General features: G+C 65.8%; 47 protein-coding genes (1 of these 47 running past the window's edge). 31 read left to right on the forward strand and 16 right to left on the reverse strand.

What is annotated here, in order from left to right:
* A protein-coding gene (gene parC / locus HWN72_RS08050; protein ID WP_211150014.1) for a DNA topoisomerase IV subunit A crosses the window boundary here: on the reverse strand, positions 1–1,654 show its 5' portion. 641 nt of this gene lie to the left of the window's left edge; the window shows 1,654 of its 2,295 coding nt (coding positions 1–1,654); the start codon lies at positions 1,652–1,654; its stop codon lies beyond the left edge, outside the window.
* 110 nt (positions 1,655–1,764) lie between these two features.
* On the opposite strand from parC, the gene HWN72_RS08055 reads away from it, so the two are divergent.
* The gene (locus HWN72_RS08055) at positions 1,765–2,634 is read left to right on the forward strand and encodes a DUF4349 domain-containing protein (RefSeq protein ID WP_069707731.1); all 870 of its coding nucleotides are present in this window, start codon (positions 1,765–1,767) and stop codon (positions 2,632–2,634) included.
* A 6-nt stretch (positions 2,635–2,640) separates the two neighbouring features.
* On the opposite strand, the gene HWN72_RS08060 is transcribed toward HWN72_RS08055, so the two are convergent.
* From HWN72_RS08060 to HWN72_RS08070, 3 genes are read right to left on the reverse strand one after another with little or no spacing between them, the layout of a single operon-like run.
* Positions 2,641–2,973 (reverse strand): 2Fe-2S iron-sulfur cluster-binding protein, encoded by a 333-nt coding sequence (locus HWN72_RS08060; protein ID WP_008829457.1) that lies wholly within the window; start codon positions 2,971–2,973, stop codon positions 2,641–2,643.
* A gap of 1 nt (position 2,974) precedes the next feature.
* Positions 2,975–4,063, reverse strand: coding sequence for a cysteine desulfurase family protein (locus HWN72_RS08065; protein ID WP_008829458.1), 1,089 nt, complete (start codon positions 4,061–4,063; stop codon positions 2,975–2,977).
* Complete coding sequence (locus tag HWN72_RS08070) at positions 4,060–5,115, reverse strand: cysteine desulfurase family protein (RefSeq protein ID WP_008829459.1); 1,056 nt, start codon at positions 5,113–5,115, stop codon at positions 4,060–4,062. The genes HWN72_RS08065 and HWN72_RS08070 overlap by 4 nt, the downstream gene beginning before the upstream one ends.
* A 135-nt stretch (positions 5,116–5,250) precedes the next feature.
* Here HWN72_RS08070 and HWN72_RS08075 point away from each other — a divergent pair, with 135 nt between their 5' ends.
* Positions 5,251–5,907, forward strand: coding sequence for an alpha/beta hydrolase (locus HWN72_RS08075; RefSeq protein ID WP_008829460.1), 657 nt, complete (start codon positions 5,251–5,253; stop codon positions 5,905–5,907).
* Positions 5,908–5,946: 39 nt separating this feature from the next.
* Here the strand turns inward: HWN72_RS08075 and HWN72_RS08080 are convergent, their stop codons facing one another.
* On the reverse strand, positions 5,947–6,159 hold the full coding sequence (locus HWN72_RS08080; protein ID WP_008829461.1) for a hypothetical protein: 213 nt from the start codon (positions 6,157–6,159) through the stop codon (positions 5,947–5,949).
* Between the two features lie 212 nt (positions 6,160–6,371).
* Here HWN72_RS08080 and HWN72_RS08085 point away from each other — a divergent pair, with 212 nt between their 5' ends.
* Positions 6,372–8,207 (forward strand): DUF885 family protein, encoded by a 1,836-nt coding sequence (locus HWN72_RS08085; protein ID WP_008829462.1) that lies wholly within the window; start codon positions 6,372–6,374, stop codon positions 8,205–8,207.
* Positions 8,208–8,252: 45 nt separating this feature from the next.
* On the opposite strand, the gene HWN72_RS08090 is transcribed toward HWN72_RS08085, so the two are convergent.
* Positions 8,253–8,606: a hypothetical protein gene (locus HWN72_RS08090; RefSeq protein WP_008829463.1), complete on the reverse strand. Its 354-nt coding sequence runs from the start codon at positions 8,604–8,606 to the stop codon at positions 8,253–8,255.
* A gap of 248 nt (positions 8,607–8,854) precedes the next feature.
* Between HWN72_RS08090 and HWN72_RS08095 the strand changes: the two genes are divergently transcribed.
* Positions 8,855–10,009: a VacJ family lipoprotein gene (locus tag HWN72_RS08095; RefSeq protein ID WP_008829464.1), complete on the forward strand. Its 1,155-nt coding sequence runs from the start codon at positions 8,855–8,857 to the stop codon at positions 10,007–10,009.
* Between the two features lie 94 nt (positions 10,010–10,103).
* Here the strand turns inward: HWN72_RS08095 and HWN72_RS08100 are convergent, their stop codons facing one another.
* Positions 10,104–11,708, reverse strand: a complete 1,605-nt coding sequence (locus tag HWN72_RS08100) for a phosphoenolpyruvate carboxykinase (protein WP_036524618.1) — start codon at positions 11,706–11,708, stop codon at positions 10,104–10,106.
* A 235-nt stretch (positions 11,709–11,943) separates the two neighbouring features.
* Between HWN72_RS08100 and HWN72_RS08105 the strand changes: the two genes are divergently transcribed.
* The 8 genes from HWN72_RS08105 (at position 11,944) to HWN72_RS08140 (ending at position 17,723) form a co-directional block, all read left to right on the forward strand.
* Positions 11,944–12,726 carry a response regulator transcription factor gene (locus HWN72_RS08105; RefSeq protein ID WP_008829466.1) on the forward strand — a complete coding sequence of 261 codons (783 nt, stop codon included), beginning with the start codon at positions 11,944–11,946 and terminating at the stop codon, positions 12,724–12,726.
* Positions 12,719–14,290, forward strand: a complete 1,572-nt coding sequence (locus HWN72_RS08110; protein WP_211150015.1) for an ATP-binding protein — start codon at positions 12,719–12,721, stop codon at positions 14,288–14,290. The genes HWN72_RS08105 and HWN72_RS08110 overlap by 8 nt, the downstream gene beginning before the upstream one ends.
* Complete coding sequence (locus HWN72_RS08115; RefSeq protein WP_008829468.1) at positions 14,287–14,712, forward strand: HPr kinase/phosphorylase; 426 nt, start codon at positions 14,287–14,289, stop codon at positions 14,710–14,712. The genes HWN72_RS08110 and HWN72_RS08115 overlap by 4 nt, the downstream gene beginning before the upstream one ends.
* Positions 14,713–14,782: 70 nt before the next feature.
* A complete protein-coding gene (gene rapZ / locus HWN72_RS08120; RefSeq protein ID WP_036524610.1) occupies positions 14,783–15,700 on the forward strand; it encodes an RNase adapter RapZ in 918 nt (305 codons plus the stop codon).
* A 48-nt stretch (positions 15,701–15,748) separates the two neighbouring features.
* The gene (locus HWN72_RS08125) at positions 15,749–16,153 is read left to right on the forward strand and encodes a PTS sugar transporter subunit IIA (protein ID WP_008829470.1); all 405 of its coding nucleotides are present in this window, start codon (positions 15,749–15,751) and stop codon (positions 16,151–16,153) included.
* Positions 16,150–16,428 (forward strand): HPr family phosphocarrier protein, encoded by a 279-nt coding sequence (locus tag HWN72_RS08130; protein WP_008829471.1) that lies wholly within the window; start codon positions 16,150–16,152, stop codon positions 16,426–16,428. The genes HWN72_RS08125 and HWN72_RS08130 overlap by 4 nt, the downstream gene beginning before the upstream one ends.
* On the forward strand, positions 16,425–17,258 hold the full coding sequence (locus HWN72_RS08135; protein WP_231958169.1) for an RNA methyltransferase: 834 nt from the start codon (positions 16,425–16,427) through the stop codon (positions 17,256–17,258). The genes HWN72_RS08130 and HWN72_RS08135 overlap by 4 nt, the downstream gene beginning before the upstream one ends.
* Before the next feature lie 147 nt (positions 17,259–17,405).
* Positions 17,406–17,723: an META domain-containing protein gene (locus tag HWN72_RS08140; RefSeq protein WP_008829473.1), complete on the forward strand. Its 318-nt coding sequence runs from the start codon at positions 17,406–17,408 to the stop codon at positions 17,721–17,723.
* A gap of 257 nt (positions 17,724–17,980) precedes the next feature.
* On the opposite strand, the gene rmuC is transcribed toward HWN72_RS08140, so the two are convergent.
* The 3 genes from rmuC to recR form a co-directional block, all read right to left on the reverse strand.
* Positions 17,981–19,540, reverse strand: a complete 1,560-nt coding sequence (gene rmuC, locus HWN72_RS08145; protein ID WP_008829474.1) for a DNA recombination protein RmuC — start codon at positions 19,538–19,540, stop codon at positions 17,981–17,983.
* An 83-nt stretch (positions 19,541–19,623) separates the two neighbouring features.
* The gene (gene def / locus HWN72_RS08150) at positions 19,624–20,193 is read right to left on the reverse strand and encodes a peptide deformylase (protein ID WP_008829475.1); all 570 of its coding nucleotides are present in this window, start codon (positions 20,191–20,193) and stop codon (positions 19,624–19,626) included.
* Between the two features lie 62 nt (positions 20,194–20,255).
* On the reverse strand, positions 20,256–20,852 hold the full coding sequence (gene recR / locus HWN72_RS08155) for a recombination mediator RecR (RefSeq protein WP_008829476.1): 597 nt from the start codon (positions 20,850–20,852) through the stop codon (positions 20,256–20,258).
* 60 nt (positions 20,853–20,912) lie between these two features.
* Between recR and fmt the strand changes: the two genes are divergently transcribed.
* Entirely contained in the window at positions 20,913–21,821 is a 909-nt protein-coding gene (fmt, locus tag HWN72_RS08160) for a methionyl-tRNA formyltransferase (RefSeq protein ID WP_211150016.1), read from the forward strand.
* Positions 21,822–21,823: 2 nt separating this feature from the next.
* Here the strand turns inward: fmt and HWN72_RS08165 are convergent, their stop codons facing one another.
* Positions 21,824–22,348 (reverse strand): cupin domain-containing protein, encoded by a 525-nt coding sequence (locus HWN72_RS08165; protein WP_211150017.1) that lies wholly within the window; start codon positions 22,346–22,348, stop codon positions 21,824–21,826.
* Positions 22,349–22,444: 96 nt separating this feature from the next.
* Here HWN72_RS08165 and truA point away from each other — a divergent pair, with 96 nt between their 5' ends.
* Entirely contained in the window at positions 22,445–23,191 is a 747-nt protein-coding gene (gene truA / locus HWN72_RS08170) for a tRNA pseudouridine(38-40) synthase TruA (protein WP_211150018.1), read from the forward strand.
* Between the two features lie 53 nt (positions 23,192–23,244).
* On the opposite strand, the gene cobS is transcribed toward truA, so the two are convergent.
* Both cobS and HWN72_RS08180 read right to left on the reverse strand, forming a co-directional pair.
* Positions 23,245–24,234: a cobaltochelatase subunit CobS gene (gene cobS / locus HWN72_RS08175; RefSeq protein ID WP_211150019.1), complete on the reverse strand. Its 990-nt coding sequence runs from the start codon at positions 24,232–24,234 to the stop codon at positions 23,245–23,247.
* 63 nt (positions 24,235–24,297) lie between these two features.
* Complete coding sequence (locus HWN72_RS08180; RefSeq protein WP_211150020.1) at positions 24,298–25,014, reverse strand: helix-turn-helix domain-containing protein; 717 nt, start codon at positions 25,012–25,014, stop codon at positions 24,298–24,300.
* 70 nt (positions 25,015–25,084) lie between these two features.
* On the opposite strand from HWN72_RS08180, the gene HWN72_RS08185 reads away from it, so the two are divergent.
* The 8 genes from HWN72_RS08185 to HWN72_RS08220 all read left to right on the forward strand — a co-directional run bounded on the left by HWN72_RS08185 (position 25,085) and on the right by HWN72_RS08220 (position 29,732).
* Positions 25,085–25,513, forward strand: coding sequence for a VOC family protein (locus tag HWN72_RS08185; protein ID WP_036524588.1), 429 nt, complete (start codon positions 25,085–25,087; stop codon positions 25,511–25,513).
* A 28-nt stretch (positions 25,514–25,541) separates the two neighbouring features.
* Complete coding sequence (locus HWN72_RS08190; protein WP_211150021.1) at positions 25,542–26,246, forward strand: glutathione S-transferase family protein; 705 nt, start codon at positions 25,542–25,544, stop codon at positions 26,244–26,246.
* Between the two features lies 1 nt (position 26,247).
* A complete protein-coding gene (locus HWN72_RS08195; RefSeq protein WP_036524583.1) occupies positions 26,248–26,619 on the forward strand; it encodes a DUF1428 domain-containing protein in 372 nt (123 codons plus the stop codon).
* A gap of 3 nt (positions 26,620–26,622) precedes the next feature.
* Complete coding sequence (locus HWN72_RS08200) at positions 26,623–27,447, forward strand: VOC family protein (protein ID WP_211150022.1); 825 nt, start codon at positions 26,623–26,625, stop codon at positions 27,445–27,447.
* Positions 27,448–27,518: 71 nt separating this feature from the next.
* A complete protein-coding gene (locus tag HWN72_RS08205) occupies positions 27,519–28,145 on the forward strand; it encodes a glutathione S-transferase family protein (RefSeq protein WP_008829486.1) in 627 nt (208 codons plus the stop codon).
* Complete coding sequence (locus HWN72_RS08210) at positions 28,142–28,621, forward strand: VOC family protein (protein ID WP_211150023.1); 480 nt, start codon at positions 28,142–28,144, stop codon at positions 28,619–28,621. Before HWN72_RS08205 ends, HWN72_RS08210 begins: the two co-directional genes overlap by 4 nt.
* Positions 28,621–29,271 (forward strand): glutathione S-transferase family protein, encoded by a 651-nt coding sequence (locus tag HWN72_RS08215; RefSeq protein WP_008829488.1) that lies wholly within the window; start codon positions 28,621–28,623, stop codon positions 29,269–29,271. The genes HWN72_RS08210 and HWN72_RS08215 overlap by 1 nt, the downstream gene beginning before the upstream one ends.
* An 11-nt stretch (positions 29,272–29,282) precedes the next feature.
* Positions 29,283–29,732: an SRPBCC domain-containing protein gene (locus tag HWN72_RS08220; RefSeq protein WP_008829489.1), complete on the forward strand. Its 450-nt coding sequence runs from the start codon at positions 29,283–29,285 to the stop codon at positions 29,730–29,732.
* Positions 29,733–29,809: 77 nt separating this feature from the next.
* Here the strand turns inward: HWN72_RS08220 and HWN72_RS08225 are convergent, their stop codons facing one another.
* The gene (locus tag HWN72_RS08225) at positions 29,810–30,247 is read right to left on the reverse strand and encodes a J domain-containing protein (protein WP_008829490.1); all 438 of its coding nucleotides are present in this window, start codon (positions 30,245–30,247) and stop codon (positions 29,810–29,812) included.
* A 193-nt stretch (positions 30,248–30,440) separates the two neighbouring features.
* On the opposite strand from HWN72_RS08225, the gene HWN72_RS08230 reads away from it, so the two are divergent.
* The 9 genes from HWN72_RS08230 to HWN72_RS08270 all read left to right on the forward strand — a co-directional run bounded on the left by HWN72_RS08230 (position 30,441) and on the right by HWN72_RS08270 (position 38,998).
* Positions 30,441–30,713 carry a BolA family transcriptional regulator gene (locus HWN72_RS08230; RefSeq protein WP_008829491.1) on the forward strand — a complete coding sequence of 91 codons (273 nt, stop codon included), beginning with the start codon at positions 30,441–30,443 and terminating at the stop codon, positions 30,711–30,713.
* Between the two features lie 218 nt (positions 30,714–30,931).
* A complete protein-coding gene (hisG, locus tag HWN72_RS08235) occupies positions 30,932–31,585 on the forward strand; it encodes an ATP phosphoribosyltransferase (protein ID WP_008829492.1) in 654 nt (217 codons plus the stop codon).
* Positions 31,585–32,874 (forward strand): histidinol dehydrogenase, encoded by a 1,290-nt coding sequence (hisD, locus tag HWN72_RS08240; protein ID WP_008829493.1) that lies wholly within the window; start codon positions 31,585–31,587, stop codon positions 32,872–32,874. The genes hisG and hisD overlap by 1 nt, the downstream gene beginning before the upstream one ends.
* On the forward strand, positions 32,871–33,314 hold the full coding sequence (gene nusB / locus HWN72_RS08245) for a transcription antitermination factor NusB (protein ID WP_008829494.1): 444 nt from the start codon (positions 32,871–32,873) through the stop codon (positions 33,312–33,314). Before hisD ends, nusB begins: the two co-directional genes overlap by 4 nt.
* A 15-nt stretch (positions 33,315–33,329) precedes the next feature.
* Entirely contained in the window at positions 33,330–34,289 is a 960-nt protein-coding gene (gene thiL / locus HWN72_RS08250) for a thiamine-phosphate kinase (protein ID WP_211150024.1), read from the forward strand.
* A 149-nt stretch (positions 34,290–34,438) separates the two neighbouring features.
* Positions 34,439–36,532 (forward strand): sodium-translocating pyrophosphatase, encoded by a 2,094-nt coding sequence (locus HWN72_RS08255; protein WP_008829496.1) that lies wholly within the window; start codon positions 34,439–34,441, stop codon positions 36,530–36,532.
* 208 nt (positions 36,533–36,740) lie between these two features.
* Positions 36,741–37,823 (forward strand): GNAT family N-acetyltransferase, encoded by a 1,083-nt coding sequence (locus HWN72_RS08260; RefSeq protein WP_248005882.1) that lies wholly within the window; start codon positions 36,741–36,743, stop codon positions 37,821–37,823.
* A complete protein-coding gene (locus HWN72_RS08265; protein WP_008829498.1) occupies positions 37,820–38,680 on the forward strand; it encodes a transcriptional regulator in 861 nt (286 codons plus the stop codon). The genes HWN72_RS08260 and HWN72_RS08265 overlap by 4 nt, the downstream gene beginning before the upstream one ends.
* A 96-nt stretch (positions 38,681–38,776) precedes the next feature.
* Positions 38,777–38,998, forward strand: coding sequence for a DUF2061 domain-containing protein (locus HWN72_RS08270; RefSeq protein ID WP_008829499.1), 222 nt, complete (start codon positions 38,777–38,779; stop codon positions 38,996–38,998).
* 7 nt (positions 38,999–39,005) lie between these two features.
* On the opposite strand, the gene HWN72_RS08275 is transcribed toward HWN72_RS08270, so the two are convergent.
* On the reverse strand, positions 39,006–39,620 hold the full coding sequence (locus HWN72_RS08275; protein WP_008829500.1) for a hypothetical protein: 615 nt from the start codon (positions 39,618–39,620) through the stop codon (positions 39,006–39,008).
* A gap of 92 nt (positions 39,621–39,712) precedes the next feature.
* Positions 39,713–41,656 (reverse strand): excinuclease ABC subunit UvrC, encoded by a 1,944-nt coding sequence (gene uvrC / locus HWN72_RS08280; RefSeq protein ID WP_037518833.1) that lies wholly within the window; start codon positions 41,654–41,656, stop codon positions 39,713–39,715.
* Between the last annotated feature and the right edge of the window lie 179 nt (positions 41,657–41,835).

A 41,835-nucleotide genomic window follows, 5' to 3' on the forward strand; every position in this document is an offset into this window, starting at 1 on the left:
CGCCATCCAGAGCCACATGCCCCCTGGCCGCCCTGATCCAGCCACGCGCGGAGAGGATCACCGTCACCGGCTCCTTCTCGATCATCGCATCCATGGAGAACTCGACGGTCTTGGTCGCCTGCGCGATCGTGGTGCGGCGGCGGCCGAGCGCGGTGTCCTCGGCATAGTCCTTGCGCAGGTTCGTCAGATCGCGCTTGATGCGGGTGCGCTGGCGAGCCGGGCTTTCGAGCAGCTTGTTGAGGTCGTCCTGCTCCTTCAGCAGTTCCTCGTGCTCCTTGCGCAGTTCCATCTCTTCCAGCTTGCGCAAGGAGCGCAGGCGCATGTTGAGGATGGCTTCGGCCTGGCGGTCCGTCAGTTCGAACTCTGCGATCATCACCGGCTTGGGCTCGTCCTCGGTGCGGATGATCTCGATGATCCGGTCGAGGTTGAGGTAGGCGATGATGTAGCCCGCGACCAGTTCGAGGCGCGAGGCGATCTTCTCCAGTCGGTGCCGGGTGCGGCGCAGCAGGATGTCGATCTGGCTATAGACCCACTCCGACAGCAGCAGCTTGAGACCCAGAACCCCCGGCGTACGGTGAGAATCGAGCACGTTGAGGTTGAGACTGAACCGGCTTTCGAGGTCGGTCAGCTTGTAAAGGCTTTCCTTCAGCAGTTCCGGATCGACGTTGCGGCTCTTCGGCACCAGGACGAGACGGATTTCCTCGTCACTCTCGTCGCGGATGTCCTCCAGGATAGGCAGCTTGCGGTCGCCGATCAGTGCGGCGATCTGCTCGATCAGCTTGCCCTTCGGCAGCATGTAGGGAATTTCGGTGACCACCAGTTGCCACTGGCCCGAGCCCAGCTTTTCGATGCCGGTCTCTTCCCACGCTCCGTCCGCACCGCGTCCGGTCGAGAAACGCGCCCGCACGCGAAAACCGCCCTTGCCGGTCTCGTAAGCATGGCTGATCGCCTCGGGGCTGTCGACAACGAGGCCGCCGGTCGCAAAGTCGGGGCCTTTGAAGACCTCCATCAACTGCGCATGCTCGGCATGGGGATTGTCGATCAGCAGCAGCGTGGCGTTGATGATCTCGGCGACGTTGTGGCTGGGGATCGACGTCGCCATGCCCACCGCGATGCCGGTCGCGCCATTCGCCAGCAGGTTCGGGAAAATGCCGGGGAAGATGTCCGGCTCGCTTTCCTCGCCATTGTAGGTCGGGATGAAATCGACGGTGCCCTCGTCCAGCCCGGCCATGAGCTGGATCGCCGTCTTGGTCAGGCGCGCTTCGGTGTAGCGGTAGGCCGCCGCATTATCGCCGTCGATGTTGCCGAAGTTGCCCTGGCCCTGCACCAGCGGATAGCGCAGGGAGAAATCCTGCGCGAGACGCACCATCGCGTCGTAGACCGAGGCGTCGCCATGCGGGTGGTACTTACCGATGACGTCGCCGACGACGCGGGCGGACTTCTTGTAGGCGCTGGCCGGGTCCAGCTTGAGCTGCCGCATCGCCCAGAGCAGGCGGCGGTGGACCGGCTTCAAGCCATCCCGAAGGTCCGGCAGAGAGCGCGCGGTGATGGTGGACAGCGCATATACGAGATAGCGCTCGGACAGCGCCGCATCGAAGGGCGCATCGACGATGGCGTCGAAGGGATCGGATTCGTCGTCTGTCGTGGTCACCATGGTGGCGGGACACTAGCAGCGCCCTGCCCGGGGCCAAAGCCGATTTCGGCCGTTTTCCAGAACTTGCGACTGAGATAGCTTCGAACGCGAATCGCGGGAGTTTCAAGAGGATGAAGATGCGCCGTTCGCTGCTGCTGCCGATCCTTCTCGCCACCGCGATTTCCGGCTGCGGCAGCGAGCCTGCTTCCGAACAGCAGGCGACCACCGTGGACATCCGCGAGGAGCCGCCGACGGCCGGACAGAGCGCGGAGGGCAAGAAGTCCGAAGCGATCTCCGTCAGCGCACCCAACGCCCCTCGCATCGCCTATATCTACGAATACGGATATCGCCTGCCGGCCGACCGCATCGCCGAAGTCCAGCGCAAGCAGGCCGACATGTGCGAGCGAATGGGACCGACGCAGTGCCAGATCCTCGACATGAAACAGGGTAGCGCAGAGGGGAACTACGCTTCAGGCTCGCTGTCGCTGGCAGTCGCCGCACCGCGTGCACGCGCTTTCGGGGCGGAACTCGGCCGGGTCGCGGGGAGCGCCGGTGGCTCCCAGGTGTCCGGCGGCATCTCGGGCGAGGACTTGTCGAAGCAGATGGTCGATACCGAAGCGCGGCTTCGCGCCCGCACGGTGCTGCGCGACCGGCTGATGGAAGTGCTCGCCACGCGCAAGGGCACCGTCGCCGAACTGGTCGAGGCCGAGCGCGGCGTCGCGCAAGTGAACGAGGAAATCGATCAGGCGCGCAGCTGGCTGGCGGAAATGCAGAACCGCGTGAACTTCAGCCGCGTGAACCTGACTTACGAAGCGGGATCGCCCGCTAGTGGCGGCTTCCTCGCGCCGATCCGGGGAGCGCTGGGCAGCGTCGGTTCGGTACTGGGCACGATCGTCGCCATGCTGATCATGCTGGGCGCAGTTGCGATTCCGCTGGGCCTCGTCGGCCTCGCCATTCGCTGGGCGGTGCTGCGCTGGCGGGGGCGCTCTTCGGCCGATTGATGAGGGTCAGCCGATCTGCATGTCCCTGACGACGCCGGGGATGCGCACCGCGATCCCGTCCAGCGCATCCGTCAGCTGGATCTGGCAGGAGAGCCGGCTGGTGCGCGTCACCCCGGCGGCGAGGTCGAGCATGTCCTCCTCGTCGTCCGAAGCCGGGACCAGCTTATCGAACCAGTCGGGCGAAATGATCACGTGGCAGGTCGAGCAGGCCATCTGGCCCTCGCACGTTCCTTCGAGCGGCATCCCGGCGTTCTGAGCCACTTCCAGCAGGCGCGATCCCGGCTCGGCCTGCGCCGAAACCCGCGATCCGTCGATATTCACAAACAGGACATCAACCAAGTTATACTCCCTGCGCCGCCGCAGCGGCTTCTATTCTGGCGCAGGCATCCTCAATTTCCCTTAGTTCACTATATCGCCCGAATCCCAGACGGATAGAGCTTTTGGCATCCCTATCCGAAAGACCCAGTGCCTGCAGCACGTGGCTCGGTCTACCCGATCCGCTGGCGCAGGCCGATCCTGCCGAAAAGGCGAGGTCGCGCAGGTCCGACATCAGCCGCGCGACGTCCAGTCCGTCGAGGCGCACGTTGAGATTGCCGTGCCAGCGCTGCGTCGCCGATCCGTTAAGTGTCCAGCGTGAAAGAATTTCCCTCGCCCGCTCCCACAGACCGGCAACGTGAACGGCATCCTCCTCCATGCGTTCTTTCGCCAGCTTCGCGGCCGCGCCGAAGCCTGCGCAGAGCATCGGGCTCAGCGTTCCCGAGCGCAGTCCCTGCTCCTGCGCGCCGCCGCGGATCAGTGGTTTGAGGTCGAGCCCATCACGCAGCCACAGCGCGCCGATGCCCTTCGGACCGTGGAATTTATGGGCACTCAACGCTACCATAGCGGCACCCAGCGGCACCCTGACCTTGCCAACGCCCTGCACCGCGTCGCACAGGAACAGCGCACCGGCAGCCTGCGCCCGCTCGGCGAGACGGTCGACCGGCTGGACGGTTCCGATCTCGTTGTTGACCTGCATAACCGCGACGAGATCGGCATTTCCCATAGGCACCTCGCCGTCGACGAGACCCTCGCTATCGACCGGCAGCACGGTCAGGTCGGCATCGACGCTGCGCGCGGTATCGAGCACCGCCGCATGCTCGATCGCCGAGACCGCGAGGCGGCTTGCACCGCTGCCGAGGATTGCAAGGTTGATCGCCTCGGTCGCCCCCGAGGTGAAGATCACCCTGCCGCCCGGCGGCATCAGCGCGGCGACTTGCGCGCGGGCCACCTCGACGGCGGCGGCAGCAGCCCGGCCCGGGCGATGAGGGCTATGCGGGTTGGCGAAACCTCCCGCGCCGCGCTCCCACTCCGGCCCGGCCAGCCAGGGCAGCATCGCCTCGCGCGCTTCGGGGGCGAGCGGCGTGGTCGCCTGATAATCGAGGTAGATCATGCGTTCACCTCGGCCCAGGCCTGTGCGAAGGCGTCCAGTTCGTCGGGCGTCGTGCTCCAGCCCAGCGAGATGCGGACCGTGCGCTTTGCCGTATCGGGATCGATACCGAAGCCCTGCAGCACCCGACTCTGCTTGAGCGTGCCCGACGAACAGGCGCTTCCGGCCGAGATCGCGAAACCCTTGGCATCCATGCGGATCAGCATTGCCGTCGCAGAAATCTTAGGCGCGGCAACGGCGAAGATGTGCCAGCATTGCACGCCGGGCTGGATTACTTCCCCATGTTCGGACAGTCGGTTCCTGAAATCAAAGCGCTGCTCCGCGCTGGTGGCCCAGCTTTCGACGCCGCCCGCCTCCAGCGCCGCCGCGAAACCCAGCGCGCCCGGCAGGTTCTCAGTCCCCGCGCGGTAGCCGCGCTCCTGACCGCCGCTGGGCTCGATCATCGCGAAGTCGCGCACCAGCAGCGCCCCAATGCCGATCGGGCCGCCCAGCTTGTGCGCCGAAAGCACCACCATGTCGGCATCGGGCAAAGCGGACTTCCCCGCCGACTGCGAGCAATCGGCAAGGAACAGGCCGCCACTCTCACGCACCTGCTCCGCCAATAGATTGTCCGCATAGGACAGCAGCGCCGTCCCCGTCTCGGAATTGACCGATTGAACCGCGACCACCGCCCGTCCAGCCCCGGCAAGCGCAGCGGCAAGCGCCTCGCGATCCACCTCGCCCTCGCGGACGGGAATGACCTGCGCATCCGGCGCCGCGCGGAATACCGCATCATGCTCCACCGCCGAGACCAGACGCCGCTCCGCCTTGGCCCGGCCGAGACCCAGCGCCAGCGCCTCGCTGGCACCCGAAGTGAAGATCACCTCGCCCTGCCAGTCCAGCGCCGCCTTAACCCGCGCGCGGGCATCCTCCAGCGCCGCGCGGGCACCGCGACCGGCCGCGTGGGGGCTCGACGGATTGGCCCAGATCGCCGCTCCCTCCAGCCAGGCGTCGCGTGCACAGGGCATCATCGGCGTGGTCGCCGCGTGGTCGAGATAGATGTTCGGGAGGGCCATTGCCTGAGACATTGCTTGCGAAGTTGTTTTTGGGACGAATATTTCTATATAGCCAACCTTCCTCTTTTCCACTCCCGCGACGGATCGCTGCACAGCGACTCGCGGGAGTTTCAACAAGTCAGGCCGCAAACACCTATGCCCGCAGTCATCTTCCCCGGTCCCGAAGGTCGTCTCGAAGGTCGTTTCCAGCCCGCAACGCGCCCGCGCGCGCCGGTGGCGATGATCCTCCACCCGCACCCGCAGGCGGGCGGCACGATGAACGACCGCATCACCCAGCACATGTACAAGACCTTCGTGGCGCGCGGTTTCGCGACGCTGCGCTTCAACTTCCGCGGCGTCGGCCGCAGCCAGGGCAGCTTCGACAACGGCATCGGCGAACTGTCCGATGCGGCGGCGGCGCTCGACTGGGTGCAGTCGATCCATCCCGAGGCTTCGACCACCTGGATCGCGGGCTATTCGTTCGGCGCGCTGATCGGCATGCAGTTGCTGATGCGCCGTCCGGAGATTCGCGGCTTCATCTCGGTGGCGCCGCCGGCCAACATGTACGACTTCTCGTTCCTCGCGCCCTGCCCGGCTTCGGGCATCATCATCCAGGGCACCGGCGATACGGTCGTCACGCCGAACGCGGTGCAGAAGCTGGTCGACAAGCTGCGCACGCAGAAGCACATCACCATCCATCACGACGAAATCCCGCGCGCGAACCACTTCTTCGAGCACGAGACGCCCGAACTGATGCGCTCGGTCGACAACTACCTCGACATGCGCCTCGCGCCGGATTGCCCGATCAAGTAATCCGTCAGGTCAGGAAAATTCATCGCAGGCGTCGGAGCATCACTCCGGCGCCTGTTCCTTTTTCGCCTCGCTCGACAGCGACCGGCCATCGCGGCCCGGTAGCGTCCAGATCGCGATGTTGACGATCATCACCCCTGCCAGCACCAGCATCAGCACCGCCTGCTTGCGGTAGCCGCCGCGCCGCAGCAGCGCGATCGCTCCCAGCACGAGCGCGATGACGGTGAGCACGAGAAGCGAGAGAGCGATGTCCATGGCGCTGTCCTAGAGCAAGATCGCGGGAAGGCGAACCGTCTCGTACTTCAGCTTCTCCATCCCCGCTCAGCCTGAGCTTGTCGAAGGCCCATAGGCTGGGCGCATGGCCCGGTGCTTCGACAAGCTCAGCATGAGCGGTGTGCTCTGAAAGCAGGACACCCCACCCCATCCAGCGGTTTGACACCCGCGAACCGCCTCGCCATCGTCCGGGCATGAGCCACACCTCCCATTCGATTTCCCGCCGTAGCGCGATCCACCTGCTCGCGGCCGGAACCGCCGCCGCCGCCCTGCCGGCCCGCGCTTTCGCGACTTCTCCCGCGCGGCCCGATGCCGCCGCGCTGCTTGACGAGATCGCCTGGAGCCTCCTCGACCACGTGCCCGAAAGCGCCACCGGGCTCGGAGTCGATACCGGCGCTCACCACGCCTTGCGTTCGCGCATGGAGGACCGCTCGCAGGCCGGGCGCGATGCCTATGCCGCCACCTTGCGCAAGGGCCTCGCCCGGATCGAGGCGTTCAACGCCAAGGGGCTCGACCACTCCACGCGCACCAGCATCGCCGTAGTGAAAAGCGCCTTCGCCACCGCGCTGGAGGGTTTCGCGCTGCCTTATGGCGACGTCGCGGTGGGCGGCTGGCGCAATACGCCTTACGTCGTCATCCAGAACGTCGGCGCCTATCTCGATGCCCCGCGCTTCCTCGATGCCGACCATCCCGTCAACACGCCTGCCGACGCCGATGCGTGGATCGCGCGCCTGTCGCAACTGGACGACCAGCTCGACGGCGAGCGCGGCCGGATCATCGATGCCGCCGCCAAAGGCCTGGTGCCGCCAGACTTCCTGCTCGACCGCGCCATCGCGCAGATGACCAGCACGATCGCCGACGCGCGCAAGGACGGCGGCAGCCTCGCCGCCTCGATCGCCGGGCGTACGGGCAAGATGAGCGGCACTTGGGCCACCGACGCCCGCCGCATCATCGCCGCCGACGTCATGCCTGCGCTGGAGCGCCAGCTTGCCGAACTCCAGCGCCAGCGCGGGCTCGCGAAGAGCGATCCCGGCATGCGCGAAAGGCCGCAAGGCTCCGAATATTACGCCTGGGCACTGCGCGCCAGCACCACGACCCGCGTGCCGCCCGAGGACGTCCACCAGCGCGGCCTGCAGGAACTCGCCGAGTTGCATGCCCGGATGGACCCTATCCTGAAGTCGCTCGGCTATACCACCGGCACCGTCGGCGCCCGGATGACCGCGCTGGGCGAGGACAAGCGCTTCCTGTTCGCCGAGGGCGACCCGGGGCGCGCCGAGATCCTCGCGTTCATCCAGAAGCGCGTCGACTGGATACGCGCGCAGATGCCGCGCGCCTTCCGCGAACTCGTGCCCGGCAATGTCGAGGTCCGCCGCCTGCCGCTCTCCGAAGAGCCCGGCGCGCCAACGGCTTATGGCGGCGCGGGCTCCAAGGACGGCACCGTACCCGGCAAGATGTGGATCAACTTGCGCAGCACCGACCTGCACCGCAAGTACGACCTGCCCACCCTCGTCCACCACGAGGCGATCCCCGGCCACGTCTGGCAGGGCGAATATGCCAACCGCCTGCCGCTGATCCGCTCGATCCTGGCGTTCAACGCCTATTCCGAAGGCTGGGCGCTCTACGGCGAGCAGTTGGCCGACGAACTCGGCGCCTATGACGACGATCCGGTCGGACGGCTGGGCTACCTGCAGTCACTGGCGTTCCGCGCCTGTCGCATGGTGGTGGACACCGGCCTTCACGCCAAGGGCTGGACGCGCGAGGAGGCGGTGCGCTTCTTCATGGAGAAGAACGGCAACAAGCGCGAGGAAGTGGTGAACGAGGTGGACCGCTACTGCTCATGGCCGGGTCAGGCCTGCGGCTACAAGATGGGCCACTCGCAGATCGTGGCGCAGCGCAAGCGCGCGCAGGATGCGCTGGGCTCGGCCTATGATCTGCGCGACTACGACCAGACGATCGTGGACGGTGGCAACGTGCCGCTCGACGTGCTGGCGCAGAACGTCAGCGAATATATCGCTACGAAGAAGAAGTAGTAGGTACGCTGCCCTCCCGGACGGAATCCGGGAGGGCAGATAGGTTCACGACTTGCCGAACAGGCCCTTCGCCATGCCGGCGAGGTCGTCCATGACGCTGCCGTCGCCGTCCTTGTCGAAGAAGCTGGCCGCCTTGCCGGGGTCGGAGGCGATGGCGCTGGCGAACTGGGTCAGCGAACCCTCGCCGCCGATCTGGCTGATCAGCTGCTGGATCGTGCCCACGTCGAGGCCGCTGCGCTCCGCCGCCAGCTGCGCGGTGTCACCGTCCTGCTGGTGCGCGATGCCGAGTGCGGCAATCGCCTTTTCCGCCACGGCCGGATCGAGCCCCAGCTTCGTCGCGAGATTGGTCACGTCCGCGTGTTCGCTGACCTGACCGAGAATGCCGTCGAAAAGTCCCATGTGTCTCACTCCAATGATGGACGATAGAAATATGAGGCGAAGAGGTGCGGAAAGAAAGCCTTGAAAGCGTCTTCACCCTGACGCCCGGTTGCCTGATCCGTTGGACGAGGCGCCGGGTGTGCGATTGACGTATAGCCCGATGCACCCTAGCGCTCGAATACACCTTGAGTATGGTTGGGGCTGCCTGAGGCGTGGTGTAGATTGATGACGCAGGCACCCTCGTAGTGTCTGCTGGCAAGGACTAGTTCATGAGCCTCACTGCCGCCGCTGTCGCGGTGATGATAAGTGCCGTCGCCCCCGAAGCCGGTGTTCCGACGGGCGGGGGGCCGGTTCCCGTATCGCAGCCCGCCACAACGTCCGACAGCGCTATGCCGGCCGCCGACACCGTCCCGCCAACGGTTGTGCCGGTACAAGGTGTCCCGACCGATGTGCCGATATCGCCGCCTGCGACTAGCGGCACCATCGCGATACCCGGCGATGCGCCGATCATCGTGCCTCCCGCCGTGGCACCGACCGTCCCGGACGCCGTTGGCACCGATACCGGACCGGACATCGTCGTCACCCGCCGCAGACGGGCGCCTCCCGGCGATCCCCTGGAAAAGATCAACATCCAGTCGTTCGCGGTGACTCAGGCCGTCGATGCGGCCGTGATCGAACCCGTCGCCAAGGCCTACAACAAGGGGCTCCCCAAGCCCGTGCGGCAGGGCCTGCGCAATTTCTTCTCGAATCTCGGCGAACCGGTGGTGTTCATCGCGTATCTGCTGGAGCTCAAACCCGGGAAAGCCGCGGAAACGGCGGGCCGCTTCGCGATCAACAGCACGATCGGCGTGGCAGGCCTCGTCGACATGGCCAAGCGCAAGCCGTTCAATCTGCCTTACCGCCCCAACGGATTCGCCGATCTCCTCGGGTATTACGGGATCGGCCCGGGGCCGTTCTTCTATCTGCCGATCATCGGCCCGACCACGCTGCGCGACGTGATAGGCGATACCGTGGACAAGGCATTCCTGCCCGTGGTGGTGGGTAGTCCTTTCAACAAGGCGGTGGTGGCGACCCCTTCGGTCATCCTCGACCAACTAGGCGAACGCGCTGCCTTCGATGAGGAAATCAACAGCATCCGTAAGGAAGACGACCCTTACACGACATACCGTGAACTTTACCTGCGCCAACGCAAGGCCGAGATCGACGCGCTGCACGGGCGGGTCACGCCGGACGTCGTGCCGGTCTACGGCCCGGGCATGAAGACGGCAGGGGGCAAGGCGAAGCCTTCGAAGGCAGTGGCCCCGCAAGCGCCGGCGGCCGAGAGCACCGTTCCGGAGGCAACGACGCCGGAAGCCGTCGCCCCGAAGACGAGCACGCCGGAAACTGCAGCGCCGCTCATCGTCCCGGAAACCGTGCAGCCCTAGGGGCCCTAACCCCAAAGCCTGCACTCGTCATCGTTATTTTCAAAACCCCCGGGATCGCAATCCCGGGGGTTTTCTTCATACTGTCGAGCCAGCCTCAGGCTGCGACGGGAGCCGCCTTGCGCACGCCCTCGTCGACGTGCTCTTCGAACTGCTCGAAGTTGTCGATGAACTGCTTCACCAGCGTCTGCGCGGTCTTGTCGTACTCCGCGCCGTCAGCCCACGCACCGCGCGGGTCGAGCAGCTTGGTATCGACGCCCGGCACCGCCACCGGAACCTCGAAGCCGAAGTTCGGATCTTCCCGGAACTCGGCATCGTTCAGGCTGCCGTCGAGCGCGGCATTGAGCAGCGCGCGGGTCGCCTTGATCGGCATGCGCTTGATGCCTTCCATGGTCGCCTTGCCGCCCGACCAGCCGGTATTCACCAGCCAGCACTTCACGCCGCCCTTGGCGATGCGCTCCTTGAGGAGATTGCCGTAGACCGAGGGATGACGCGGCATGAACGGCGCGCCGAAGCACGTCGAGAACGTCGCTTCCGGCTCGGTCACGCCGATTTCGGTGCCCGCGACGCGCGCGGTGTAGCCCGAGAGGAAGTGATACATCGCCTGATCGGGCGTCAGCCGCGCGATCGGAGGCAGCACGCCGTAAGCGTCGGCCGTGAGGAAGATCAGGTTCTGCGGCACCGGCCCGAGGTTCTTCTCCGAGCAGTTCGGAATGAAGTCGATCGGATAGGAACCGCGGCTGTTCTCCGCCAACGAGTTGTCGTCGAGGTCGATCTTGCGGGTCACCGGGTCGATCACGACGTTCTCCAGCACCGTGCCGAAGCGGCGGGTGGTGGCGTAGATTTCCGGCTCGGCCTCTTCGGACAGGCGGATCATCTTGGCGTAGCAGCCACCCTCGAAGTTGAACACGGCGGTGTCCGACCAGCCATGCTCGTCATCGCCGATCAGCGTGCGCGAGGCGTCGGCCGAAAGCGTGGTCTTGCCGGTGCCCGAAAGCCCGAAGAACACCGCCGTATCGCCGTCCGGGCCGATGTTGGCCGAGCAGTGCATCGGCATCACGCCCTTCACCGGCAGCAGGTAGTTGAGGATGCCGAAGACCGACTTCTTCATCTCGCCCGCATAGGCGGTGCCGCCGATCAGGATCAGCTTCTCGGTGAAGTTCACCGCGATCACCGTTTCCGAACGCGAGCCGTGGCGCGCGGGATCGGCGCGGAAGCTCGGCAGGTCGATGATGGTGTATTCCGGCGCGAAGCCCTCCAGCTCGGTCGCGGTCGGACGCACCAGCAGGGTGCGGATGAACAGGTTGTGCCACGCGAACTCGTTGATCACGCGCACGTTGACGCGGTGTTCCGGCTGCGAACCGCCGAACAGGTCGGCGACGTAGAGCGTGTCCTTCTCACCCAGCGCCGCGAGGAAATCCTCCTTGAGCGCCGCGAAGTGCTCCGGCGTCATCGGCACGTTGGTCTTGCCCCACCATACGGTGCCTTCCGTCTCGGCGTCCTTGACGATGAACTTGTCCTTCGCCGAGCGGCCGGTGTGCTTGCCCGTGGCGACGACGAAGGGACCATCGGCCGAAAGCACGCCCTCCCCGTTCTTCACCGCATGCTCGACCAGAGGGGCCGTACCGAGGTTCGCGAAGATCTGGGCCTTCGTCTCTATGCCCTGTTTCGAGAGCGGATGGTTAAGGGTGGTCAATGTCATCTCCTCCAAAAGATGGCGTCGCTACGGGTATTCCCGCTGACGCTAAGTCGATTCCTGCGCAAGAATCGTGCCGCCGACTAAGCGGCAGTCTCTTTTCCGTCAAATTGACTTCAATTGAAACCATCAAGGGTTGTTGGACCTGACATTTAGTCCCCGCACCGCGAGAATTTGCCATGCGCAGACAGAGCCGCTAGTCAGGCTCGCCCATGCAGCAGAAAGCACCGTCGCCGCGCCCATGGCAGATCCTTTGAATGCTCCTGCCGACGATACGCCGCTCCTGCCGCCCGTGGCTCCTGCCGTCACGCCGCGCCAGCAGACGATCGCGCTCGTCGATGACGACCGCAACATCCTCACCACCTTGTCGATCAGCCTTCATGCCGAAGGTTTCGCCACGCGCGTCTACGCGGACGGCGAAACGGCGCTGAAGGCTCTCCTCGAGAACCCGCCCGACCTGGCGATCTTCGACGTGAAGATGCCGCGCATGGACGGCCTCGAATTGCTCAAGGTGCTACGCGCGCAGTCGTCGCTTCCGGTGATCTTCCTGACGTCCAAGGACGAAGAGCCGGACGAGGCGCTGGGCCTTGCGATGGGCGCCGACGACTACATCGCCAAGCCCTTCAGCCAGCGCCTGCTCGTCGCGCGCATCCGGGCCATCCTGCGCCGCAGCGAACTGGCCAAGGCGCCGCCCGAGGAAGCCTCCGGGGCAGACATGCCCGACCCCGTCTTGCGCGGCAGGCTTGCGCTCGATCCGGCGCGGCATCAGGTCACCTGGGACGGCAAGCCCGTCTCGCTCACCGTCACCGAATTCCTGATCCTCGAAGCCCTGGCGCTGCGCCCGGGCGTCGTGAAAAGCCGCAACCAGCTGATGGACGCCGCCTACAGCGACGACGTCTACGTGGACGACCGGACCATCGACAGCCACATCAAGCGCCTGCGCCGCAAGTTCCGCGCCGTGGATCCCGAATTCGGCGCGATCGACACGCTCTACGGCGCCGGCTACTCCTTCGCCGATGGCTGAGCGATCCCGCTCCCGCCGGCGACGTCCGGTGCGATTGCTCCTGTCTTGGCGCGTATCGCTGACCGCGCGCATCCTCGCGGTCAACTTCATCGCCCTGGCCCTGATGGCCGGCAGCCTGTTCTATATCGACAGCTATCGCAACGAACTGCTCGCCGAGCGCTACCGGCTCGCCAAGTCCGAGGCGGAGATCACCGCCGACGCGCTTGCCGACGAAAGTTCCGCCGGTCGGCTCGCGCTGATCACCCGCATCGGCACGGAGCAGGATCTGCGCCTGCGCCTGTTCGACAGCCGTGGCGAACTCGTAGGCGACAGCTTCACGCTGGCCCCGCCCTCCTATCGCCTGATCGATCCGGCCTCCGAACCCTGGCTGCAGGACGCCGCGCGGATGCTCGACCGGGGGATGGACTTCATCCTCGGCGCCCCGGAAATCGCCGATTACCGCGACCCGAGCGACACCAGCGCGCGCGGCTGGCCCGAAGTCCGCGCAGCTTTGGTCGGCCGGGAAACCTGGATCAACCACAAGGCCGCGCCCGACCGCACCCCCGTCATCATCGCCGCCACCCCCGTCGGCACCGACGGTTCCGCGCTGCTGGTGACCCGCAACGCCCGCGACATCACCGAGAACGTGCGCATGGCGCGCCAGACCCTCGCCATCATCGTCGGCGGCGCGCTGGGCGTCTCGATCCTGCTCTCGCTGTTCCTCGCCCGCACCATCGTCGAGCCGCTGCGCAAGCTGGTGCGGGCCGCCGTGCGCGTGCGCCTCGGCCGCGACCGCAGCGTCATCGTCCCGCGCCTCCCCGACCGTCGCGACGAAATCGGCCTCCTCGCCCGCGCCATCTCCGACATGAGCGGCGCCCTGCGCCAGCGAATCGACGCGGTCGAGAGCTTCGCCGCCGATGTCGCCCACGAGCTCAAGAACCCCCTGACCTCCCTGCGCAGCGCGCTGGAAACGCTCGACCGGGTCGACCAGCCCGACTTGCGCCGCCAGCTCCTCGGCATCGCGGAGGACGACGTGCGCCGGATCGACTTTCTCGTCACCGAGATCGCAGACGCAAGCCGCATCGACGCCCAGCTCAGCCGCACCACGTTCGAGCCGCTGGACATGGGCCGCCTCGTCCAGAACCTCGTCGCCGAGCGCGACCAGCGCGGCGTCAACGGCTCCAGCCCGGTCACCGTGACGATCGAGGATGCCGAACTGACCGTCCCCGGCGACCCGCCGCGCCTCGAACGCGTCCTGCAGAACCTCATCGACAATGCCGTGTCGTTCTCACCCCCGGACGGCCCGATCGAGATCACCGTGTCGCACATCGACAACCGCGTGAAGATCGCCGTCGCCGACCACGGCCCCGGCATCCCCGAGGCATCGCGCGAGCGCGTGTTCGAACGCTTCCACTCGCTGCGCCCCTCCCGCGAGGAATTCGGCACGCACAGCGGCCTCGGCCTCGCCATCGCGCGCACCATCGTGGAAGCGCACTTCGGCCGCCTGATCGCCACCGACCGCACCGACGGCCAGCCCGGCGCACGGCTGGTCATCTCCCTGCCGCGCTGGGAGAACGAGGCATGAGCGCCGAAGCCCGCCAATCGACCTGCGTTGCCATCGGCAACCGCGCCATCCTGATCGAAGGCGCTCCGGGCTCGGGAAAATCCAGCCTTGCGCTGGCCCTGATCGACCGGGGCGCAATGCTGGTCGGTGACGACTCCGTGATGCTCGAAGCTTGCGACGGATGGCTCTTCGCCAGCCCCCACCCCCACACACGCGGCCTGCTGGAAGTCCGCAACCTCGGGCTGGTCCCGCACGACTGCACCGAGAAAGTCGCGGTCGCGCTCGTCCTGCATCTCGACGGCTCCGCACCGCGCTACATCGAAAAGGCTGAGAGCATCGCAATCAGCGGCGTCGAGGCGCCCCTCATCCGCCTTGCACCGCACGACGCGGTGCTCGCGATCAAGGCGGAACTTGCCCTGCAACGCTACGGGCTGCCTGTATAAAGCCCCTCGCACGGCGGGGACGGCCTTTTGGCCCCTTCCCTTTCCCGGCGGCAAGGCGCAGATAGCGACGATGGGGACTAAAGTGGGAAATCCGCAGCGCTTGCTGCTGGTTACGGGCATGCTGGGTGCGGGCAAGACGACGGCCTTGCGCGTGCTGGAAGACCTTGGCTGGGAAATCGTCGACAATTTCCCGGTCCGCATGCTCGAAGCGCTCATCGACGGCGCCCCCGAAGGCGATCCCACGCCGCTCGCCATCGGTTTCGATTCGCGTACCCGGGGCTTCGATCCCGAGCGCGTGATCGCGCAGGTCAAAAGCCTCAGCGAACGCCGCGACCTCGAAATCACCACGATGTTCCTCGACTGCTCCAGCAAGGAACTCGAACGCCGCTACAACGAAACGCGCCGCCGCCATGCCCTCGCCGCCGATGCGCCGGTCTCCACCGGCATCCGGGCGGAACGCGAACTGCTGGCGCCGCTGCGCCGCTGGGCGGACCTGCTGATCGAGACCACCGAATTCACCTCCAACGACCTGCAGCGGTCGATTCGCGAGCGTTTCGCCGAGAGCACCGCCGACGAACTCACCGTCACCGTCTCCAGCTTCGGTTTCTCTCGCGGGATGCCGCCAGTCGCCGACCTCGTCTTCGACATGCGCTTTCTCGACAACCCGCACTGGGACACCGAACTGCGCCCTCAGACGGGGCAGGACGCGCCTGTAGGCGACTATATCCGCAAGGACCCGGCCTGGGACGAGGCCTTCGCCCGCATCCGCGATCTCATCCTCCTGCTGCTTCCCCGCTACCGGGCACAGGGCAAAGCCTATGTCCACATCGCCTTCGGCTGTACCGGAGGGAAACATCGTTCGGTATTCACCGCAGAACAGATCGCAGCGGTCTTGCGTCAATCGGGATTTTCGCCCACATTGCTGCACCGCAACCTGGGCTCACGGGCGGCGGATCTTCTCGAAGGGGGTCTGCGGCGTGGAAAATAGAGACATGAACCGGGTGCGATTGCAGGAATTTCGGAGCGCACTCCCGGCATGATCGGCATGATTCTGGTTACTCACGGCAATCTCGCCGAGGAGTTCGTACACGCGATGGAACACGTCGTCGGCGATCAGGCCGATGTCGAGACCGTCTGTATCGGCCCGAACGACGACATGGAACGCCGCCGCTCCGAAATCGCCGACGCCATTGAAAAGGTGGACAGCGGCGAAGGCGTGATCGTCCTCACCGACCTGTTCGGCGGCACGCCCTCCAACCTCGCGATCTCGCTGATGCAGGCTGGCAAGGTCGAAGTGATCGCCGGGATCAACCTGCCGATGCTGATCCGCCTCGCCAAGGCGCGCGGCTGCATGCCGGTGCGCGAAGCGGTCGCCGCCGCGCGGGATGCGGGCCGCAACTACATCACGATCGCCAGCGAATATCTGGGTCAGGACGCATGATCGACTGTCGCGATTCGGTGCTGATCGTCAACAAGCGCGGCCTCCATGCCCGCGCCAGCGCCAAGTTCGTCGGCCACGTCGCCGATCTGCCGGGCGGGGTTTCGGTGACGGTCAGCAAGGACGGAATGTCCGCTGAAGGCGGCTCGATCCTCGGCCTGATGATGCTCGGTGCGGCCAAGGGCGACACCATCGAAATCGCCTGTTCAGGCAACGGCGCCGACGCCGCGCTGGCGGTTCTGGCGGGTCTGGTACGCGACGGCTTCGGCGAAGAGTGAGCACCCCCTATTCGCCGGGCGGCATCGAACGCCGCACGATCACCGGCTTTTCCAATCCCCTCGTCAAGTTCCTGCGCTCGCTTCGCGACAAGAAGCACCGCAAGCGCGAGAAGCGCTTTCTGGCGGAAGGCCTGCGCCTGCTCACCGACGCGCGCGAATGCGGCGTGCTGCCGGAGATGCTGGTCATGGCCATCGGCCGCGATCCGCATCCGCTGCTCGATGCGCTCGAAACCGCCGTCGCGGCGGCGGGCGGAGAGATCGTCGAGATGGACGTGGAAATCCTCGCCAAAGTCACCGGCAAGGATAATCCGCAGGCCGTCGCGGGCGTCTTCGCCGAATTCGACACGCGCCTCGCGAACCTCGACCGAGCCAGTTCGCCGATCTGGCTGGTGGCGCAGGCGCTGCGCGATCCGGGCAATCTCGGCACCATGCTGCGCACCGGCGACGCCGTGGGTGCGGGCGGCCTCATCCTCATCGACGATTGCGCCGATCCGTTCTCGGTCGAGGCGGTACGCGCCAGCATGGGCGCGATCTTTACCCAGAAGATCGCCATCGCGCGCTGGGAGGAATTCCAGGACTGGCTGCGCGGCGGTGACGGCCAACTGGTTGCGGCCTCGCTGCGCGACCCGACCGACTATCGGCAGGCGCCTTATGCTGCGCCGTGCTTCCTCATGGTCGGCAACGAATCGCAGGGGCTTCCGGCCGATTACGAGCAAGCCTGCGACCTGCGCGTTACCATGCCGATGCTGGGCCGCGCCGACAGCCTAAACGCCGCCGTCGCGGGCGCGGTTCTTGCCTACGAGGCACTCGCGCATCTGCGGAGTTCCTGAAACTCCGCGTTCATCCCATCCTCACCTCTCGGGCGTAAGACTCGATGGGTGATGCGACGACTCGCCCTCCTTCTCTGTCCGCTCCTGCTGGCTGGATGCTCCGACGCGGGGCACCTCACCCAGCGCGGTCCTGCGGGAGAAAACTGGGTGGGCAGCCAATGGCACTTCGCCGCGATCGACGGTCGCGCCCCTGAGGACGCTAGCGCTCAAGTCGCGTTCGAAGGCGAGCACCTTCTGGTGCAGGTCGGCTGCAACCGGCTCAAGGGACCCTGGCGGATGGAGGCGGAACGCCTGATCGCCGGGCCTTTCGACCAGACCGAAGCCGTCTGTCCTAGTTCCTCATGGGAACAGGGCAATGCCGTCAGCGCCCTGCTCGCCGCGACGCCGCGGGTAACCGTAGAGGGCAAGCGCATGATCCTGCAGTCAAGCGGCCACACCGCCGAACTTACACGCGCGGTAGACTGAGCCGAGTGTCTCAAGAGCATTACACTTTACGTAGAATAGTCATTGCGAGCGCAGCGAAGCAATCCAAAGTAGTCTTGAGCCGCCTTGGATTGCTTCGCTGCGCTCGCAATGACGAAGGGTAGATCACGTCAGACCATCAAATCGAGGCACCCGCCCTCATCGTGAAACCATCTGACGCAGGTTCGATCGGCGCCGTCAGAAGATGGGTTCCCGCCTTCGCGGGAATGACGACGACGATATACGCTTGATCTGGTGACTTACTCCGCAGCCTCCGCAGCCTCGACGGCTTCCTCGCTATTATCCTCGATCTGAACGCCGGTATCGGCATAACGCGGCGCAGCCTCGATCGAGGGGACATCGTCGGAGATTTCTCGCTTGCCGATCTTGATGTGCTTTTCACTGAGACGGCGGGCGCGGCTCATCACGTTGCCCTCGTAAGTGCGGGCGAAGTCGTTGAAGCTGTTGACCGCGCGGCCCATGTGCACGCCGACCTTGGACAAGTCGTCCTGAGTCTTCGCAAGGCTGTCGTAAAGGTCGGCGCCGAGCTTGCCGATCTCGCGCGCTTCGCGCGCTAGCCCTTCCTGCTGCCAGACTTGTGCGATGGTCCGCGCGATGGCGACGAGGTTCGTGGGGCTCGCCAGCAACACCTTGCGATCGAACGCGAAGTCCCAAAGACCCGAATCGTGGTCGAGGGCGGCTGCGATGAAGTGTTCGCCGGGCACGAACATGATCACGTAATCCGGCGCATTCTCGAACTGGCTCTGGTAGCTCTTGGCGCCGAGCGTCTGGATGTGGTTGCGCATCGATGCCGCGTGCTGGCCCATGAAGGCGAGGCGCCCAGCCTCGTCCTCGGCCTCGAAGGCATCCTGATAGGCATTGAGCGAGACCTTCGCGTCGATCACCAGTTGCTTGTTGCCGGGAATTCGGACGATCGCATCGGGGCGCAGACGGCCTTCCTCGGTGTTGATCGACTGCTCGGTCTCGAAGTCGGTGTGCTCGGTCAGCCCGCACTGTTCCAGCACGTTCTTGAGCTGCTGTTCGCCCCAGCGTCCGCGCGCCTTGGGCGCATTGCGCAGCGAGTTGCCGAGCCGGACGGCCTCCGCGCGCACCAGTTCCTGCCCGACGCGCAGCGCCTCGATCTGGCCGGTCAGCTGGCCGAAGGCATCGACGCGCTTGGCCTCCAATGCCGCGACCTGTTCCTCGTAGCTCTTGAGGCGCTGACCTACCGGTGTGAGGATCGAGTTGAGGCGTTCGGCGCTGGCTTTCTCGCTCTGTTCGAAACGCTCGCCCGCCCGGCGCAGGAATGCTTCCTGCGCGCCCGCCAGCACTTTTGCGCCGGCGTTCTCGAACTCCTTGCGCAAGGCTTCCTGCGCTTCGAGCAGCAGGCGCTTCTGCTCATCGAAGTTCGCCGACTTTTCCCGCAGGGTCGAAAGTTCGTCCGACAAGCCGCGCTGTTCACGCAGCAACCCGTCCACGCGTGCGGCATGTTCGGTGCGGGTCTTATCGAGAACCTGCGTCAGCTCTGCACGGGTACGTTCGACCGCTGCGGCGCCGTCATGGCGCAGGCGTTCGGTCAGGGCTTCATGGTCGGTGCGTGCGCGGTCGAGCGCCTGCTCGAGCGCATCGGCCCGCCCGGCCCGCTCGCGCGCGGCTTCAAGATCGGCGAAAGTACGTAAATATTTGGCGTCGCCTTCGCGTGCCTCACGCTCACGCGCTTCGGCTTGTGCCCGCCATTGCGCGGTCGGGCGCGAACCGAAAAACCAGCCTGCAGCGAGGCCGATGACGAGAGCGAGAATCGTGGCGACTACAAGTTCCATGGCTCCAGCCTAGCCGGAACATTTCAGGAACTCCAGTCCTCGACGGCGATTTTCCACCGGGGCGCGAAACGCCCCGGAAGAAATCAGGCGGCCTTGCGCAGCTTTTCGAGCTTCTTGAGCGCCATCTGGCGCTTCAGGCGCGAGAGGTGGTCGATGAAGAGGATACCTTCGAGGTGGTCCATCTCGTGCTGGAGACAGATCGCGAGAAGACCGTCCATGTCCTCCTCGTGCACCTTGCCGTCGAGGTCCTGCCAGCGTGCGCGGATGCGCGAAGGGCGCTCCACATCGGCGAAGATCTCGGGGACCGAGAGGCAACCTTCCTGATAGACGATGTGCTCGTCCGAGGGATCGAGGATTTCCGGATTGATGAAGATCCGGGGTTCCTTCTTGGTCGGCTGATGCGTGTGGTGGTGATCGCCATGCGACGTGCAGACTTCCGGCTCGGCGTCCTCGTCGTCAGGCTGGAGGTCGATCACCAGTACACGGAGCGGAACGCCGACTTGGATCGCGGCGAGACCGATGCCGGGAGCGTGGTACATCGTTTCGAACATGTCATCGACGAGCGTTTTAAGCTCGTCGTCGAACTTTTCGACGGGGGCCGAGACCTGCTTGAGGCGCTGGTCGGGAACTTCGAGGATTTCGCGGATAGCCATCTGCGCCAGATAATCGCGAAAGCCCGATTTCGCAAGATCAGGCACCGCAGGCCGAAATCGCGTCAGGCGACAGGACGACGAGCGCGGATCGCCTGGGCCAGTGTGCCCTCGTCGAGATAGTCGAGTTCGCCGCCGACCGGCAGGCCGTGCGCCAGTTGCGTTACCCGCACCGGGAAGCCTTCAAGCCGCTCGGCGATGTAGTGCGCAGTGGTCTGGCCTTCGAGCGTGGCGTTCATCGCGAGGAGGACTTCATCGATGCCGCCCTCCCCGATCCGGCGCAGCAGGCTGTCGATCGCCAGGTCTTCGGGGCGGACGCCGTCCAGCGCCGAGAGGCGTCCACCAAGGACATGGTAACGCCCCGTGAACAGGCGCGCGCGGTCAAGCGCCCAGAGGTCGGCGACTTCCTCGACCACGCAGATCGAGCGTGCGTCGCGGCGGGGGTCGGCGCAGATGCCGCAGGGGTCGGTGGTATCGACATTGCCGCAGGTCCGGCACTCGACGAGCGCCTCGCGCACGGCGTCCAGCGCCTCCAGCAGCTGCACCAGCGCGGTTTCCCGCCGCTTGATCAGCCACAGGACGGCACGGCGCGCCGAACGTGGGCCAAGGCCGGGCAGGCGCGACAGGGCGGCGGTCAGCGTCTCGATCTCTTGCGATGCCATGGATCGGGAGATAGGGCCTGCGCCTGATCTTAGAAAGCCCGCTCAGGAGTTCCCCACATCATGCGTATCATCTTCATGGGAACGCCCGATTTTGCGGTCCCCGCTCTGGTTGCTCTTGTCGAGGCGGGGCACGAGGTCGTGGCTGCCTACACCCAGCCGCCGCGTCCCGGCGGGCGGCGGGGCAAGGAACTGACGCCCTCGCCGGTGCAACGGGAAGCCGAAGCGCGCGGGATCGAAGTGCGCCATCCGGTTTCGCTGAAGGGGGCGGAAGAGCAAGCCGCCTTCGCCGCGCTGGAGGCAGACATTGCCGTCGTCGCGGCTTATGGGCTGATACTGCCGCAGGCGGTGCTGGATGCGCCGCGCCTCGGGTGCCTCAACATCCATGCCTCGATCCTGCCGCGCTGGCGCGGTGCGGCGCCGATCCAGCGGGCGATTCTAGCGGGCGATCCGACCACGGGGATCACCATTATGCAGATGGAAGCCGGGCTCGATACCGGACCGATGCTGGCGACGCTGCGCACAACGATCGACGCGAAGACGGCCGGGGAACTGACCTCCGAACTTGCGGACCGGGGCGCGCAGCTGCTGGTCGGCACCTTGCGCGACCTCGCCGTTCACCGCGCGGTGAAGCAGCCGGAGGACGGGATTACCTATGCCCGCAAGATCGACAAGGCCGAAGCGCGACTCGATTTCACCGCAAGCGCGACCGACGTGGAGCGTCAGGTGCGCGCGTTCATGCCCGTGCCGGGCGCGTTCTTCGAACTGGACGGCGAGCGCTACAAGGTGCTGGCGGCGCGGATCGTCGAGGGCTCCGGCGAGGCGGGCAGCACGCTCGACGATGCCCTGACGGTCGCGTGTGGGGAACAGGCGCTGCAGGTCACGCGCATCCAGCGCGCCGGCAAGCCGGCCATGGACGTGGCTGACCTGCTGCGTGGGCGGCCCATTCCGGCAGGCACGAAGCTGGGTTGAGTTTAGGCCTTCTCGGGCATCCGGCGCTGCGGCGGCGCTTCGTCGGCCCAGCGGGCGTGGCCTTCGCGCAAGGTCGCGGCGGTCTTTTCCCATGCGCTGAGGGGCTTGTCCCGGACGCGGATGTTGAAGCGGTCGGTGCCCCGAAATTCGAGGACTTCGGCGCCTTCCGGGCCTGCGGTGTATGCATAGGGCACTTCGGCGCCGACGAAGAAGCCGTCGCCAGCAGCCAGCGTCTCGGTGCCCATGCGGATCGAGCCGGCGACGATGTAATAGAGGCAATCGCAGTCGTGGCTGTGGAGCGGCAACGGGAAACCGCTCTTCACCCATAGCCGCGCGAGGCTCATGTCCTCGCGGCGGTAGGGGACGTCGGCATATTCGCCCCTCACCTGCATCGCCTCCATCAGCAATGGCTGGGCGGCGACGAGGTTGGGTGTGTCGCCCTCGTAAGTCATGCAGTCGCACTCTTCCAGCGCGGGAGCGTCAGCGCCGCGGAATATCTGGAAGCGGGGCTCTTTGTTCTCGGCCATGGCAGGCTCCTTTCCCGGTGAGCGGATGGTGACACCGGATGCGCAGGACGCCAAGCCCATTGCGCGGCGGCACCAGTCCTGTATCGGCGGGGCGAAATGACCCGTTTTGCGCTCACTCTCGAATTCGACGGCAGCCCGTTCATGGGGCTGCAGCGGCAAGCCCATGGTCCCTCGGTGCAGCAATCGGTCGAGGATGCGGCTTTCATGGTCACCGGCGAGCGCGCCATCGTGCACGCGGCCGGGCGTACCGATGCCGGGGTCCACGCGCTCGGAATGCGCGCCCATATCGACATCGCGAAGCCGTTCGAGGCGTATAAACTGCTGGGGGCACTCAACGACAGGTTGCGGCCTCATCCGATCGCGGTCCTGTCCTGCGAGGTCGTGCCCGGCGACTGGCACGCGCGGTTTTCCTGCGTCGGCCGCGCCTACATCTACCGCATCGCCAATCGCCGTGCCCCGCTGACGCTGGAGAAGGGCAAGGCATGGATGGTGCCCAAGCCGCTCGATGCCGAGGCGATGCACCGTGCCGCGCAGATACTTGTGGGACTGCACGATTTCACCACGTTCCGTTCGGCGCATTGCCAGTCGAGTTCGCCGCTCAAGACGCTCGACCGGCTGGAAGTGCGGCGCGAGGGCGAGATGGTGCTGATCGAGGCGGAAGCGCGCAGCTTCCTGCATCATCAGGTGCGCTCGATGGTCGGCTGCCTCGCACTCGTCGGCATGGGACGGTGGAGCGAAGAGGATCTGCGCGAGGCGCTTGCCGCGCGCAATCGCCGGAAGCTCGGCCTAAATGCACCGCCGGACGGGCTCTACTTCGTCCGCGCAGTCTATCCCGGCGAATAACGAAAAGGGCGCCTCCTTGCGGAAGCGCCCTTTTTCTTGGTCGGCCGGGCCGATCAGGCCTTGGCGACGACGCTTTCCGGCAGATCCTGCCCGAATACGCGCTGGTAGTATTCGGCCACCAGCATGCGCTCGGTCTCGTCGCACTTGTTGAGGAACGAGAGGCGGAAGGCGAAGCCGACGTCGTTGAAGATCGCCGCGTTCTGTGCCCAGGTGATGACCGTGCGCGGGCTCATCACCGTCGAGATATCGCCGTTCATAAAGCCCTGGCGCGAGAAGTCCGCGACCTTGACCATGTTGGCGATCACCGACTTGTCGATCTGCGGCACCTTGGCGGCGACGATGCCCGTCTCGGTGGCGTGGGGCAGGTAGTTGAGCGCCACCACCAGGTTCCAGCGGTCCATCTGGCCCTGGTTGATCTGTTGCGTGCCATGGTACAGACCCGAAGTGTCGCCCAGGCCCACCGTGTTGGCGGTGGCGAACAGGCGGAAGTGCTTGTCCGGACGGATCACGCGGTTCTGGTCGAGCAGGGTGAGCTTGCCCTCGGTTTCCAGAATGCGCTGGATCACGAACATCACGTCCGGGCGGCCCGCGTCGTATTCGTCGAACACCAGCGCCACCGGGTGTTGCAGCGCCCAGGGGAGCAGGCCCTCGCGGAATTCGGTCACCTGCATGCCGCCGCGCAGGACGATGGCATCGCGGCCGATCAGGTCGATGCGGCTGATGTGCGCGTCGAGGTTGATGCGGATGCACGGCCATTTGAGGCGCGCCGCGACCTGTTCGATGTGCGTCGACTTGCCGGTGCCGTGGTAGCCCTGCACCATCACGCGGCGGTTGTAGGCGAAGCCCGCCAGGATCGCGAGGGTGGTGTCCGGGTCGAACACGTAAGTCTCGTCGAGGTCGGGCACGCGCTCGTCGGCCACGGAGAAGGCCGGAACCTTCATGTCGATGTCGATCCCGAAGGTCTCGCGCACGTCGAGTTCGATGTCGGGAGCGGCCAGTACGGTGGCGTCGCGATTCTCGGTCTGGGTCTTGGAGTCAGTCATCGTAGGGCATCGCGTATAGGACCGGCCGCTGCATCGCAATAAGCTTTGGGCGACTTGCCTTGCTCAACTCGCGCATTTGGGAGGGAGGCTGAACAGATCGAGGAAGCGCTGGACCAGCGATGGGTCGCCTTCGATCCGCAGTGCCTGAACCTCTTCCCGCGGCCACTTGCCGTAGAATACCGCGAGGAACGGGAACCCGCCCTCGGCCGCGAAGACCAGATCGGGTTCCGGATCGCCATTGCTGGAGGGATGGATCGCCAGATCGCCCTGCCCCAGCCGCCCGGTGAATTTGCTGACACCCACCTCGAAACGCACCGTCAGCGCCAGATCGCCGATCCGCTCAGGATGGATCATCGTGCGCAGCGAGAGCATCAGCGAGACCGGCGTGATCGGCAGCGTGGGATCGTGGAGGGTCGAGCGCACCGCCCAGCGCCCCAGTTCCTGCATGACCGGCTCCAGCGCCAGGCCCCATTCGGTGAGTCGGTAAACCTGCACCGAAGCGGGCGGCGGCAGCACTTCGCGCGCGACGATGCCGGTTCCTTCGAGGCTCTCCAGCCGCTCGGTCAACGTCTTGGCGCTCAGGCCCGGCAATTCGGCGCGGATCTCCGAGAAACGGCGAGGGCCGAGAATCATCTCGCGTATGATCGGCAGCGACCAGCGTTCGCCGATGAGTTCCATCGCGAAAGCCGCCCCGCAGGCATCCCCATACCAGCGGCCATGTGCGCGTTTCACACTATCCGTCGCGCTTTCCGAACGTATGGTTTCTTTTTGTGACTTCATGGTTGCTTTTAGTTACCACTGAGGTCAGGTTCGGGCAAGAGGCGATTCGCCCTTCTGAAGGAGAGAGCAGATGGCACGCATGATCTTCGTGAACCTCCCCGTCACCGATCTGGAGCGCTCCAAGGCGTTCTACACCGCGCTCGGCTTCACCAACGAGCCGCGCTTCACCGACGACACGGCGGCTTGCATGGTGTGGTCGGAATCCATCTTCGTGATGATCCTGACGCACGACAAATGGCGCACCTTCACCGACCGCCCGATCCCCGACACCGGCTCCAGCGAAGTGGCGCTGTGCCTTGCATGTGAAAGCAAGGAAGAGGCCGCGGAGATGAAGGCCAAGGCTGCGGCGGCAGGCGGCACGCCCGACATCAATCCGCCACAGGACTATGGCTTCATGGTCAGCCACGCCTTCACCGACCTCGACGGGCATGTCTGGGAGACGATGTGGATGGACCCTGCCGCCGCCTCGGGGGAAATGGAAATCCCGACCACGGCGTGACATAAAAAAACGGGAGAGGGAGAAGACGATGCCTATCGATCCGACCTCACAGATAGAGATCACCGCTTACGAATGGGTGCCCTCCTTCGCGCAGGGGCAGGTCCGCGATTTGCGCCCGCGCTGGGCCTGCGAGGAATACGCCCTGCCCTACAAGGTGCGCCTGATCAGCGCGATCGAGCGTCCCGAATGGTACTATGACGACCAGCCCTGGGGGCAGGTGCCCTTCGTCCGTGACGGCGAGGTCGGGATATTCGAAAGCGGCGCCACGCTCATACATCTCGCCGAGAAGGCGGGCGCCCTGCCTCCGACCGGCTCGCAGGAACGGGCAAAAATCTTGAGTTGGTTGTTCGGCGCGTTCAACTCGATCGAGCCTTTCGTGATGGAGTTCGTCAACTGCACGTTTTTCTCGCGCAAGGAGGACTGGGCACCGCTGCGCCGCCCTTCCCTGACTACCGCGCTGGAAGGCCGCCTCAAGCGCCTCGAAACGGCGCTGGGGGCCAGCGAGTGGCTGGCCGGGGACTTCTCGATCGCCGATATCGCGATGACCACGATCCTGCGCGCCATCCCCGACCCGTCCGTGCTGGCGCCGACGCCCGCACTCGCGGCGTACGTCGAGCGCGGCATAGCTCGCTCTGCGTTCCAGCGTGCGCTGGAGGCGCAACTCGCGCCTTTCGCCGAGCATGATCCGAAGACCAAAGCCAAGGCCGAAAACCCTGCCAAGGAAGGAGTCTGACATGACCTACGTAGAAGGTTTCGTGATCGCCGTCCCCAAGGCGAACAAGGACAAGTTCATCGCCCACGCCGAGATGGGCGACGCCGTCTTCATGGAGCACGGCGCCACCCGCGTTCTCGAATGCTGGCAGGACGACGTGCCCGAAGGCAAGCAGACCGACTTCTTCCGGGCGGTGGAGTGCAAGGAGGACGAGGCGGTGGTCTTCTCGTGGATCGAATGGCCCGACAAGGAGACCCGCGAAAAGGGCATGGCTGCGGTCATGGACGCGATGAACACCGACCCGCGCATGGATCCGGAGAAGAACCCCATGCCTTTCGACGGCATGCGCATGATCTACGGCGGCTTCCAGCCCGTCGTCACGCTGGGAGGCTGAGCTATGGGCAACCCTGTAGGCAGCTTCATCTGGTACGAGCTGATGACCAGCGATTCCGACGCCGCGGCCGCCTTCTACGGCAGTGTCGTCGGCTGGAAGATCGGCGCCAACGTCATGCCGGAAATGACCGGCGATTCCGGCATGGACTACCGCATGATCGAGCGCATCGATGGCGGCGGCGCGGGCTGCGGCTATACCGGCGGCGTCTTCGCACTCGACGATGCCATGATCAAACAAGGCGCGAAGCCCGGCTGGATGGGCTACATTTACGTCCCCGACGTCGATGCAAAAGTGGCCGAGATCACGGCCGAGGGCGGATCCGTCCACGTGCCCGCCACCACCATGGAAGGCGTCGGCCGCTTCGCCATGGTGACCGACCCGCAGGGCGCCGCGTTCTACGTGATGACGCCGGAACCGCCCGCCGACGGTCCCGACGCCACCAGCGACGTGTTCAGCGTGGACAAGCCGCAGACGGTACGCTGGAACGAACTCGTCACGCCCGACGACGACGCGGCGGTGGCGTTCTACACGAAGCATTTCGGCTGGACCCAGCACGGCGCGATGCCGATGGGGCCGCTCGGCGACTACCGCTTCCTCCAGCTGGAGGACGTGCAGATCGGCGCGGTTATGAAGCAGGCTGATTTCATGCCGGTGCCAGGCTGGACCTACTACATCGGCGTGGACGATATTGACCGCGCACTGACCGCAGTAAAGGACGGCGGCGGCAAGCCTATGGGCGATCCGCAGCAGATCCCCACCGGCGAATACACCGTCCACGCCTTCGATCCGCAAGGCGCCTACTTCGGCCTCGTCGGGCCGCCCAGATAACCGGGCGGACGGTGATTGACGCCGTCCATTCGTTCCATCAATGTTCCACCCTCATCTAAGGGAGAATCCCGATGGCCGACTACACCTTCTTCACCAACCCGATGTCGCGCGGACAGATCGCCCGCTGGGCGCTGCACGAAGCCGGGGCGGACTACGAGCAGGTCCTCGTCGACTGGAAGGACAAGCCCGCCGCGTTCCTCGACGCCAACCCGATGGCCAAGGTGCCAACGCTGATCCACCATGCCGACGACGGCGACCGGGTGATCACCGAATCCGCCGCGATCTGTCTCTATCTCGCCGAGATGAACCCGGAAGCGCACCTGCTCCCCAACGACGGCGAGATGGCGGACTATTACCGCTGGACCTTCTTCGCCTCCGGCCCGATCGAGCAGGCGATCACCTCGCGCGCGCTCAAGTTCGAGCCGACGCCGCAGCAGGAGATGATGGCCGGCTGGGGCAGCTTCGAGCGCACCCTCGCCGCGATCGAGGAAAAGCTGGCCGAGGACGACTGGGTCTGCGGCACCCGCTTCACCATGGCCGACGTCTATGTCGGCAGCGCGATCGACTGGGGCATGACCTTCGGCATCATCCCGCCGCTGCCCCCGCTCGTGGCCTATGCCGAACGTTGTCAGGAACGCCCCGCCTACCGGACCGCCAAGGGCATCGACGGCAAGCTGATAGAGGAGATGAAGAAATGACGGCCAAAAACCGGATCTGCCTCTGGTACGACGGCACCGCCGAGGACGCTGCGAACTTCTACGCCACCGTCTTCCCCGACACCCGCGTCGATTCCGTACAACGTGCACCGACGGATTATCCGGACGGGAAGGAAGGCAACGTCCTCGTGGTCGAGTTCACGGTGATGGGGATCGAATGCATCGGCCTCAACGGCGGCCCGCAGTTCCCGCAATCGGAATCGTTCTCGTTCCAGGTCGCCACCGACACGCAGGAAGAGACCGACCGCTACTGGGACGCCATCGTCGGCAATGGCGGAGCGGAAAGCATGTGCGGCTGGTGCAAGGACAAGTGGGGCCTCAACTGGCAGATCAGTCCTCGCGCCCTCACGAACGCGATGGCGAACCCCGATCGCGCTGCAGCCAAGCGGGCGATGGAAGCGATGATGACGATGCGCAAGATCGACATCGCCGCGATCGAGGCGGCGGTGAAAGGCTGATGCTGGCACTCTACGGCCACCCCTTCTCGTCCTACACCTGGAAGGCGCAGATCGCGCTCCTGGGATCTGGGCTGGAACATGAGTTCCGCATCGTCGACGGCGATCACCCCGATCATGGCAAGATCGTCGCCATGGCCGGACCAGCGGGCAAGTTCCCGGTCCTGCAGGACGGCCAGAACCTGATCTTCGAGGCGACTTCGATCATCGAGCACCTGCAACTGCACCATGTGGAACCGGATGTCCTGCTGCCCTCCGATGCCGAAGCGGCGATCGGCGTACGCATGCTCGACCGGGTTTTCGACAACTACGTCATGGGCAACATGCAGGAGGTCGTGAACGAACACATTCGCGATGCCGAAAACCCGGACATGACCCGCATCGGCGAAGCGCGGGAACGGCTGGAACGCAGTTACGCCTGGTTGGAGGGCTGGCTTCAGTACTACCCGGCGCAAGGCCAGGTTACCCTGATCGAGTGCGCCGCCGCGCCCTCGCTGTTCTACGCCGACTGGGTCCTCCCCATCGCCGACAGCTTTTCGCGCCTGAAGGCATGGCGCGCCCATCTGCTCGCCTTGCCGCCGGTCAGCACCTGCGTCGAGGCCGCCCGCCCTTACCGCGCGTTCTTTCCGCTGGGCGCGCCTGATCGAGATTGAGGAGAACAACGATGAGCAACGAACTGTCCACCACCCGCTACATCGCCGCACCGCCTGCGAAAGTGTGGGACGTCATGGCCAACCGCCAGAACGAATGGTGGTGCCCTACCCCATGGCGCGCCGAGGTCGATGAACAGGACAAGCGCCCCGGCGGCGTCTGCAAGATGACGATGTACGGCCCCGACGGCGAAGTCATGCCCCAGAACGGCATCTACCTTGCCTATGAGGAAGGCCGCCGCTTCGCCTCGACCGATGCGGTGGTGGACGATCTCCAACCGAGCGGGCCGTTCATGATCGGCATCTGGGAAGTCGCTCCGGAAGGCGAAGGCACGCGCTATACCGCCACCGCCCGCCACTGGAGCGCGGATACCTGCAAGCAGCATGAGGAAATGGGCTTTACGCAAGGCTGGGCAGCCTGTGCGGACCAGTTGGCAGCGATCTGCGAGGGCGAAGACGAATAACGCGCCCTGCTCCTCTTTCCACTTCGTCACCCTGAAACAAGTTTAGGGTGACGGGGAATGTAGGGCCAAGATAGGTCCTACCCGAAAGCCGCCGCGTTCTTGAGGACCTGATACGCCTCGACCACCCCCTGCAGCCGCGCGGCATGGCTGTGATCGCCGCCGTTGTGGTCGGGATGATACTGCCGCAGAAGCCGCGTATAGCGAAACCGCAGGGTCTTGCGGTCGATGTCCCCGTCCAGCCCCAGCGTCTCCAAAGCTCTGCGCTCGTTCGGAGTGAAGCGCGCGTTTTCGGGCTTCAGGTCAGCCCTGCGCCGCTTCACATGCGCCCTCGCCCGTGCCTGAATCGCCTCAAGCGGGTCGGAGAAGTTCGCCCAGTTCGGCGCCTGATCCACGCCCGCATCAGGCCGGAACGCGCGGGTCTGCGTCTCCCAACCGTGGAGCGGGGACTGCGCGCGCATGATCTCCTCCGCTTCCATGCCTTCGAAGTAGTCGTAGCCCGAATTGAACTGACGCACGTGCTCGAGGCAGAACCATCGATAGTCGCCCGGCCCGTCGAACCCGGACGGCCGACCACCCGGAGCACGAAACTCGCCCGCCTCATCACACCCCGGCCAGGCGCACTCGTGACCGGTGGATTCGAACCTTCCATGAAATCTATGCTGTCTCACCGGCTTCCAGATGGGACATCGATCGCCTAAATGGAACCCCATGTCTGGACCACTCGAACAGGAAATGCGGCAGCTTCTGACCGCTGCCTTCGCTCCCACGTCGCTTGACGTGGTCAACGATTCCGCCACGCACCGCGGCCATACCGGCGATGACGGCAGCGGCGAATCGCACTTCACCATCCTGATCGAGAGCCCGCAGTTCGCCGGTGTCTCACGTCTGCAGCGCCAGCGACTGGTAAATGCGGCGCTGGGCGACATTCCCGGCAATCGCGTCCATGCGGTGGCGATCAAGGCCAGCGCGCCGGGGGAATAAGCGCGAAGCCCGCAGACATACACCCGTCATCCCAGCGAAGGCTGGGACCGCTGGCAATGCTTTAGGCGATAGCTGGCCGAACAACACTCTGCCGCTATGTGGGTTGTTCACGGCCAGCGATCCCAGCTTTCGCTGGGATGACGGCGTGTTGCCCTGTAGCTTGCTCAGGGCAAACACCCCGGTTGCCCTTTGCGCCTTGCCCGACTAAGGCGCGCACCATGCCGACACCTCTGACTTTCGCCGTGCCCAAGGGCCGAATCCTCGACGAAGCGCTGCCCCTGATGGCGCGCGCCGGTGTGACCCCCGAGGCGGAATTCCATGACAAGAAGTCACGCGCGCTCTCCTTCGCTTGCGAAAACAGCGACATGCGCCTGATCCGCGTGCGCGCCTTCGACGTCGCCACGTTCGTCGCGCATGGCGCCGCGCAAGTCGGCATCGTCGGCTCGGACGTGGTGGAGGAGTTCGCCTATTCCGACCTCTACGCCCCCGTGGACCTGAACATCGGCCACTGCCGTCTTTCGGTCGCCGAAAAGGTGGGCGAGACCGGCGGCGCGCTGCCTTCGCACTTGCGCATCGCCAGCAAGTACCCGAACCTCACCCGCCGCCATTTCGAGAAGTTGGGCGTGCAAGCCGAAGTCGTGAAGCTGAACGGCGCGATGGAGCTGGCGCCCTGCCTCGGTCTGTCGAGCCGGATCGTCGATCTGGTCTCCACCGGCCGCACGCTCAAGGAGAACGGTCTGGTCGAAACCAGCCGCATTCTCGACATTTCCGCGCGCCTGATCGTCAACCGCGCTGCCCTCAAGACCGACGAGCGCGTCGCCGCACTGGTCGAGGCCTTCCGCGCGCTGGTGGCGGAAAAGGAAGCCGCCTGATGCTGCGCCTTTCAGCCAAGGACCCCGGTTTCGCCGAGGCCTTCGCGCGCGTCGTCTCCGACCGCCGCGAAAGCGCGGTTGACGTGGCCGCCGACGTCGCCGCGATCCTCCGGGACGTGCGCGAGCGTGGTGATGCAGCGCTTGCCGATCTCACGGCGAAGTTCGACGGCCATGACCTCGACCAGACCGGCTGGAACGTCGATGCCGCTACCTGCAAGGCCGCCTTCGACGCGCTAGAACCGACCTTGCGCGCAGCGCTGGAACTCGCGGCAGAGCGTATCCGCGCCTACCACGCCGCGCAACTCCCCGAGAACCGCGACTACACCGACGCCGCCGGCGTGCGCCTCGGAGCGACGTGGAATGCGGTGGACGCGGCGGGCCTCTACGTTCCCGGCGGGCGGGCGGCCTATCCGTCCTCGCTGCTGATGAACGCCATTCCCGCAAAGGTCGCAGGCGTGGAGCGTCTCGTCGTCGTCACCCCGACGCCGAAGGGCGAAGTCAATCCGCTCGTCCTCGCCGCCGCGCACCTTGCGGGCGTGGACGAAGTGTGGCGCGTGGGCGGTGCCCATGCCGTCGGCGCGCTGGCCTATGGCACCGACCGCATCGCCCCCGTCGATGTGGTAACCGGCCCCGGCAATGCCTGGGTGGCCGAGGCCAAGCGCCAGCTCTACGGCGTCGTCGGCATCGACATGGTCGCGGGGCCGAGCGAAATCCTCGTCATCGCCGACGCCAAGAACGAGCCGCGCCGGATCGCCGCCGACCTTCTCAGCCAGGCCGAGCACGACCCGACCTCGCAGTCGATCCTCATCACCGACGACGCGGCCTATGCCGACGCGGTGGCCGAAGCCGTCGAACTCGAACTCGCCGCGCTAGCGACCGAGAAGACCGCCCGCGAAAGCTGGAACGTCAACGGCGTCATCATCGACGTCGCCAGCTTCGACGAAGCCCCCGCGCTCGCCAATGCACTGGCGGCCGAACACGTCGAGATCGCCACCGACGATCCCGAAAGCCTGATGCGCCGCATCCGGCACGCAGGGTCCGTGTTCCTCGGCCGCATGACCCCCGAGGCGGTCGGCGATTACGTCGCCGGCCCCAACCACGTCCTGCCCACCGGGCGCCGGGCGCGGTTCTCCTCGGGGCTTTCGGTTCTCGATTTCATGAAGCGCACCAGCTTCATCCAGCTTGACGCTGCGGCGCTGGAGGCCATCGGCCCCGCCGCCGTCGCCCTTGCCGAGGCCGAAGGGCTTCCCGCGCACGCGCGCTCCATTTCCGTAAGGCTGAACTCATGAGCAATCCCAAGCAGAAGCGCGCCGCCGCGCGCCTCGCCGCCGTCCAGGCGCTGTACCAGTTCGACATGGAGGGCACCCCGATGGCCTCCCTGCTCGACGAATTCCACCGCCACCGCCTTGGCATGGAGATCGACGACGCGCAGTTCGCGCAGGCCGAAGTCGCGTTCTTCGACGACGTCGTGAAGGGCACCATCGCCCGCCGCGACGAAATCGACGAACTGCTGGCGTCCAAGCTGACCGAGGGCTGGTCGCTGGGCCGTCTCGACAAGACGATGCTGCAGATCATGCGCGCGGGCGCTTACGAACTCATGGCCCGCGCCGACATTCCGACCGGCGCCGCGATCAGCGAATACCTCGACGTGTGCCACGCCTTCTTCGACCCGCGCGAGGCGAAGTTCCTCAACGGCGTGCTCGATTCGGTGGCAAAGTCGGTCCGCTGACGGCATGATCTTCGGATGACCGGCGAAGCCGCCTTCATCCACGCCCTGCGCGCCATCGCCACCGCCCCCGCCGCCCGGCGGCTGGCGGACGATGCCGCCGTGCTCCGGATCGGCGGCGAGGCGCTGGTGCTGACGATGGATACCGTCGTCGAGGGCGTCCACTACCTCCCGAACGATCCGCCGCAGGACGTGGCGTGGAAGCTGGTGGCGGTGAACGTCTCCGACCTTTCCGCCAAAGGGGCGACGCCGGCGGGGTGCCTCTATTCGCACGCGCTGGGCGCTTCCGCGTGGGACACCGCGTTCCTCGCCGGGCTGGACGAGGCCTGCCGCCGTTTCGCCATCCCGCTGCTGGGCGGCGATACGGTCCGCATGCCGGACGGCGCGCCGCGCAGTTTCTCGCTGACGGCGCTCGGCACCGGGGCCAAGGGTTGCCCGGTGCCTTCGCGCACGGCGGCGCGGCCGGGTGACCGGGTCTGGGTCAGCGGGACCATCGGCGATGCGGGGCTGGGGCTGAAAGCCGCGCTGGGCGACCTCGATGGAGACGCAAGCGCCCTCACCGCGCTGCTCGCCCGTTACCGCCGCCCTGCGCCCGAGCCTCGCTTGGGCGTCGCACTGGCGCCGCTGGTCCACGCTATGATGGATGTTTCCGACGGACTCATGGTCGATGCCTCGCGCATGGCCGAGGCCAGCGCGGTAGGCGTGACGCTGGACGTCGGCGCAGTGCCGCTTTCCGCGGCCTTCCGCGCCGTCGCAGGCGAAGTTCTGGAGGTCCGGCTGGCAGGGATGGCCGCCGGGGACGACTACGAACTGCTGTTCACCGCGCCGCTCGAAAATACAGCGCGCATTCTTGAAGCCGCGAGCACCCTGAACCGGCAGGTTACGGCAATCGGCACCATCGAAGCAGGAGCGGGGCTGTCGCTGCATCACGAAGGCGCTGCACTGCCCTTGCCCGAACGCCTGGGTTACCAGCACTGACGTCGGTGCGTGGCCCGGTCGCCATGCCGCCGATGACGGCACCGTTCCGGCGCATATCCCTGCTTGCCACTCCCCCACCTTCCCTATAGCCCTAGTCGCCGCGAGCGGGAAAACCCGTCGCTACAACATAATGGGAAGGGGACGTCTTCGTGAATCTCATCACGATCGCAATAGTCCTGGGACTTCTGGCCATCGTCTATGGCTTCGTCACAAGTCGTCAGGTGCTCAGTGCTCCCGCAGGCTCCGAAAAGATGCAGGAGATCGCCGCCGCTATTCAGGAAGGCGCGCAAGCCTACCTGAAGAGGCAGTATTCCACCATTGCCGTCGTCGGCGTGATCGTCGCGATCATCCTGGCGTTCACACTCGGAGCCATATCGGCCACCGGGTTCGTCATCGGCGCGATCCTGTCGGGTTTCGCCGGGTTCATCGGGATGAACATCTCGGTCCGGGCGAACGTACGCACCGCCGCTGCGGCACAGAAGGGCCTGCAGGAAGGGCTGACGCTGGCGTTCCGGGCGGGCGCAATCACCGGCATGCTGGTGGCAGGCCTCGCTCTGCTCGCGATCGCGGTGTTCTACTGGTATCTCACCGGACCGGCCGGGCACACGGTTGGCGGCGATGACCGTACCGTGGTCGAAGCACTGACCGCCCTCGCCTTCGGAGCCTCGCTCATCTCGATCTTTGCGCGTCTGGGTGGAGGCATCTTCACCAAGGCCGCCGACGTCGGCGCCGACCTCGTCGGCAAGGTCGAGGCCGGCATTCCCGAGGACGATCCCCGCAACCCCGCCGTCATCGCCGACAACGTGGGCGATAACGTCGGCGACTGTGCCGGCATGGCGGCCGACCTGTTCGAAACCTACGTCGTCACCGTTGGCGCGACGATGGTGCTGACCGCGCTGTTGCTCAAGGGCGCGGGCAACCTGAGCGCGATGATGGCGCTGCCGCTGCTGATCGGCGGCGTTTGCATCGTCACCTCCATCATCGGCACCTACTTCGTGCGGCTGGGCAGCTCGCAGAACATCATGGGCGCCATGTACAAGGGCTTCCTGGTGACTGCGGTGCTCTCGATCCCGGCGATCTGGTGGGCGATAAGCCATGCGCTGGGGGATATGGAGGCCGTCATCGGCAATGGCGACCTCAACGGCCGCACGTTGTTCTATTGCGCTCTGGTCGGCCTGGCGATCACCGGCCTGATCATCTGGATCACCGAGTATTATACCGGGACCGATTATCGCCCGGTCCGGTCGATCGCCAAGGCTTCGGTCACCGGTCATGGCACCAATGTGATCCAGGGCCTTGCCATCAGCCTGGAAGCGACGGCGCTGCCGACGATCGTGATCGTCGCCGGGATCATCATCGCCTACCAGCTCGCCGGGCTGCTGGGCATTGCCTATGCGGCGACCGCGATGCTGGCGCTGGCGGGCATGGTGGTGGCGCTGGATGCTTACGGTCCGGTCACCGACAACGCGGGCGGCATCGCCGAGATGGCCGGTCTAGACGACGCCGTGCGCGAGAAGACCGACGCGCTCGATGCCGTGGGCAACACCACCAAGGCCGTGACCAAAGGTTATGCGATCGGTTCGGCGGGGCTTGCCGCGCTGGTCCTCTTTGCCGCCTACACAACCGACCTCAAGGAGTTCTTCCCAGCGCTGAACGTCGATTTCAGTCTGGAGAATCCTTACGTCATCGTCGGCCTCCTGCTCGGCGCGCTACTGCCGTACCTGTTCGGCGCGATGGGCATGACGGCGGTGGGCCGGGCCGCGGGCGACGTGGTCGTCGATGTGCGCGAGCAGTTCCGCGAGAAGCCAGGCATCATGACTTATGCGGAAAAGCCCGACTACGCACGCACGGTCGATCTTGTCACGAAGGCAGCGATCAAGGAGATGATCGTGCCCTCGCTGCTGCCGGTGCTGGCGCCGATCGTGGTCTACTTCGTGATCACCGCCGTCGCCGGTCGTGAAAACGGCTTCGCGGCGCTCGGAGCACTGCTGCTTGGCGTGATCGTCAGCGGGCTATTCGTGGCCCTGTCGATGACTTCGGGTGGCGGCGCATGGGACAACGCCAAGAAGTTCATCGAGGACGGCAATTACGGCGGCAAGGGTTCGGAGGCGCACAAGGCTGCCGTCACCGGCGATACCGTGGGCGATCCCTACAAGGATACCGCAGGCCCGGCGGTGAACCCGATGATCAAGATCACCAATATCGTCGCGCTGCTGCTGCTTGCCGCAATGGCGGCCGGTTGAACGCAGCGGCACCGCGTCGGGGCCTTTCCGGCGCGGTGCCGTTAGCGTTTCCTTGATTTCTCGCCATTAATTCAGGCCACGAACACGCAACGTTCCGGCAACAGGATTCGGTCTGCAAGTGGCTGGCGAGGCACATCGCAAAGAGGCCCCATCGGTGCTGGACGCCGAGATCGCGCCCGCTCGCCTGCTTTCGGGCAGCCTCTGCGCCATGCCCTGGCGCGCGCTGGAAAGCGAGGTCGATGCCTGGGACCGCCTAACCGGCAACGCCAGCGAGCCAAACCCGTTCTTCGAGAGCTGGTATCTGCTCCCCTCGCTACGCCACCTGCCTGACACGGACGCCGTGACGATCCTGCGCTTCGCGCAGGACGGGCAACTGGTGGGCCTGCTGCCCGTCGCTCCATCCCGCCGCTACTACCGCTGGCCGATGCCGCATTTGTCCAGCTGGCTTCACGCCAACTGCTTCTGCGGCGTGCCGCTGGTCGCCCGGGGCGCAGAAGTGCCTTTCTGGCAGGCCGTTCTGAGCTGGGCCGACACCCGGCCTGACGCGGCGCTGTTCATGCACTTGCGCGGCATGATGCTGGGCGGCCCGCTGCACGCCGCACTGGACGCCGTAGCGGCACAGGACGCGCGGCAGATCGAGATCGTACACCGCGAGGCCCGCGCCATGCTCGCCTCCGACCTTTCGCCCGAAACCTATCTGGAAGCCGCGCTGTCGAGTAAGAAGCGCAAGGAACTGCGCCGCCAGGCCAATCGCCTCGCCGAGGAAGGTGCCATCGCCTTCGAGCACAGCACCGATGCTCGCGACGTCGCCCGGTGGTGCACCGATTTCCTCGCGCTGGAGGCTGCGGGCTGGAAGGGTAAAGCCGGCTCCGCGCTGGCAAGCTCCGAGCGGACCGAGCGGATGTTCCGCGAAAGCCTCGAAGGAGCAGCTCTGCGCGGCAGGCTGGAGAGACTGTCGCTGACGCTCGACGGTCGCCCCGTCGCGATGCTAGCGACGTTCCTGACCGCACCGGGCGCCTATTCCTACAAGACCGCCTTCGACGAGACATATGCGCGCTTTTCACCCGGCGTGCTGCTCCAGCGCGAGAATCTCGCCATGCTGGACCGCGCAGACATCGCCTGGACCGACAGTTGCGCCAGCGCAGACCATCCGATGATCGACCACCTCTGGCGCGAGCGCCGGGACATCGGGCGGCTCTCCATCGCCATCGGCGGCAGGCTGCGCCGCGCCGCCTTCCGCCAGTTCGTGCGCGCCGAAACCGCGCGCCATCCCGCCGGACACAGACCATGAACGTCCCGACTCTACTCCAGGCAAGTCCGGTTTTTGCGGACACCGCGCGCCATGACTTCGCATCGCACTATCCCGAGGTGCCGCATAAGCTGACTCACGCCCTTGGCGCACATCCACTGATGGAACTGGAGGCACTGGCCCGGCTGGCGGAGGTACTTCCCCCCGCCTCGGTGGAATACAATGCCAGCGACCAGCCCATCGGCATCGAAGGAAAGCCCGGGCCGACCGGCATCCCCATCGGCGAAACGATCCGCCATATCGAGACGACCCGCTCCTGGGCGGTGCTCAAGAACGTCGAGCAGGACCCGGCGTACGCTGCACTGCTTGAAGCGTTATTGGCGGAAATCCGTCCAGCCATCGAAGCGCGCACCGGGCGCATGCTCAAGACACAGGCCTTCGTATTCGTGACCAGCGCCGGGGGCGTCACGCCCTATCACTTCGACCCCGAACACAACATCCTGATGCAGGTGCGCGGCTCCAAGGTGATGACGCAGTTCCCGGCGGGCGATCCGACCTTTGCGCCGGACGAGATTCACGAAACCTACCACACCGGCGGCGGCCGAGAACTGAAGTGGCGTGACGACCTGCTCGCCGGCGGCCGCGAATTCCCACTCGCGCCGGGCGAAGCGCTTTACGTACCGGTTATGGCGCCGCATTTCGTGCGCAACGGGCCGGAGCCTTCCGTTTCGCTCTCGATCACCTGGCGCTCGGAGTGGAGTTTTGCGGAAGCGGATGCGCGGGCATTCAACGGACTTCTACGACGTTGCGGGCTTAAACCGACGGCCCCGGGGCGCTGGCCGGATCGCAATCGCACCAAGGCGACAGGCTGGCGTATCGCACGCAAGCTGGGCCTGTAGGACTGGCTCATCGCTCCGGTCGATCACCGTGGCGACAAGGATCGTTTTGTTGTTGCAAATCATTCGCATTAGAAGGGTTGTCAAAAGGACCGCCCGATGACCCGCGATTTCGCCAAGACCCTCAGTTTCCTTGCGCTCCATCTTATGGTCGGTTTCACCGTCGCCTATCTCGTCACCGGATCGGTCACGATGGCGGGCGGGATTGCTCTGATCGAGCCGATGGTGAACGCAGTGGTTTTCTTCTTTCACGAGCGTGCCTGGCGGAGCGGAGACACGTCGTTCACCGCGTTGCGGAGGCATCGCCACGCCGCAGTCTGACACCAGTTCAGGAACGCCGGGTCGTTTCCTTGCGCAAGTCGTGGACGCGGCCGCCGTGATGCTCGATCACCGGGCTGAAGTCCTCGGGCTCATTGACGAGATCGTCGAACAGCGCACGGTAATGGATCATCGCCCGGCGCAATTCCTCAGTGCCCGCCTCGCCGCGGGCATGGCTGGCGGCGATGTGATGGCCGGTGCGGTAATGCGCGACGACCTCGCCGTGATCGACCGACAGGTCTTCGTAGCGCTGGTCGAAGTCGGCCACCGGATAGCCACGTGCGGTCATGACGTCGGCAAGCAGCACGTCGGCGCGCTGGACGGCACCCGCCGGGTCATCGACGAACTGGGCCTGCACTTCCAGCCATGCGCGCACGAACGCTTCCCGCCGGGCGGGCTCCAACGGGCGAATGTCGAAGGCGGCGACGCGCTGCTCGCGCTCATAGAGCACGGTCTCGGCCTCATACGTGCTGCCGGACTGGTCGATAGTGCGATCGTATTCGTCGCCAAACCGATCGCGCAGCCGCGCTGTATGGCGACTGCGCATGACTGTCACGACAACGCCGACCAGAACGGCCAGCGCGATCACGCCGACGGCTATGGCGAGCGGACTAAGTGTAACCACGTTGAATCTCCCGTTTCCCGCCTCCGTCCTACGGAAACTTCAACCGGGGAGATGATCGTCAGTTGCGCGGCCCGCCGCAGGTGTCGCGCCGCTCAGCCGTTCGGGTGGTAGAAATCGTAGATCGTCTGCGCCACCGCCACGCTGACACCCGGCGCGCGGCGCAAATCTTCAAGGCTCGCCGCACGTACCTTGCCGGCCGTGCCGAAGTGCAGCAGCAGAGCGCGCTTGCGGGCCGGGCCGATGCCGGGAATCTCGTCGAGCGGGCTGGCGGTGATCGCCCGGCTGCGCTTCGCCCGGTGCGCGCCGATTACGAAGCGGTGGACCTCGTCACGCAGGCGCTGGAGGTGGAACAGCACCGGCGAGTTCACTGGCAACATCTTCTCGCGCCCGTCAGGGAAGTGGAACACCTCGCGCCCCTCGCGGCCGTGGTGCGGGCCCTTGGCGATGGCGATGAGGTTGACGTCCTCGATGCCGAGTTCCTCCAGCGCGTCCTTCACCGCGTTCATCTGGCCCTTGCCGCCGTCGATCAGGACGAGGTCGGGCCAGGTGCCGCCGGTGCGCTCGGGGTCTTCCGCCTGCACGCGGCCGAAGCGGCGGGTCATGACCTCGCGCATCATCGCGTAGTCGTCGTCGGTCTGCGCGGACTTGATGTTGAACTTGCGGTACTGGCTGGTCTGGAAGCCCTCCGGCCCCGCCACCACCATCGCGCCCAGCGCCTTTGTGCCCGAGATATGGCTGTTGTCGTAGACTTCCACGCGCTGCGGCAGGTCGGGCAGCTCGAGGAAGTCAGCCATCTCGCGCCAGACTTTCGCCTGCGTGCCGCGCTCAGCCTGGCGGCGGTCGAGCGCTTCCACCGCGTTGCGGGTGGCCTGCATCATCAGGTTGCGGCGGTTGCCGCGCTGGGGGACGGAGATTTCCACCTTGCCGCCCGCGCTCTCGCGCAGGGCTTCGGCGATCAGCTCGGCCTCGGGAAGTTCGCGATCGACGAGGATGCAGCGCGCGGGCGGCACTTCCTCGTAGAACTGCGCGAGGAACGCCTGCATCACCTCTTCCTCGCTCAGGCCCTCGGTGTGGGTGGGGAAGAAGGCGCGGTGGCCCCAGTTCTGGCCGCCGCGGATGAAGAAGGCCTGCACGCCGACCTGCCCGCCCTTGCTAGCCATCGCGAAGATGTCGGCATTGTCGAGCCCTTCCGCGTTGATCGCCTGGCTGCCTTGAATGAAAGTCGCCGCGCGCAGGCGGTCGCGCAGCATCGCCGCGCGCTCGAAGTCGAGGTCGGCGGCCGCCTCGGCCATCTGCGCCTCGATCTTGCGCTGCACTGCGTTGGACTTGCCGCCGAGGAAGTCCTTCGCCTCCTGCACCAGTTCCTTGTAGCCCGCCTCGTCGATGCGGTCGACGCAAGGGGCCGAGCAGCGCTTGATCTGGTAAAGCAGGCAAGGCCGGTCGCGCCGGGCGAAGAAGCTGTCGGTGCAGCTGCGCAGCAGGAACAGCTTCTGCAGCGCGTTGATCGTGGTGTTGACCGAGCCGGCGCTGGCGAAGGGGCCGTAGTAATTGCCCTTCATCCGCCGCGCGCCGCGATGCTTCATGATGCGCGGGAACTCGTGGTCAGTGCGCAGCAGGATGAACGGGAACGACTTGTCGTCGCGCAGCAGCACGTTGTACGCGGGCCGGAAACGCTTGATGAGCTGCGCTTCGAGCAGCAGCGCCTCAGCTTCGGAATTGGTCGTCACGATCGTCATCGAGCGGGTCTGGCTGACCATGCGCTGCAAGCGACCGGGCAGACGTTCCCACTGGGTATAATTGGCGACGCGGTTGCGCAGCACCCGCGCCTTGCCGACATAGAGCACGTCGCCGCGCGCGTCCTGCATGCGGTAGACGCCGGGCTTGGCGGGCAGCGTGCGGACGGTGTCTCGGATCACCTCTACGCCCGCCTGCAGGTCGGGCTGGTCGGAACCGCGCACGGTGTAGGTCGCCCGCTCCTCGTTGAAGCGTTCGAGATGGTTGGGCTGCTCAGGAGTGCCGGCTGGTGTTCTCGCCATGTTCGTGCAGATAGGGAAGGTTCGCGCGAAGGGGAAGTGCCCGAACGCGCCCACCCCCAGCCCCTCCCGCAAGCGGGAGGGGGACCGACCATTTCGCCCCTCCCGCAAGCGGGAGGGGGACCGACCATTTCGCCCCTCCCGCAAGCGGGAGGGGCCGGGGGTGGGCCTCGCCTGTCCTC

Origin of the sequence: Novosphingobium sp. HR1a (assembly GCF_015594425.1) — a bacterium.
Classification (GTDB): Bacteria; Pseudomonadota; Alphaproteobacteria; order Sphingomonadales; family Sphingomonadaceae; genus Novosphingobium; species Novosphingobium resinovorum_A.

Excerpts from the sequence above, each read along its gene's own strand:
- nusB (WP_008829494.1), top strand. The coding sequence starts at position 32,871 with ATGAGCAATCCCAAGCAGAAGCGCGCCGCCGCGCGCCTCGCCGCCGTC.
- HWN72_RS08270 (WP_008829499.1), top strand. The coding sequence starts at position 38,777 with ATGACCCGCGATTTCGCCAAGACCCTCAGTTTCCTTGCGCTCCATCTT.
- HWN72_RS08180 (WP_211150020.1), bottom strand. The coding sequence starts at position 25,014 with ATGAAGTCACAAAAAGAAACCATACGTTCGGAAAGCGCGACGGATAGT.
- HWN72_RS08080 (WP_008829461.1), bottom strand. The coding sequence starts at position 6,159 with ATGGACATCGCTCTCTCGCTTCTCGTGCTCACCGTCATCGCGCTCGTG.
- HWN72_RS08055 (WP_069707731.1), top strand. The coding sequence starts at position 1,765 with ATGAAGATGCGCCGTTCGCTGCTGCTGCCGATCCTTCTCGCCACCGCG.
- HWN72_RS08190 (WP_211150021.1), top strand. The coding sequence starts at position 25,542 with ATGCCTATCGATCCGACCTCACAGATAGAGATCACCGCTTACGAATGG.
- hisG (WP_008829492.1), top strand. The coding sequence starts at position 30,932 with ATGCCGACACCTCTGACTTTCGCCGTGCCCAAGGGCCGAATCCTCGAC.
- HWN72_RS08095 (WP_008829464.1), top strand. The coding sequence starts at position 8,855 with ATGAGCCTCACTGCCGCCGCTGTCGCGGTGATGATAAGTGCCGTCGCC.
- HWN72_RS08105 (WP_008829466.1), top strand. The coding sequence starts at position 11,944 with ATGGCAGATCCTTTGAATGCTCCTGCCGACGATACGCCGCTCCTGCCG.
- HWN72_RS08115 (WP_008829468.1), top strand. The coding sequence starts at position 14,287 with ATGAGCGCCGAAGCCCGCCAATCGACCTGCGTTGCCATCGGCAACCGC.
- HWN72_RS08090 (WP_008829463.1), bottom strand. The coding sequence starts at position 8,606 with ATGGGACTTTTCGACGGCATTCTCGGTCAGGTCAGCGAACACGCGGAC.
- uvrC (WP_037518833.1), bottom strand. The coding sequence starts at position 41,656 with ATGGCGAGAACACCAGCCGGCACTCCTGAGCAGCCCAACCATCTCGAA.
- rapZ (WP_036524610.1), top strand. The coding sequence starts at position 14,783 with ATGGGGACTAAAGTGGGAAATCCGCAGCGCTTGCTGCTGGTTACGGGC.
- HWN72_RS08100 (WP_036524618.1), bottom strand. The coding sequence starts at position 11,708 with ATGACATTGACCACCCTTAACCATCCGCTCTCGAAACAGGGCATAGAG.
- HWN72_RS08210 (WP_211150023.1), top strand. The coding sequence starts at position 28,142 with ATGACGGCCAAAAACCGGATCTGCCTCTGGTACGACGGCACCGCCGAG.
- truA (WP_211150018.1), top strand. The coding sequence starts at position 22,445 with ATGACCCGTTTTGCGCTCACTCTCGAATTCGACGGCAGCCCGTTCATG.
- recR (WP_008829476.1), bottom strand. The coding sequence starts at position 20,852 with ATGGCATCGCAAGAGATCGAGACGCTGACCGCCGCCCTGTCGCGCCTG.
- HWN72_RS08070 (WP_008829459.1), bottom strand. The coding sequence starts at position 5,115 with ATGGCCCTCCCGAACATCTATCTCGACCACGCGGCGACCACGCCGATG.
- hisD (WP_008829493.1), top strand. The coding sequence starts at position 31,585 with ATGCTGCGCCTTTCAGCCAAGGACCCCGGTTTCGCCGAGGCCTTCGCG.
- HWN72_RS08215 (WP_008829488.1), top strand. The coding sequence starts at position 28,621 with ATGCTGGCACTCTACGGCCACCCCTTCTCGTCCTACACCTGGAAGGCG.
- HWN72_RS08085 (WP_008829462.1), top strand. The coding sequence starts at position 6,372 with ATGAGCCACACCTCCCATTCGATTTCCCGCCGTAGCGCGATCCACCTG.
- HWN72_RS08200 (WP_211150022.1), top strand. The coding sequence starts at position 26,623 with ATGGGCAACCCTGTAGGCAGCTTCATCTGGTACGAGCTGATGACCAGC.
- HWN72_RS08230 (WP_008829491.1), top strand. The coding sequence starts at position 30,441 with ATGTCTGGACCACTCGAACAGGAAATGCGGCAGCTTCTGACCGCTGCC.
- rmuC (WP_008829474.1), bottom strand. The coding sequence starts at position 19,540 with ATGGAACTTGTAGTCGCCACGATTCTCGCTCTCGTCATCGGCCTCGCT.
- HWN72_RS08185 (WP_036524588.1), top strand. The coding sequence starts at position 25,085 with ATGGCACGCATGATCTTCGTGAACCTCCCCGTCACCGATCTGGAGCGC.
- HWN72_RS08075 (WP_008829460.1), top strand. The coding sequence starts at position 5,251 with ATGCCCGCAGTCATCTTCCCCGGTCCCGAAGGTCGTCTCGAAGGTCGT.
- HWN72_RS08130 (WP_008829471.1), top strand. The coding sequence starts at position 16,150 with ATGATCGACTGTCGCGATTCGGTGCTGATCGTCAACAAGCGCGGCCTC.
- HWN72_RS08110 (WP_211150015.1), top strand. The coding sequence starts at position 12,719 with ATGGCTGAGCGATCCCGCTCCCGCCGGCGACGTCCGGTGCGATTGCTC.
- HWN72_RS08195 (WP_036524583.1), top strand. The coding sequence starts at position 26,248 with ATGACCTACGTAGAAGGTTTCGTGATCGCCGTCCCCAAGGCGAACAAG.
- cobS (WP_211150019.1), bottom strand. The coding sequence starts at position 24,234 with ATGACTGACTCCAAGACCCAGACCGAGAATCGCGACGCCACCGTACTG.
- HWN72_RS08260 (WP_248005882.1), top strand. The coding sequence starts at position 36,741 with ATGCCCTGGCGCGCGCTGGAAAGCGAGGTCGATGCCTGGGACCGCCTA.
- HWN72_RS08205 (WP_008829486.1), top strand. The coding sequence starts at position 27,519 with ATGGCCGACTACACCTTCTTCACCAACCCGATGTCGCGCGGACAGATC.
- fmt (WP_211150016.1), top strand. The coding sequence starts at position 20,913 with ATGCGTATCATCTTCATGGGAACGCCCGATTTTGCGGTCCCCGCTCTG.
- HWN72_RS08125 (WP_008829470.1), top strand. The coding sequence starts at position 15,749 with ATGATCGGCATGATTCTGGTTACTCACGGCAATCTCGCCGAGGAGTTC.
- HWN72_RS08165 (WP_211150017.1), bottom strand. The coding sequence starts at position 22,348 with ATGGCCGAGAACAAAGAGCCCCGCTTCCAGATATTCCGCGGCGCTGAC.
- HWN72_RS08065 (WP_008829458.1), bottom strand. The coding sequence starts at position 4,063 with ATGATCTACCTCGATTATCAGGCGACCACGCCGCTCGCCCCCGAAGCG.
- HWN72_RS08265 (WP_008829498.1), top strand. The coding sequence starts at position 37,820 with ATGAACGTCCCGACTCTACTCCAGGCAAGTCCGGTTTTTGCGGACACC.
- thiL (WP_211150024.1), top strand. The coding sequence starts at position 33,330 with ATGACCGGCGAAGCCGCCTTCATCCACGCCCTGCGCGCCATCGCCACC.
- def (WP_008829475.1), bottom strand. The coding sequence starts at position 20,193 with ATGGCTATCCGCGAAATCCTCGAAGTTCCCGACCAGCGCCTCAAGCAG.
- HWN72_RS08220 (WP_008829489.1), top strand. The coding sequence starts at position 29,283 with ATGAGCAACGAACTGTCCACCACCCGCTACATCGCCGCACCGCCTGCG.